Genomic DNA, 57671 nt, shown 5'->3' on the forward strand with positions numbered 1-57671 from the left:
AATGGACCTGCCATCGTCTGCATGGCACTCGCGATCGACGCGCCCACAGGCTCGTTACGGCTTGTGATTAGCGTAATTGTCCGATTTCGCGGCACTTGAGCCGGCACCACCAACCCATCGAGAGCGTGTAGGCCACCCCGGCGATACAGCTTGTACGGACGAAAGGCTTCTTACCGTAACCACCGCCAGACCGATGGTGTTCAAGCCGGTGATCGTCGCCACAGGGACCCGGCGGCGCCTCAACATTCCAACGAGTTATCGAAGCTCGCAGCAGCAGTCCCAAGCACGGCCTTGAGGTCATCCAAGTGCTGGCACCGGCAAACAAAGCGCCCGATCACCTCGTCACCTAAATCCGAATAGCTCCGCTTATTTGGCCGTTAGTCAACGGAGATTTATTTATGACGATGACAACGCGAGCTGGAAATTGAGGCGTCGTGTCATCGCCCAAACTGGTGTGGATAGGCGCCGAGGGCACATTTTCCGGGCGGCGAACGGTTGAATGGCTGGCCGTCCGCAGCGACGAATGGCTCACAGAGACTTCGATCGACAGAGACGCAGCCTGCCCACGGGCCCTCTGCGTGAGGATTAATCCATCGCAATGCGCTCGCCAGACTTGCTTGATGAGCTACTCGACCATTTTCCACGACCTTTGCGGTTTCGGGCGCGGCAAATTCCTTTCCGCTTAAGATCATCTGGTGAAATGCGAGCGTCGCGTCCTTGCTCCCGATCGGCAGACTTTACCAATCAAGCACTCCGATTTTGCGCTCTCCGCTCAGCTATTCGGGCCCGTCAATTGACGATGTTGGGCTGCATGAGCAGCATCATCCACGCCACAAATCTCATCCTGCTGATGCTGCTAACGGCGAGCACTAGTTCGGCTTGTGCGGTCTGCTCAGCGTATTTCCAGGCGCCATTTGTGCCCCCGGGCAGTCCGCCGGTACTAGATGTGATTGCGACCTTAGTGGCCTGGGGGAGACTTGAGACGTTTGGCGTTAGACTGAGATTTTTTGTCCGCCAGCCAACACAACGTGGTGGCAGGTTTGGTGGGGCAGTGCCAGCGCTCGCATGAACGGTGACCGATGTCACGAGGCCTAAATGCCGCAGCGGGACCTCTCCTGAGCGATCGTGACCGCGGCAAGGCCGAACATCACGTCGCGGTTGATGCCGAAATGGAGGCGATAGAGCCACCAGATTGCGCAGCACCGGTCGAGATCGGAGAGTGCCCGAGCGCGGTTTATTGCTGCTGCGACCCGCGCTATTGGCTTCATGACACGTCTCGTCTGGAAACCTGAACGTCTCGGGACCAGTGCTCTAAATTTGGTGAGTTCTTGATCGGTGACGGTCGGCTGTCGCGCGCGTGCGTCGGCAAAGGATTGGAAGCTGAGATTCATGTTTGCCATGGCATTGCGCGTCTCGAAGCTTGATGGGAACACGCATATGCGTATCCGGCCTTTCCGTAACCTTACGAGGCAAGTACTGCTTCCCCAAACACCCAGATCTGGTAGCGACAATTGACAGCACTCTTATGCGGTAGTTACGCGGTGGCGCGCGTTAGTTCGCAGACCCGATGCTGTCGCATCGAAGCGATCGGAGTCGATGGCGTTGGCTGCACCTCGGAAAACGGGGCGGCGCGGCCCGGAGCCATGTGATATTGCCTCGACTCATCGATGGCAGGTAGAGCTCCTGAGAGAGACGGTGATGCACTGCGACTTCCTGCCGCTGTGGGGATGCAGTCAACGAATGTGAATTCGTCATTTGAACAACTCGCCAGCCGACCACCTAACGGATTGACACGCGACATAGCCAGGGTAGCAAAGCTACCCGCCCACAACACTAGTTCGGTACGGTCGACAGCACGTTGCGCAGCCTGTTGCGGCCTTCTCGAATATGAGGCCGAGCGAATACAAATTTGGCGCGCACCACCCACTCTCTGAGGACGATCCTTCAACTGAACAGACTACCAATGCATTATCATGCTGTGGGCACACGCATGCTCTAAGACCAATTTCCCGGTCGCGATGACCGGGTTTGTTGAAGTCTGTACTTGCCCGCCTACTTCATTCTTCTCCATGTCAGCCAGCTCGAAGAAGCCCCGCCGCGCATGGGCAATGCAAAACGCCAGTGTAATCGGCCGCACCTTCTTCTGCGGGTCGAACAGCGGTTCGAACCCGCTGAAGCACCGGCGTACAGCATGCCGGCGAACGCGGCCAGCTTCTTCTGGAGATGCTCGCCTCGTCGGTTGCTCGAGGCGTACTAGACTGCCGCGGCCGGCGCAGGCCCGGTGGCCGGCCACCACACACAAGTGCAGAACCGCCCGGTTGTACCTTGCCCTTCGCCGGGATACGGATGGTGTGGTGAAAAGGCCGGCGGGATTTCACCTCCAGCCTCTCGCAGAACCGGGCGTATTGGACGGAATGCGCGCCGTTTCTAATCCGCAAGGGACGCTGCTGAGCACGGTTCTGACCGAGCTTTTGTAGATGGTAACCGCTTGCTGCTGGGTTAGCTACCCACAACGAGCTTTCATCCCGCTCGACTGAGCGCTTGTTATGTTCGAGACCAATGTCGGAAAGTTGACGATACGCACGCTCAGACAAAGCGCAAAAGCAGCGATGTCAGTTTGGTATGCGGATTGCTTTGTTAAGGTGTCATCACCGATCGCTTCCAAGGCGACGGCTAGGTAGAAACATTTAGCAGAGGCCGGGCTATGTCGCAGGCTGAGGTAGAACGGTTTGTCAAGAATCTAGCGAAAGAGGGTAGTCTGCTCGAACACGTTAAGCAGAGTGCTACAGGTCTTCGCGATCGGAAAGAGCCACGGCTACGATTTCACGCTTGATGAGGTTAGGAGCAGCATCCGAGTGCCACGCCGACATGCGTTGATGCAGCTCGACGCGATTGTCGGCGGCAAGCAGGATTTGAGCGGTGTAGGCTTGAGGAGGATTGTGCATACCACTGCGTTGGCTAGTTCCACGTCGGAGGCACCTACGAGCGCCGTGCAAGCCGCGGAAGCGGGCCGTGACCTAGTCGCTATCGTTTTGCTTATTGTAGTTGTTGTCGCTGTCACGGCCTGACGTATTTTCACTCTGATCGCATTGGCTCGTCCTGAAGGAAACGATCCGGTGCGAACAGAACTGAAAGCACGCCTCGTCAGGAGTCAGATCATTGCTTTCAGGCCTAGAGATGCGGCTTCAGGGCGTACCCGTACCGTATGACGCACACTGCCACCGAACACTGCCGACGGATTTTTGACCGGCGTACCCCCGAGCAACTGCGCACGTTGTCACACGTCAAGCGCTTCATGGAGCGGCTGGCCGGTGACTTGGAGTTCCGCAGGGCGCTTTCGGAGAACGTTCATTCTCCTCGAGCGGTAACAGAGCGCTACGGCATCGAAGTTGCCCCAATGAAGATGCTTCCTCTCTGGCGCGGCGGCTACCTGAAATATCGCTTCAAGCCGGAGTCTACGCCCTGGCCCCTGGCTATGATGTGGGACGAGTTTATCTGCGACATGTTGCGCGATCGCGACCTCCTGCGCGAAGAGGGCGAAATGTCGACGATCAACCCTCGCTTTCATGCCTGGCGTGAGCGCCACATCCGGCGCTGCAACGACGAATTGGGCGGAACGGCGGCCTCGGTCACGTACCCCATCATCGCTTTCGAGCTGAGCGACGGCTGCACCATCGGTTGCTGGTTCTGCGGCCTCTCGGCCGACCGCTTCAAAGGCTATTACGAATATAGCGAAGAGCATGCAGCGCTTTGGCGCGCCGTGGTCGGTATTGCGAGCGAGATGTTTGGTTCGGCAGCCCGTACTGGTTTCTGCTACTGGGCCACAGAGCCTATGGACAACCCCCATTACGACCGCTTTCTATTCGACTATTATCAGATCACGGGCGCATTGCCACAAACAACGACGGCGGCCCCGCTCAGGGATCGCGCACTCACCACGCGCGTGCTCGAACTGTTCCAGCGCTATCGCACCGTGACGAACCGTTTCTCCGTGCTGAGCACAACACATCTCGACCAGATTCACATGGCGTTTTCGCCTGAGGAGCTGATCGGTGTCGAACTCGTCCTGCAGGGCAAGGAGGCGCTGACTGCAAAGGCTTTTGCCGGGCGCGCGCCCGGAGCGAGAAACTTAGGGCTGGCAACAAAGATGATGCAATCGCCTTGCTGGAGAGCGATCACACGACCATCGCCTTTGTTTCCGGCTTTCTCGTAAATATGCTGCAGGGACGTTTACAATTGGTGACGCCGGTGCCCGGTAGCGAACGCTGGCCTCTTGGCTACCGCGTCTTGAGTGAACGCTTCTTTAGGAGGTCTGACGAGTTCCGCGAGGGGCTGCAGCGCATGATCGACCAGCATGTGCTCGAGGCTGGGAACCGATGCTTTCATCTCCGGTCACGCAACATGGAACACCGGGTGCTGGACGACATCGCTCCGACTTCCGTTGGCCATCTAATCGCCTATGGCAACTGCACAGCGTCGGAGCTGGTTAGGCAGGTCACGACTGACGGAACGAGCGTGCTCGCAGTAGCCGACCTGCTCGATCAGTTATGCACGGCCGGGGGTGATTGAAGAGGACTTAGACGACAGCTTCGCCTGGCAGACCAGCTCACCTGTTACTGCGCTTTCATCGGGCAGCGGTTAGAGTTTCGGATTTTGTACGCCAGTGAGTCCGCCGGAAGAATTTCATTCTCGAGTTGCCCAGGCGAACGGTGCGTGATGCCCCTGCAGTTCCACCGCGCTGTCGAAAACATGGAAATTTGGAGTGCGCGCAGCGGCGGCTACTCGTTCGTTATAAGCTTGCAGAGCCCGACCGGTCCTGGCTTCCGCGGAAGGTTCGGCTACGTCGCTTCGTGGCGTCCGCTTGACCAGAGCCGTGGCGCGATCAGGGTGCTCGGCTCGCCGCTGCAGAGCTTGGCTGAGGCCGAGGACGCCTGCAATAGTATGCTCAATTACCTGAGAGACTGAACTGATTCCTGGTCGCGGAAAATGGAAGCATCTTAAAGATGCTGCAGTCGCGTCGGGTGCTACCCAGGATGTTCACGGGGTCGAGACGTACTTTGTAGCGGCTGAGATTATCGCGCCCGATTTGAGCGGGCGCTACACGTTCTATCCGTCGGACGGGCTTGCTTCCAAATCGAGCTCATCTGGATTATCTTGAAGATCATCTGCCGTCCCTCACGCCGGTCGGAGCAAACATGTTCGTCGAAGGCTCGACAGATTTGTTCGCGTTTCCCAATCCGGTAGTTAAGCCGTACATCAGGATCGTGATCCACAAGACGCCCCTAGCGAACGGCTGCGCCCTACCGGATCTATTCACGAAATGATCATCACGATCCGTACACGGATGCGAGCCAGAACAGCTTGATGACAAGGGCGGGACAGGTCGTAACACCGTAGTCTCAATGACTTCACTGATTTTGCCGTCCTGCCACGCCTGTTTGCAGCGGCTGCGGTAGTCGCTCCTCAATCGCGGTAGCGCTGACAATGCTGCTAAAAAATACCGTCGCGCTTAAAAATGCTTTCAGCACAGCCAGGACCCTTTAGATTAGGAATAATCAAGCGGTACAAAGGCGATATTACCCTCGGGCCCAGACGATCGCCGTAAAGCGCCCCGGCCATTTCCGGAAACCGCGAAGTGAAGATTGAGCCGCCCATTCATTTCTTGCACAGAAAATGTCAAGTTCGGGTGTGAGCCTGAACGAACATCAAAGATCGTACTGAGTTGAGTGGTGACATCGTGGAAGACGACATAGCCAACTTTCATGCCGGTGTGAAAAGACGGTAGGTTATCCTGGTCAGCTAGTATCTTCTGAACGATTTCTTTTCGCTCTAAACCAAAGTTTGAGGCAAAGCCGGTTGCAAAACAGTCGACTCTATCGTCGTTGAGATTATTGCGAACAACCAACACATCATGTCGTGTGCAGGTCGTAATGTTCGAAAGAAGATCGTTCGACGGCTGATAGTTCTGTCCTCTGAGTATCACGTGCAGCGTGTCAGGGGACCATCGAAACCCTTCCTTACTTATCGAGCAACCAGCCACAACGCCGCCAATACCGTGCGTCTCCAGTCCGTTTAAAAAGATAGCGAGGCGTTGTGAGATACAAACTGTACAGACAAGACGGCCCGTCACGTCAGCTCTGTTTGGGGGGTATTGTAGCACCGAGTGAATATAGTCTTTGTCTTCTGGACTGTCGCGCGCCATGGAAAACTGCCCCCTCATATTGCCTCAGATGACAATGTTACCGAGCGCCCCCAGCTGTCGCGCGAATTGGACCCCGCGGGTCCGAGCAAGCCGCTCGCGAAGCGCGCCCTCCAGAGCGCCGTAGCGAGAGAGCGGCTTGCGGTGATTCGGCAAAGCAACACGTGGGATTTAGACAGCGAGGGAAGCTTGGAACGATAGTATGGTTTCGGTGCTGCTGATGAGCTGTCGAGCGACCTTTGATCGCCAATTCTTCACCAACCGCTGCACCGTACGCCGCTGATGGCCACTGAACTGACCCGGCGCATGCGCTGCCAGCCGGGAGAGGAGATCGACGGCGGACAAGTGCGGAGCCGCGGCGAGCCATTCCTCGATCATGGGAATGTATGGGTCGAGCATCGATGGCCGACGTGGCGCAGGTTTGCGCCGCACATAGCGGCGCCGATGAATGCCGCGCTGCTCACCCTGCTTCCAACCGTCGCCGAGCTCTCGGGCAAAGGCGGTCAAGTCGCTTTGCACCGGCGCGACGGTCATGGCTGGCTTTCCGGCCCGCTGATCAACACGCTTGCCCAGCTCATTTTGAGCGTCCCTCATCTGTGCCAGCAATGCCACCGGATCAAGCGTGCGGTAAATCTCACGCAGCCGACGTTTGAATGCCTCGTTGCGGGTGGACCAATGCTCTTTCGTACGGTGTAGCGGGAGGAAGATAACGCTTGATCACCTTGGCACCTTCGCGGTGCTTCTCCTTCAGCTTAAACGAGGGCTGGAAGAAATTGATGTGCAGCCGTGCCGCGGCAAACAGGCGAGCTAATGAGCGAGCGGCATCAATGCCTTCAAAGCGCCCGTAGCCCACCAGACGTCGAACGATAGCTCCATTCTTCTGTTCAACGAACGCTTGATCGTTCTTTCTGTAGGCCCTGGAACGAGTGACTTCGACATCGTGAGAACGGCACCACGAGACGACCGTGTCGTTCATGAAGGCGCTGTCGTTGTCAAAATCGAGCCCGCAAACGGGCCAGGGAAATAGGTTCTGGGCGCGCTCGAGGGCCTCGACCACAAGCGCTGCTTCACGCACAACAAGCGGAAAGCATTCGGTCCACCCCGTTGCGACATCCACCATTGTTAGCGTCTGAATGAAGGCCCCGGATACGGACATGCCGCCGTGCGCAACCAGATCCGCTTCGCAGTACCCCGGCGGAGGTGATCCCCAGTCATTGAATGTACGCACCGGGACTTGCCGCCGTACGGCACTGGAAAAGCCCGCCCGCCGTCGGCGTCCTCCGGCTGCTGCGATCCTTACGTCGCTCAGCAGGCGATCGATCGTCGACGCGCTCACCCTCAAAACCTTAGACCGCTCATCAGCAGAAAGCTTCAATCTGCCGTGCCGTTCAAGAGCCGGAAGCAAGAACGGGATCATCGCGACGAGCCGCTTACTGCAGAGCCGGTCAGACGAGTCCCATAGCACAATCAGTGCCATACGAATGGAAGCTCCGTAGGTCCGGCCCCGCCGCCGCGGCACGGCCGACCCCGATGCCCCGTCCGCTGACAGCGCTCGGATCGCGTGCTTGCGATGCCATCCCGCAACGGCGCACAGCTCGTCTAGGATCCGTCCCTTCTCGAGCCGCCCGCTTGCCCGATAACGCTCGGCCAGCGCTGATGTGATCTCGCGCTTTGCGCGCATGCTGATCTTCCCTGCCATAGCCGCCACCGATCTGATTCGGCAGCTCCGCCCCAGACACGACAGGGAAGTTGTCCGGTAACATTTTTAGCGAGGCAATATGGGGGGCAATTTCCCATGTCGCCCGACAATCTACGATGGTGTGGTCCTCAACCGACAATGTCTCACTGATCAGCAGCCTAAACCGTCCGGGTGATCCTGAAGTCGTGACGACTGACAGCACAGAGAGCACGTCTGAGTGGTTGCAGGAATTTCCGTGGCGGATTGAGGGGTGTTGATAGCCCATTATTATTGACCGACTGCGCAAAAGGCCTGTCAGCTTGCGGTAAGCTATGACAGATACAGAGCCCTTGGGATTAACGGGATGTGACAGGGACAGCGTTATCGCTCCAGATCGATCGGCGCCGAGTCACTTTTCCGCTAGTCTCAACGGCAGTGCGGATGTGGTAGGGACTAGTTGGCCTGGCTTCAGCCCCCGGGTCGGTTAGCACCGAGCCGCGCCCGCACTGTTTCTACATCTTGCCCCGACCAATCCCGCTGCTATCTCCGACAAGTTTCGCGGGTACTCTGGCGAAGGTCGGTACATCACCTGAAAAGGTGAGGGCCACGTACTTCCATTCTGCCGCGACGCGCGCAATGAGTGGCGTTGGACACTACATACCGCCACGAGAGCCGCCTGAATCGCGAGTTCGGCCGCAAGCGCTTCGGCGATGAAGGCTATGCCATGGAAAAGTTGGTCGCAGAGCTTGGCGCGGCCTTTCTGTCCGCCGATTGGGCCTGATACCGGAGGTGAGGGAGGGGCACGCCTCCTATATGCCCTCTTAGATCAAGGTGCTGAAGAACGACAAACGCGCGATCTTCAAACTTCGTCCAGCGGGCGGCGGACTTCCTGTATCGGTTTCAGGCCAAAAATTCCGCCGCGGCCTGAGCCGCGGCGGAAATAATCGATCTGGACCTCGTCATTTTAACTCCAAATAGCTCAGATCAAACTCGCCATGAAAGTCGGGGGTGAATACAAGCTCGCGCCATGAGCCCCTTCGGCGAAAAGGATTACCCTCTCCTTGGTGAATAGCCGATGAGAGAGCGAATGAACGAGGAACGAATCGCGGAAGGCGGATTTGCGAGAACGATTCGGATCAACCGTGGCTTGGCACCCGTGCGTGCACCTGCGGCGCCGCCGGTATGCCGTTTTGCAACCCGAGCAATGACCAGTCGTCGGCTCCCATGCCGCCGCAAGACTTCATCGGCCGGGAGGAAGGCGGGTCCTGAAACCCATGAAGCCCCACGACGATCGAGAGCCGCAGGGCCGTTTCGTTCTGCAGATGTCGCGATGCATTGCCTCACGAGCGACGGCCTCGTCAGCTTCTGGAAAGCCTATCCATAATAGGATCAGCTCCGATGCTCAGTCAGCGCCGGTGGGTGGGGCTGCCGCCAGACCGCCGCTCTTCACCGAACCATCAGACGCGCCAGCTCAGTCATCAGACATCTACCGCGGTCTCAACTCTTTCGTTGATCTGCCGTACACACCGCAGCAGATGCAAGACGATGCTCAGTCAGCGCCGGTGCTCAGCCCCGCCGGTAAACCCGCGTTCTTCGTCGGGCGGTCGGGCGTACTCCAGGAGCTTGAGGACATCGGATACCGACTCGACGAGGATTGGCAGGATGGCGCGTCCGATGGTCCGGTGAACCGCGGCGGTCTGGCGGCAGCCCCACCCACCTGTTCAGGGGAGACGCCTAGCGCAGCGTTCGCCTCGACGAGCACTCAACTCTTTCGTTGATCTGCCGTACACACCGCAGCAGATGCGAGACGATGCTCAGTCAGCGCCGGTGGGTGGGGCTGCCGCCAGACCGCCGCTCTTCACCGAACCGTCACAGCCGGTGTCGGATTTCTTACTCGATGTCCTCCCTATCCGCATCCGCACTGCCAATGAAGTTAGCCAGGAGATCGAGAGGCTAACGCACCGGCTTTGCCTTGAGGGCTGTTCACACGAAATGCCTGGTGGGTATTAACGAGAAATCGGCCTTGGACTGATAGGGTAGACTGAGGGCGTAGCTGATCGCTCAGATTCATCCCCGGGGAGATACCATCGTCCGCCGAGAATGAGCAAAGACGGGCTTGCTGACGCCGCTGCCTGCTCCGGACGAACTCGATTCAAAGTCGATTGCGCGCGCCATCGGGCTGGGATGCGCTCGATGCACGATTTCTAAATTCCGCAGCGGGATCTCTCGTGGGCAACCGAGACCGCGGCGAGCCCCAACATCACGTCGCCGGTGAATCCGAAATGGAGACAATAGAGCCACCAGATTGCGCAGCACCGGTCGAGATCGTACATGGCGAGTGCGCGCCTCGTTGCTGCGACCATCCGCGCCATCGGGTTCATTCCGCGTATCATCTGGAAACCTCGGCGTCTCGGGGCCAGCGCTCTCCGTTCAATGACTTTTAGGGCGGTGATGGCCCGCTGTCCGGCGCGTGCACCTGCAAGAGATTCGGAATTAAGATTGATGTTCGCCATGGCGTTCTTTTCCGCGTTTCGAAGCTGCATGCGATCTGTGTCGTAATCCTACGGTTCAGGTGCTGCTTGCAAAACGCCCAGATCTGGTAGTGCCAACTGATAGGATTTCCATCCGATAAATACGCTCACGCGATTGCACTGCCACGCAAAGCCACTTGCGACCGTCGTTCTCGGTTACGCGACCTTTGCTGCCAGCTCCTTGAGAATACCTCCGCGTCCGCAAGTTATTGACGCTCGCACAGGCAGGGCCTACGCCGTTTCCGAGTAAGCCCTCCACGGTCACCGGTTTCGCTGCCCAATTTGCGCGAATCCAGCCGACGTCGAGCGCTGGTTGGCGGCCGAGCCCCGTCTGAGGGCGCTGGCAATTCTCGGTCGCCTCGCTGAGCAACGCCCCAAACAGTTCGGCCCGCAGCACACCATCGTGCAGCGCTTGTTGGGATGGCTCCGACGCAAATCAGCCGAAACGATCATCCCGCACGGCGCAAAGCTGCGACGCTGGCCGCGTGTAATGGGCATTCCGCGACGTCTCCAGTCCCTCCGATTCTGCGCGCCATCGTGGAATCTCGGACTGGCCCACAGCGGGAGCTACATCGTTTAAGCGAAAGTCACACCGGCAGGGGAGGCAATACGGGCGCAATATGGCAGGCCGGATGACGGGCCGGCACCACGCAGATGAAATGGCAAGGATGACCGTGCATCTCGTGGGCTGCCAGGGGGTCCAATGATGCGTACCCACTGGCGGCGCGAACAGTCCACTGTTAAGCGGCGAATGTCTCTCCAGGTAAGGACAACCGAAGTGATCGCAGGCCTCCAGTCCGGCGCGATCGCTTCACCGTCGGGTTGCGTCTCATACCCTTGTAAGCCTAACGAACCCTCCTTCCACTAATTCGGCTTTGTAGGCCCGATTGTTAAGTAGGATTGTGGCGGGGTTATCTGCGGTCGGCATGAAACCTTCTTCGCGCAGCTTGTCCATTAGGGCAGGTGTGGCCCATTGCTGTCCTAGCGGCATTCCGTAGCGCCATTTCTCCGCAAAGAAGGCTCCGAAGTCCGGTACTCCCGCCCGGCCGGCCCCAACCACTTGGTCCTCCGCGGGGTTATGAACAAGACGAACGCGATTGGACTCATCCAAACCGGCCGTGTAGCGGTGACCTTGGATTTCATAGGTCATCGTCGGCTGGTCCGAGTCCGGCAAGAGACCGTGGTGGAATAGCCTCTCAACCATGGCGTCAGGGGCGATTTGCGAACCGTGTGAAAATCTCTGTGGAGCGGCGAATGAGACATCTACCGCTTCCTCAGGTGCGGCAGGTGATGATGGTCCAGCTTCATTCATGATCTGACTGAACAAATCATGATCTTCCTGTGTCCAGATGTGCGCCGTTGGCGATTCCGGTGAACGGGCATTATCGATCGGGTTCGGATCCAGAAAGCTCTCCTTTCTGTTATAAGAACAAAGGCCTCTTGAAGATCTGCCCCCAGGGAATGAGCTGAAGTTCGTCACGAATTCAGAGATGGGTGGCTTCGTCATCGAGAGGCCAAGTTCGAATGTTAAAGAGGCTGGCTTTCGAGAAGCTGACAAAGGTCGAAAAAGGAGACAAACCCGCGGCCGCAGCTGCCCCCTCTGATGCGATCATCTCCGGGCCAAGTCTCATTCCGCCTGGCCTCGCAGTCGGCGCGCGGGTCTGCGTCGTGCATTGCGTTCACCTGAGCGTAAAGCTGGTTAGGAGGTCCAGGTGATGCGGACCGCGACCAGACTCAGTCTTGCACCGAACATGTGCATTTCGACCTCTGCCCTCGACCCGTCGTTCTGGCTGACGCTTCGAGCCTATGCTCGGGGCCGCTAACCAGAATGGCCACGATAGTCGCGCGAGCGCGAGAACAGACGAGAGCGAGACCTACGTGAGAGTCCGGCAAGCGCGGAGCGAAGTGTTCACCTGAGATAACGAAATCGCTGAGACGCAAACCAGCCGAGACGATCATCCCGAGCACGGCTAAAGGTGCGGCGGTGCCGGTGATCCGGGGACTGCGGCCGCCGCTGCGTGTAGTGGGTAGTCCGCGAAGTCCCCAGTGCCTCGAACCCTGCGCGCCATGATACAACATCCGAGTGACAGCCGGAGCTACATCGGTCAAGCGGAACGCTACGTCCTCAGGTGAGGCAATACGAACCGCCAACTTTGTCCCGGCTGCTATCGACGCTCTGCGTCATGCAGATGGCACTCGTGTCAGGGCGTTGGAAAGAGAATTCACTGGTGTCCTGAATAAGGAAAATCGTCGTAATTCGTGCGCGCGGTGGCGAGGTCGCCGCTGAAATGTCCGCTTCCTCCAAGCGTCCGTTGGCGAAGAACCGTAGGCCACATTCGTGCTCGCCCGTTGCGGGCGCACGAACAGTAGCTCCTGGGGATGCGTCACTGGTTTGCCTTAACAGCTCTCTAAGTGGTTGACCAAGATGTACGCCCCCTGAACCTTTGGCAGCGCTCCCCGAACGACTTGAGATCGGCCTCGTCGGCGTCGGGGCCGAATAGCCGGGCCTTCTCCCCGTCCCGGCTGATGCCCTCGCGCAGGAGATAGCCAAGATGCGGGCGAGCGGCGCCGAACGCACGTTATGACTGGACGACCTAGGTCTTGATGGTCGCCAGACGCGAGCGTCCCGCGAGCAGGCGTTCGCCCACTCGCCGGCGACCCGGCCGGGACGCAAAGGTGGAGCACTGATGATTGGTGGATCTTGTCCGCCGCGCGAGAGAGAGCGGCAGGAGCGCTGAGCGGCGGCAAGCGCCTTGGCGACGAAGGGCGTGGCACGCTGACTCCTTAAGGAGCGGACGCAACCTGGCCGAGGCTGAAAGGGCGCGAGACATCGCCAATCGTGTTCGGCGCCCGCCAATTTGTCCCAAACTCGCCAAAGCAGCGCGATGTCTGGGTGCCCGACAACTATAGCAGGTCTCATATTTGTCTTGCCGGGAAGGCCAGCGATCAGATCAAGGGTAAAATGGGCCACGAAAGGCGGGCATTTTTATTGCAGAGCTTACCGTGAGGTTCGTCGTGACACGCTTCAGCCTACATGTGAACAGGCGATGGCCGTGAGGACGAGCTCGGGCAAGTGGAATGCAACTTTGCGCGACCTGTCTGGTCGAAATGTTCGGGCCATGGATCGCGCTCCAGATCAGGTCGAGGATGGCGAGGCAATTTACTCCAGAGGGGCTGGAGCCGGTCCTCGGTCCGGCAGACGAACGCTTGACACGCCGCGCGGTGTTGGGCGCAACCATCGGCAACATTATCGAATTCTACGACTTCGGGACCTATAGCTTTTTCGCAATACAGATCGGTCAGGCGTTCTTCCCGGCAACTGACCAGTTCGTCAGCCTCATGCTGTCACTCGGAACCTTCGGCGCAGGTTTTGTGACCAGGCCGATCGGAGCCATCGTGCTCGGCTCGTATTCGGATCGGGCCGGCCGCCGACCCGCGATGACCGCCAGCTTTGCCATGATGAGCGCCGCGGTCCTGTTATTGGCTATCACGCCATCGTACGAGACAATAGGACTTGCCGCTCCGTTGCTAGCCATTTTCGCACGCTTGCTGCAGGGCTTTGCTCTCGGAGGTGAAGTCGGTCCAACGACAGCCTACTTGATGGAGGCGGCCCCCACCAAAGCCCGCGGTCTTGCGGTCTCCTTTCAGCCCGCGAGCCAACAGGTAGCTGCGACGGCCGGAGCGTTGGTTGGAGAAATACTCTCGCTCACCATGACAAGCGAAGCGCTCAATGCGTACGGATGGCGGGTCGCGCTGTTGCTCGGCGCGGCTACGTTGCCGTTTGGACTTTGGTTGCGGAGCGTCCTGCCCGAAACGCTGCACCGCCCCGAGGCGCCGGTTCTTGTCACCCAGCCCGAGGGGCGACCACCTACCGATCGCCGCATCATGAGCTTGGGATTTGTCATCTTGGCCAGCTGCACGATCACGACTTATGTTACGGGATACATGACGACCTACGCGTTGAACACCCTCCGCGTTTCCACGCCTCTCGCCTTTGCTACTACGCTCATCAGCAACACGGTCGGAATTTCTGCAGCACTGCTGGGCGGCCTGCTCGCCGACCGCGTAGGCCGTCGGCGTATCATGATATGGCCGCAGGTCACTGCATTACTGATGACCTATCCGGTATTCTTGTGGATTGCAGAAAGCCGCAGTGCCTTGGCACTTCTAGGAGGTCTCGGCGTCCTCACCCTGATCGGAACGATTCCGTATAGCGCCTTCTACGTGAGCATGGCCGAAGGTTTGCCCAAGTACATTCGTGGTCGCGCGTTCGCGACGATCTACGCTTTTGCGATAGCGATTTTTGGAGGCACAGCTCAACCGATCGTCACCTGGCTCATCCACCTTACCGGGAGTGCACTCGTGCCCGCCTGGTACATGCTCTTCGCGGGCGCGGCCGCGCTTTGTGCCATGCTTATGATGCCGGAGACGGCGCCACTCAATTATGTGCCCGACCATAGACGAATGGCCGTACCGGCACGACCGCTGCCCTAGTCATGCCCGAACAGGTAAGGATGACATCTATGATGTCCGAAATGCGAAACATCGAGCCGGAGGACGGGTATGGAGCCAGCACGTAAAAGAGAATCTATCCTGAAAATTCGAGCAGCTTTACATCGAGCAGCAGCTCCTGTCGGAGCGCAGCGTCTCCGTCTGAAATGACTTTTCCCCATTTACCCGATCTTGGCCGATGCGGCAGTTGCACGATCGGCGGATGTCACCGAAAGGCTGTAAGTGAGCCGTCACTCTGATCGTCGTTTAGAGAACAAGAAGGCGCGGCTTGTACTATCTACTAGCGCAAGTACGGCATGAGGATGCGGCCGCTGTCGGAGCAGCGGCCGCACGAGGGTCAATCCTCATCTCTGCTTGATATGTTTCCCGCTGTCAGTGCTGGACGCACGAGGGATCCGTCAAGCAAAAAAACAGATCGCAGATACCATTCAACGGGTCATCCACGCACTCAGGATATGATGTATCGGCTACCGGCGCACTCGCCGCAACCGGCTGCGCGGCAACGTTTGCAGCAAAAGGAGGCATTACCGCCGTTGCAAGCGCGAGGGCGCTCGCGGTCACTAACACAGACTTTTTCATTCGAGATATCGCTTCCCTAGGTTAGCCCCAGCCGCCCTCGAGGGTCTATATGACCACGTTGCAAGCGGTAAAATTGATTTTCTTGATCAGATCTATTGACCGAATGGATAAGTATGCAGCAATCGACGATCGGCTCATCGATGCGATGGGCGACGAGTTTCAAATTTGGCTGAAGCAACGGCTGGCCGAAGCGGGTCTGACGGACGATGCCGAGGTTAAATCGTCAACGAGATCGCCTGCGAGATCAAAAGCGAGGTGATGCACCGGGTGCTTAGGGAGCACGGCATCCAGCTGTAAAAGCTCGGCCAGGCCCGTCTTACGGATTGCTGTCGCGAGCTCGCGCCATGACACAATGAACAGTCCCACCAAGCTGATCGTGCGGCGCAGCCTGCTCTTCCGACGGTGCCACCGTTGCTCACTCGTGGCGGCGAGTGAAAAAAGCAGGGAAATGACTGACCATACGCCGGTGTACTGAAATTGTCTCCGCGGCGCCCGGCGCCATTGCAGTTGAAACGAAGAAGCTCCGACTTACTCGGATTGAGACGCTCAACGAAGAACGACAAGCCCAGCATCTTTTGGGGGGCCAAGGAGGCGTGATGCTGGGGCCGTCGTAGGCTGATGCTAGAGTAGCAAACAGGCGGCGTTGTTGTGCACCGCCCGGTTTGATTCGTCAAAGCGGCCGGGACGCTCAGCTCCCGTACATCCGGACCATCCGCGATCCGTTGAAGCTCGCCCGAAGAGTTTGCGCGCCAGTTCGCCGCGGGCAGGCTGGTGAAAGCACTGTGACACCGGGCGTATCGCCGCCAGCATCTGGTATATCTCCCGCCTGCAATAGTCAGCGGCCCAGCTTCTCGTCCGAGCGCCGATGTTCGCCACAGCAGAGAATGGCAGCTTGCTTGTACGACGACCCACCATCCTCCGGATCGCCAGCCGATACCCCTCCCGTAAGCAGTGTTCTCTCCCAGGCTCCAGCCTTCTGTGAGCTGGAGCCCGACGACGCTCAGCGCAGCTCAGGCAATCCGCCGAGCCGGTCCGAAAGGCATGAACTCACGCCGACGGCTCACCGCCGCAAGACAACCAGCTCACTAGATCCCCAGTCGAGCCATCTGAGCTGAAGCGTGCTCCGGGTCGGGAAGGGGCTGCCACGGCTGGCCAGCGGCGGTGCTCAACAAGGACCTACAGAACGCAGGAGTAAGCTTGCCGCGGTGGACCACGACGTTCTCGTGCCCCTCGGCGGCTCGAGCGTTCTGCCAGTGCTGATTGTAGCCGCGCTGTTCGTCAGACTTCACGTGGCTAGCGGCGAATTCGCGATCGCCCAGCGTTGCCAATTGCCAGGCATGTACCGGCCGCTTGGTATGGATGTGTACCCACATCGGCCTTGGCGTCCCGCCATTGCTCAGCGCCATGGGCTGTAGCTTGATTTCGAACAGCGTCCCTGGCTCTCCCTTCAAGGCGCGAGGTGGATCCACTGACGCCAGTTCCCCCGCTGCCCGCAACTGTGCAAGGTATTTCTGCGATGGAAACGCATAGCTCTTCATGCAATCGCTCGTGATTGCTGCCTTTCGCGCGCTCAATGACTTTGCCTGCCCCTGAACCTCGGACCCCATCCTTTGAAGCCGGACTATCTTTTCGTGCACTTCGGGCACCTGCGCAGCCGTGAGCATGCCCCGTCGGCGAGGCTCCTCCAGCGCGACTACACAGGCCTCAATCTCGGAGGACTGCGTCTGCAAGCGCTTGATCACGCGATTCAGGACATGTTCGGCGTCCTCGGGCTTCATCTGGCGCGCTTGCGAGACGGCGCTTTGCTGAGCCCGCAGATCGAACTGCAGCAGCTCGTCCAATCGCTCAAGTAATCCCGGCAGTGCCTTCCTGGAGGGCGGAGCCTGCCACATCTGGAGGTGATCGGTCGCAGAGGATGACGCAGCTGCCTCCTCCGGCGTGGCGAGTTTCTTTGTACCGAGATCCGAGAGCACGATGACCTTGCCCGTGGGGGCCGTCGTGACATCGGGCCTGGCGAGTTGCGCCGCAGGCGGGCTGGCCGTCGAACTCCCCTCGCCTGCGGCTGCTCCGCGCCTTGCTTTGCCCTTTCTGCGCACTGGAGTGCCTTCACCCACCAGGGCAGTGTTTTCTGGCAGCGCAGCCCAAGCCGGCGGTTCAATCGTCACTTCCGTCTTTGGCTGCAATGCCAGCAGCCGCATGACGTCGTTCGCCGTCACCCACGCACCGTCCACGATCTCGCCAAGCAACTGCAAAGGAAGGTCAGCTTGCGTTCCAGCCTCCCTCAGGGGGGCAAGCATGCCCCTCAGTTGGGATGCAAATTCCGAAAGCCGTTCCATCACTCCTTCCAGAACGGCGCGGTGCTCGGCGTCGAGCACCGCTCCTCCGCGAACGGCGTCGCCCGTCGAAACAAATGCCGGAAAAACATCTCCAACAAAAGTCCCGAGCAGACGCACCCTCCCGCTCTCGTCCATGAGGGCGGCTCGCGCCTCTGGTGCTAACGTGCTCGCTTGCGACTCAATCAAGAGCTGCGCGAGAGCGATCCGCGATTGCAGATACATACACTTGGTAGTGAGCGCCCAGCCTGTATTGAGCCTGAGTTCCGCCTCTTCGGCCTTGCGCATCTCGGGCGTGCTGCTTGGCAAGTGGGCAGTAGCCGCACAGACTGACTGCATCCGCTCGAAGCGCAGCGCCTTCTTTCCCCACCACTCCATGCAGGCAGCATATTGGTTGGCGACGCCCGCAACGACGCGGCTCAGCTGCTCGGGCGGAGCGGTGTCTTTGACATGGTCGAGCAGGGCTGCTGCTTGCTCTCTCCTGTTCTCAAGTTGGTAAATGATATGGGTGGCCGCTTTGTTACATTGGTTCCCCGCATCCAGCGTGTCGTCGCGGAGCCGGCGAGCCTGATCGTCAGGCAGGATACGACGCGCCAAATTGGCAGGCAGATTCGCGTAATGCTCCAGAACTGCTGAGCCTGCTTCGACCACTCGATCGATCAGCTCTTGCGCCTTTTCCAAGTTGCAGCGTTGCGTGGCCGCTCGACGGCAAGCTTCAAACTTCTCAAGCAGGCTGTCCAAGTTTCGCTTTGCCGCCTTGATCTCGTTGCGCGTTGGCGCCGCCATATCTGAAGCCGCAGTTCTGTCTTGAGGCCCGGAGCGCATCCGCTCCAGGACGGCATCGAAGGATTGACCGCGTTCCCCAGGGAAGAGACCAGGCTCCAGGCTCGAACGGCTCAATTCCCCGGCGCTGTCGGCTCCCGCCGCCTCACCCTGTGATGAATCAGCTCGGCCAATACCTTTCATACTTCATCTCCGAATAGTCGAGAGTGCGCAGCCTGTCTGGATAGGCCCCCCAGCTGACGACTAGCTGACCAAGAGCATTCATCTGGATGCACAAGAAAGAAGATCTCGCCTTGTGTTCGACTTCCATCGCAGCTCCTCGTGTTGCTGAACGAGCCGCATCAGTGCCGGCGTGATCAGCTAGGACGTGACCGGGGCCCGACCTGCCCTGCCCGCGAGATAGTCCCGCCCCAATGCGGTGCCTCGGTGCACGCGAACTGGGCCAAGTCATCCCCAACCGCCTCCTGGACGGCAATTTTGGCCAAGCAGGAATGGCTAGCGTATGTCTATCGGCAGACCTGCGCTCGCAACACGCGTCCCGCTATCCAGCAAACAGACTTCGACCGAAGAGCTTACCAAGTCACCAGCCATACACGGGCGTGGCGAGACGCCGGAGGCCATCAGCAACAACATTCTCCAGGTCCGAACTGAGCAGAATCGACGTTGCGCAGCCTTCAAACTACATCTCGCCAAAGCCGGGCCGCGCCCAGGCCGGTTAAATCACACTCATAGAAATATGGCAGCGAGGGTACCAATCGCACCGAACATCAAGCCTATCAACGAACCGGCTGTCGGCACGTCTCTAAAGAGCAGGAGGGTGAGCATCGGTTCCACTACCAGAATCGCTCCCATCGATATCGCGACAATGATCCAGATATTCTTCAGATGCATGTAGCCCAGCGCGTATCCGAACACGAGGAGGATGCCGCCGAACGATATCAGGAGAAACATCGGCAACAGCATTGCCAGATCACCGCCGGCCTTTCCAAATTGCCGTGAGGCAATCAGCTCGGCGAATATCGAAAGCGCTTCTCCAAGGAAAATCGCTGCCACCGCTACAATCTTCAACATCAAATTCATCAGCCTCTGCGGTCCCGGCTACCCAAGGCAGCCCGGAGACGCGGCATCGGAGTTACCGTGGCGGTTGGCTTTTCGGCGTCAGGCGCTTTGCAAGTCGTCCGCGCGCTACACTATCGCTCCTCACGTGTACTTCGAACATCTGCCCGGCTGATATAGATTCCTACATGCAGCCATTGTTTCGCGCCGACCAAACCATCTTCGCTGCTTGCAGAAGCGAAGATGGTTCAGGACGGCCCACCCCACCGCGTGCCGGCTGCCAGACCGGGAGCGACCAGGGCCTAGGCTGCAATCCGCACGGGGAGAGCGGAATAGCCGTGCACGAAGTTGGACGCAATTCGCTCGGGTTCGCCGACAACCTTGACCTCCAGTCCCGCACCCAAAATCTCTTCCCAGAGGACTCTCAACTGCAGTTCCGCAAGATGTCGACCAAGACAGCGATGGATACCAAATCCGAACGAGAGATGCTGCCGTACATTCTTGCGGTCGATGACGAAACTGTTGGCGTTCTCAATGATCTCTTGGTCTCGGTTGCCGGAGATGTACCACATGACGACCTTGTCGCCCTTCCTGATCTGCTTCCCGCCTACGATGCTATCGGTCGCGGCGGTGCGGCGCATATGTGCGATCGGCGTCTGGTATCGAATAATCTCGGACACGGCACTCCAGACCAGCTTGGGATTGTCGGTTAGTTTTCTCAGTTCGGAGGGGTGCTGACTCATGAACAGGAGGCCGCCGGTAATCGAGTTGCGCGTGGTGTCATTCCCCCCAACGATCAGCAGAATCAGATTCCCGAGAAACTCATTCGGCTCCATATGGCGTGTGGCGGGCGAATGCGCCATCAAGGAAATCAGATCGAGGCGCGGCTCGGCATTGATGCGCTCGTTCCAAAGCCGTGTGAAATAATCCAGGCACTCGGATAAGATTGTGCTTCGCTTATCCCAGCTGTCGATCGCATGCCCTGCTTTCGGAGTTCCAACAGCTACGTCTGACCAATAGGTCAGGAGTCGCCGATCCTCAAATGGAAAGTCGAACAACGTGGCGAGCATCTGCGTCGTCAACTCGATGGAGACCATCTCCACCCAATTGAAGGCATCATTGCGCGGCAAGCCGTCTAGAATCGCCCTGACCCGAGAGCGGATCAAGATTTCGAGTTTCGCCAAGCTTTCCGGTCCGACTATTGGACCCACGGTATTACGCTGCTCGGCGTGCTGAGGAGGTCCCATCTTGATGAAACTCTGGGTCCAGTGCTCGGCAGGCACGTCAACAATAGTGACACCTTGCTCTGACGAGAATGCTTTGTGGTTTGTGTCTACCGCTACGATATCCCGGTATTTCGTCAGGGACCAATATGGGCCATGAGGGCTGTCTTGACAGTAGTGAACGGGATCTTCCCTTCGCAACCGCTCGAAGCACCCCCATATGCTGTCGTCTTGGAAGCGCTTGGCCTCGCTTACATCCAGATTTCTTAGCGGGACAACACACGCGTCGTCAGCTCTATAATCTTCCAATCGCCTTTCCATATCATCTCCGCAGATTCTGCTCTCGAGAGCTTACGGATCCAAAGGTCGCGATTCACCGTTTTCGAGCTGCCGTGACGTTTGGCTGCGACGCGCCGCTCGAGCAGACTATCTCAACGTGCGGCTAGCCGACCCTACCATATTGGGCAGTTCGGTATGGATTGACTTTTCAAGTTGATCTACTCAGTGGATCGTGAGAGCTTCACCGCTGGTGGGACGATGGCTGTGCGCTTGGGCAGCGCAAAGCGGAATGCACAGTCATAACGTAGGCGCTGCGTTCAGGCGCGGCCGGAGTGACTACTTTTGTCAAAATCACGACATTCATAATCGTCTGGCTAGGACTTTTCAGGTAGATCGATCCAGATATCCGGAGCACCATTCAGGAGTGTATCCTGATCCGGAACGTAGATATTATCGAAGACCCTGAGGCCATGAGCCGTTGCCGCTGCAACAATTATGAAGGGGAGCTTGACCTGCTCCAGGTCTGCGAAGCTATCAGCGCCAACAATGCGAACAAAATCGAGTTTAAACTGTCGGAACGCTATTTGAGTTGTAGCCGACGCGACAAGATCCTTGACGCTCGACGCCCCTTGGGCGATCTCTTTTCTCGAATGGTTGAGGGCCGTGAAGAGACACGAAAGCTCATCAAGCTCGGATCGGCTAAATCTTCGCAAGCGCGACGAAATGGGAACTCCGTTCCTGTATCTCACGGTCGGCACAAATCGTATCTCACAATCAAGAAGCAAGTCTGCGACAGCGCGCTTCACCAGGATCGCCTGACCGATATCCTTGAGACCGAAGTAGCTGCGAGTTGGTCGCGCATAACAAATCCAGCGGATTGCCCCCGTAACGGCTTCCTTCAAGTACGCCTCAGGCCCATCTAAACGCAAATGATAGTCGCCTTGCGATACGAACGTTCGATAGCCAGGCGGGAACATTTCGGTGTCGTTCGAGGAAATCACGGCAGTTGCTCCCGCACGTAGGGCAAGTCCAATATCAGCGTCCAAATCGAAATCGTAGCTCCCACCTGGTCTAAGCTGAGTCTTGTTCGGGTAGACTGTGACAATCGCGACGTCATTCTCCGATGCCGCTCTTCTGATCAGTTCTGCATGCCCATGATGCAGGGCGCCTAGGGTGTGTACCGTCCCAATACTCTGACCTGTTCTCGCCACCTCCCGGATGAACGCTTTGCCTGCGGAAAGACATCCCAGATGCATTTTCTTACTCCAGTTCTTTTGGACCCCGAAAGAGTGGTCTGATCGGTCGGATCGCAGAAGGTAGGCCCTGGTGTCGTATTGGCCGCGCACGCCTCCGAGCCCCAAAGAGCTTTAACGCCCGCTCACAGCTCGGACCACCGCACCAAGCTGCTCTAAGCTCACCGACATTGTACGCCCTTCTATTTTGCGATTTCCAAAGCCGTCAGGTCGAGCCTTCTCGACCACGTCTGATCAACGATGAGAATTCAGCCAGATAGCTTGATGACTCGCGCGGCTGATCAGCCTTCAAAGCGGTCTGCAGTCCCGGACATCGGTCGGCAAAAAACGGTGGCTCGAATGTGGTTATCTTAGCGCCCGAAAAGTCGACCTTTACGAAGCTGGCCTGGAACGGCGATATCCCACTCAGATTCGCGTCGCGCAAGGACGATTGGTTCATGCGAACGTATGCGACGCGCGTTGCCTCCAGGTTGGTGTCGGTCATTCCCGCGGCGAGATATGCCTGAACGAGATTGGATCCTTCGAGATTTGCGTGATCCAATGCCATTGATTGCGGGGGATCACCGGTCATCATCGACCTGTAGAGGTAAGCCTGGGATAAGTCGGCATATTCAAGATCGCAGTCGCGCACAAAGGCACAGCGGCCACGAAAGCCCGTCAATTTGGAGGCTCGCATTGTGCTCTCTGTAATCGAAATGCTTTCGCCTGATGCCCGAGACAGGTCCGCTCCATCGAGCTGACAGGAATGAATAGAGGCACCGTCCAACACAGCACCGATTAGGTTCGCGTTGGACAAGCTTACGGACAGAAGCCGCGCCTTGGTCAAGTCTGCCTGCTCAAGCTCCGCACTTGAAAGATTTGACAGGTGAACATCAGCGAAGGGAGCGCTCAGAGCCCTCGCCGCAATGCGGCCGCTCACCTTTGAGAGTCTCAGATACGGAAGATGAGCGCCTTCTAGGGTGAGACCGTCGACCGAGGTGGGACGCAAGATCGATAAACAGTCCCCCTTTGACTGGAAGAACGAGCAAGCCGCCAGGTGCGCTTTCGTGATCGTGACTTGGCTCAGCTTGGCAAAGCGGAAGGAAGCGGAAGGAAGGAAGCATTCATTGATGGTCGAACCCTGTAATTCCGCGCCATCAAATACAGCATCACTCGCGTCGCACTGGTAAATGAGAAGTCCGCTTAGCATCGCGTTGTCAAAGCGTGTCCTTTTCATGCTGCAACCGTGAAACAGACTTCCGGTTGCATCAATTACACTGCGCAGACTGGCATCATCGAAATTGCAGACCTGCGCTGCAATCGCGTGCATATACGCAAAATCGAGCTTGGCCCCGCGGAAACTTGCCCTCTCTAGCCCTGGGCAGATAAGGTTTGCCCCAGAAAGGTCTGCCCGATCCAACTTTGCTCCGTAGAGCTGCGCACGATTGAGGGTACAGCGTCGCAACGGGAAATCTGACAGGTCGTGACCGTTAAAGTTCTCGGAGGATAGCTGCAAACCAATTCCAGTCATTCTGATCGCCTCCTCGGTTCGCCTCCCGACAGCGGCCACTGCGCGCAGCCGATCGGCAGCTCGGCTCCAGTACCGAACAAACTCGCCATCTGATGAAAGTTTGTTTTTCGACTCTGACCAGTGCTCTGCCCCTTCATTCGCGGTGCACTCGCTATCAGCGCCGATTGTTTGCGACATGTCGACGATTCCGTATTGCCCGGATTAGGGGGGGCCTGTTATTGACCTCTTTTTTGGTAGTCCTTGGAGTTACGCTATGCGATTTGTGGCGAACTCGTCGGCGAAATGGCGACAAGATGCGTCGGTGAGACACCTATTGTGTCGGTGGCCTCCGCAGCCGGCACGCTTGAGCACGTCAGCCGAATTCTCGTCTTGCGTCCCCACTGCCGCTCGCTGCCATTGTTTACCGAGACCGGCTAACGCTGGCAGCGCAACGGTCGTTTGACAGTGCCGATATGTCCAGAAGTTGCGATTTGGCTCGTCAGCTCTTATAGGCAAATCCACATCGCTCTCCATCAAACCGAATGCGAAGAATTCAAGGTCTTGCTTCTTTTTCAGAAATGGACCCACGGCTTGCCGGCTGAAACGTGACCATTCACAGCGCTGCTCTCAGCCTTTCCTCGGCATTACATCAATTTGATAGCAATGACCGTGCCAGCCGCATCAGTCGTATTAATGGCTGAGTAGGCGTCATGAAATCGATATTGACGCCGAATGTTTTGAACCTGACAAACACGGTCTCATTGTCAGAGACCGCACCATCATCGCAAGGCTATCGTGAAAGCGACAATTCCGAGCTCGTTTGCCGGAGAGCAAGAGCCGCGAATCCTTGCGGGCACCCATCGATGACTTGCAATGCAACACTTGCGGATCGCCGACCTCACGGTTAGCGAGTGTTCGAACTCGGCTAGTCCTGCTCCGCGCGCCCGCCGGTCCATCTAAATGGGAGCCCGGGCCACAGCTGTCCTCGTCGAGCGATGATCGAGCGCGCAATCGTCACCAAATCGGCGCGCAAGGCGAATGCCCGTAGAGGATCGAATTCGAAGGCATTCACGCGATGCCTTCTTCGAGGATCGTAGATAACTGACCTATCTCTTGCTCGCGCACAAGACGCGGCATGGCGGCGATAAGGCTCTTGGTATATTCAGACAGTGGATTACGAAATATCTCTTCAGTGGGGCCACTATCGACGATTCTCCCCCGGCGCATAACTATGACGCGATCGCTGATATGACGAACAACACTAAGATCATGCGAGATAAAGAGATAACTTATGCCGAGGTGGTCGGCGCTCCAGAATTCATCAACAAGCCAGCTGCTTCTCAGGAAGGAGTTCTGATGCCCATTCGCGATCGGAACGTTTGGACTCGCGAGCGAGCGAGCAAGGATCGATAGAGGATCTTTACAGGTCGAAACCACGCAAACGCAATAGTTGAGTATTTCAATCTACTATCGTCTGTTGGCATCCCTTCTATTGCGACGTCTATCTGTCCATCGCTTAGCCCAAATGGTCTCTGATCAGGCTCGGCGCCGGCTCAAAGCGAGGAACATGAATTGATGCGCTCGAGAACACACGACAGATTTGGCCGACCGCACCCCCGGCGTTCTGACCTAAGCCATCACCGTCCTGCCATTAGCAACAGGAGTGCAACCCGCGAGCGCCAAGAGCCGCTTCCTTCGGCCATCCCGGCTTTGGATCAACCCAGGAAGACTGATGCTTGTCAAATTTTCATGCGTCGGTGCCTGGTATCTATCGCTACTTTGACCGGAAACGCGCCGGGCTCGGAGGAAGGAGGGGCCGATACGACCGACCGCGAGATTGCCCTAGGTCTTTTTGTTCAGCTGCGCCTGCAGGTCACACCAACGGCTTGCGCGGCGAGATGTTTATAAGGCGCGACTAACGTTGTGGTGCATTGTGTGGCGCATCGGCTGCAAGCGTCAACGCCCCATTTTTCTTTTCCGAACTGAGGCGCCCGAGCGCCAGTCCTTGCCGCCACGTTCTTTATACACCCGAATCGTTTGTGGCCCCAGCCACGTCTGGTTGGCAGTTCAACGTCTCGCGGCCGCACAGCCTGTTAACGTTGCGAGTTAAGCCACTAACCGTGTGTTGCGGATGCCTGGATCGGAGCCGCACGCCCGGCTCTTGTTTTACGGCCAGCGCCCCGCGTACCGACGCAAGGCCCCGCATCAGCGGTCCCGACAGAGGACAATGAGCTTCAGCCATCCCAGCCCGGACACGAGCCCGACGGCTGCGGCCAGACTAAGCTGTTCGGACCACAGCTAGCATCTTGACGAGCATTTAAAGGAGCTCCACTGGGAGCCGATGCAAGCTGGCCCAGGCATACTTCTCCACGCCGCTCAAGCCCACCGATAGCCGCGCTTCCGCCGCGCTGCTTCTGCCGGACCTTCACACGGCGCTGCCGTGGAGCGGATACCGACGATGGCCCCATCTCCAAACTCCGCTCTGCAATGAACAACAGGCTCGCTGGCATAGTCGGAAGGGCCCCGAATTTTCTTCAATGAGGCTGGTCAGGTGTTCGACAGCTAACCCTTCTAGCATGGCAAGACTTTGTCCGGACAGGAGGCCGACTTGATGGCCCAAACTCTGGAACAGAAGAATGACTTGGATCCCCGGTCAGTCCGGCCCGCACGCCCTCAACACACCGATCCGCTCGAGAACAGCCTCGGTGTGTTTTATCGACATTGCGCGGGTCGCGGTTTCTGATCCTTATCGGATCAACTTCGTACGAATGATATTGACAAGGCTACCAAAGGGAGAAGGGCATGGACCCATTTGAGGACGTCAACCGATCCGAGGCTCGGATGCATCACCTCGAGCCGCGACAGGAAGAGACAGCGCAAGCAGACTTTGAGCAGCGGCTTAAAGAGTCTCAGCCAATCCTCGCAGCATCGGCTTCACCCGTGGCTGGATCGAACCGGACGGTAACGGATGGTAACAAGAGAGCGCAAGCTATACTGGAGAATGAACGGTGCACGGCTCCATCCTTTGTCAGAACGCGCGCTCAACTTGCCGCAACGCTGACGTGCGCGAACATTGCGGAACTCAGAAGAGAAATCGAACTCGCTGCGCAAAGATCAGCAAAATGGTCACGAGTGAGTGGATCGTCAGTCGACCGCGTCGATATTGGCCGCGTTTACGACGACGTGATGGTATCATCATACCTGGAGCTGCAGCGCTTTCAAAACCACGCCAGTCATTGCAAACCACATGCGTTGGACCGTCTAAGCGCGATGGCCCATTTGCGTTCCATGGCGGCTTTGCGTTACGACGCCGCCCCTTGGAATATCTGGGGAGGCCAACGACTTGATCTGGGTCGCGCAGCGGCAGAGCACGTGAGGGGCGATACCAGTTGTTCGCCTTTTGTGTCGCTGTCAGAGGAGGCCTCACAACTGCTCCTTTCGCCGGACGATGACAACGAGTATGGCGCCAAAGTCATCGCGGAAAACGCGAATGAGTTGCACACCTACACGGTGCCGAGGGTCACAACTTGGACGGCGGAAGAGATCGTCAGTATTCTCGAGGACGGACTGAGAATGATGAACCCGCTCTGGCATGGATGAGTGATACCCCGACTGAGGAGCGTGAGGTACTATTTCTGGGCGGAAACTTGGACGACTATCGGACCGCTAGCGCATCTAATCCATATAGAAAGTCAGGAACAAAAGGCTGAGGTACGGGCTACGGAAAGGGTGATTTGCCTTTTCCGGCGCTCGGAAACATCGAACGCAGCGTTTCGCGCTACCAATAATACTCCGGTCCAACTGGCCAGCGCGGGCGACCGGCCGCGTTCCGCGCTTGGAATGAGAGTTTCAGCCCAAACCTGTATGGTCTCTAAAGTTCGCCCACTTATCCTCGGGTTGGAAGGGCCCGTGCCGATCATTATTCACTTTAGCTTTCCGTCTGGCCAGGTCAGGTTTTGCGAAGCTAACATGAGTAGCGATAGAACGAGGTAGTCATGCCCGCCGACCGCAGCATGGATCGATACAACGAAATCAGCCCAACCGACGGCCGCGCTCTTCTCTTCCGTTGGCCGCAATTTGGCTGAACGAGGTGCTCGTCGGCACCTCGGGCGGATGCTCAAGCTTTCGAAACCACGGATCGTTTGCTCAGAGAGCTTAGATCTGCGCCCGAACGCAGTTTACGAGCGGTGAGCAAACCCATAGCAGCCAGCCCAGATGATCTTAAGCGGGATCGTTCATTCACCTTGTGGCTGCATTCGGCAGTACTGAGATTTCAGGTGAAAGGATCCCAAAAAGAGGCGGATGAAAGATAAGAGCGCACCCGGGCCTAAGGTCGTCATCATTGCGGGCCCGCGGCTGGAGCGACTTGGGAATAATGTTCTTACGATAACCGCAGCCGTGAGGACGTCCTTCGAACTCATCTGAAGCGTTCAACTGAGAGCCTTGGGTCCGCCCATAAGACGACTACCTGAACCGCCGACCTTCCAATCCCTGAGATGGAATGGAGATCGGCGGCCCTCATGAGTTACCTGAGCAGCAAGTTCGTACAACTTGATCCTCGTCCGACGAAACGACCGTCAGAAACACTCTGATCTTTCCTGACGATCGAAAGGATTGGTATCCGTGCGAAGGTGTCCGCACGAAAGGATTAAGTCTTCGAAGCGCCCCCTGCTCTGTGCTCTTCGTTACCAGATGAACTTTGCGCCATCCGGCAGTTCGCAGATGAATTCTCCCTGGTTCACGAGTTCGGTGGTCCCGACGACAAGTTTCGAGGCTCGCACCGTCAGCTTGCCTTCGCGGCTAAGGCTATGGCGGATGTACTCGGTCACGGCATGCCCGGAGCTGTCGACCGTTTGATGAGCATTGGCGAAGCTGATGCCGTTATGGACGGTCACCCTGAAGGCAGTGATGACCAGACCGGCTTGCGTCGCGGACGCAGGCTTGACACCCTCCGCTGTGGTACAGCGGCTCATGTCCAGTATGAGCTTTACATTCTTCCCCGCCTGGAGGGCACTGAGCACCTCAGTGTATTTCGGCGAGGGCTCATCGGCTCTCGCCGGCGCGCTCACGCTCGCGGCCGAAAGCAAGGACAATAGGATCGGTAGTGCTCGGCCAGTAAACTTCATATGCTCTTCTCCCTCGATAAGTACCGCAGATTGCGCTTTTAAGGACGTCGTGCTCGCAAGCCGTTTGTCTGCTTCCAGACACACGCGCGCTCGCGCCGGTACAAAAGCAGCCTGTCGCAACGAGGCGCAAGTCGCCGTGATGGCTATTCCGACATCACAACCTCGTAGGTCAGGTTTGCTGGAGTGACTTAGCTTCGCGCGCCGACTTGAACGATTTGATGCAGCGTCTCCTCCGCTTGGAAACCACAAAACGGCAGCCGGTTGCGCTTGTCCGTCGCAGTCCTAACGGGCGAGAGAATGCTGTTCTCACATCTGCATAAGGAGACGATCCAGGAAAGAAATTCGACCAGCCGCAAGCGCCAGTTCGTCCGCCTTGCTGTGCACCGTCTCCCTAGATGACGCGTCCGCAATGAGGTGGTGGAGCGAACCTGACGCGGCGGTCCGAAAAAGCTCAATCAGGGGACCCGATCTCGGCCTGATCGAACACCAATGTCGGAAGGCACAAGGTAGCACCCTATTATGATCCGTCGCTTCGCGCGGCTTCCGTCCAGCTGACCGTTCGCGTCGTTGACGGAATCTATTCGACTCATTCCAAAGCTATTCGCTACCTGGATGCGTTCCATCAAAACAATCGATTTTGTCGATCGCGCCTAAAGCCCCATAATCTCTCGTGATGTATGGAGGCAGCATTCAAGAATGTCCCTTGGCAATCGATTCCTTCTTCAGTCCCTTTCCGGTCAAATCGGCTTGCGCGCTCCGGCGTCTGCATCCCAGAAGTTAGCTGTCCCTGTGCGTCACATAGAGGCATCTCGCCACCGTCTCCTTGCTAGATTGACACGCATGAGATCTCTGACGACCGTGAGGTCACGCCTTAAGGCCTAGCAAAGACGACTGCCTTCACACACTGTCATCGGCTTTGGCTCAAGCTACGCCTTATTGGACCGACGAAACGCTCATGACCCTGGCGAGAGGGCCGAGCGTTCCGCAGGTCGATAGTCTGGCTTCAGAGGTCGCCATCGTTTCAGAATGCTTGCGAGGTCGAGAGCACTGCTACGACCAGCGGTCAAAGCACTTGAATCTCACCTAGCGTCAGATTGTAGGATTTCCGACAGCCCCGCGACACAGAACCAGCTCGCGTGTACCCTTCCTGACAGGTAGCAAGAATTGCGAACGTCTCAAAAGCACAATGCTAAGCCGCTCCGTCCCTCACGCTGCTGGACTGCTCCTCTCCGGAACGCTGGCGGTCGCCATCTGGCCCTTACTGGGCGAGACCCGAACATTCTGGCGCCGTGCACCCCGAAAGACGAAATGGTGCTGGTGTAGTCACCTGGATCTATGCGCGATGACAACCACGAGGAGCTCGATTGGATCGTTCGCAGCTTCCGCTGGGCTGCGGCGGACGAGGGGACCTCGGGCGCGACGGAACTTCAGGGCGGTCGACGTCTTGCGTGCAAAGAGTCGGCTGCGAGAGGGTGTTCTTCAAACCGGGAGGGGCATTGATCGTTTCGTCGAGCATCTCAGCCTGTGAAGCCATTGGCCAGGTGCGTCGCGTGATGTGTCTTCGAATGCGGAAAGACTTGCATTGTCGTGACTTCACGACACGACAGGCTCAACAGCCCAGCAAGACTGACCGCAGACCAAGACGAATTGGGGAAGTTTCCAAATGTCGGTTTCGCTCATCTGTTCAGTCACAAATCCGATCGTCTCCCGCGCTTTGGTTAAGATTGCGCGGCCTGGCGCTATTCGCACTGCAGGCGTTGGCTCAGTGCACGCAAGAACGGCTGTGATCGGCCTGCGAACGCGTCAGCGAGCTGCCGCGGTTCAAACAGAATCAGCTCTCTTGCTCGCATGAGCGGCATGTTGAGCGGCGCCGAGGTCGTAAGCAGCCCCGAGGGGTCCGTGGTCCATCTGACGACAATGGACCGGCAGAGACGGATCGACTGTCAACATGTTCCGCCCTCTCGTTTCGGGCTGTTCAAATTCACACCAATCCAGCCGCCTCTCAGTTCCATCGAGCCCATGGTCAATCGTGACGCGCTCAGGTCTTGACGTGGATGGACGAGAGGCGATGAAATGCGAATTCTCCTGGTTGATCATCATGCGGACTTTGCCCGCGCCGTGAAGGAAGCGCTCTTAAATTGCGGCTTCGCCGTCGACGTGACACGCACGCTGGATGAGGCGGCGGCCGCGCTCGATTGCGCGAACTACCACATGGTCCTGGTCGAAACGGATTTGCCCGATGGAGACGGATTGGACTGGCTGAAGCAGCTGCGGCGCGAGGGACGGTCAATGCCGGCGGTGATGATGAGCAGTCTCAATGATCTCGGACGGCGGATTGCAATTTTCAATGCGGGCGCGGATGATTTTCTGCCCAAGCCCGTGTCTATCGACGAACTCATTGCTCGCATGCGGGCCATTTTGCGACGGTCAACGCAGATGATGGCGCCGGTAGTGACATTCGGGAATCTGCATTTCGATCCGATCGCGCGACAGGTCTCGGTCGGTGGTCGAATACTGAGAATTGCGCGCCGCGAAGTGTGCATTCTTGAACATCTGCTCAACCGCGCCGGCCGTACCGTGCCGCGCGCATCGCTCGAAGATAGCTTGTATGCATTTGACGACGAGGTCTCGACCAATGCGCTGGAAGTCGGGATTTATCGCTTACGCACGCATTTGAGCCAGGCCGGTGCAACGCTAAGGATCAAGACCGCGCGCGGTGTCGGTTACACTCTTGAACTCATTGGCGCAGCATCGGCTGCCTAAGCCGATCCAACTTGAAAGCTACACTCCCTTGAACGTCATTAACAATGCCGCCGGCGCTGATGAGCCGTCGATGGTCGCCAGCGGGTTGCAGTGTGCCGCTTTTCCCCGCCTCTGCTACGTGCTGTGCGCAGTCGCTCTGCTATTTCCGCTTGCAGTCACAGCTCAGACAAAGCGGGATGGCAAGGGAGAACCGCCACGCGCGGCGCCAGGCAGCACCACCGGCACGCTCAACCTAACCTCCTCACAGGGTAAAACAGTTCATCTGACCGGACCGGCTGCGAGCATTTTTATAGCCGACCCGGCGATTGCGGATTATCAGGCGCCATCGAACACCACGATTTTCGTGTTTGGCAAAAAGGCCGGACGGACGAGCCTGTTTGCCCTGAACGACAACGGAGAGGCTCTCGCCGAGCTGCGTGTTGTCGTTACCCAACCGATCGAGGATCTGCGGGCCGCGCTTAAGGCCGAGGTCGGCGACTATCCAATTCAGGTCAGCTATACCCCGCGCGGCGCGATCCTTAGCGGTACGGCGCCTAGTGCCGATGTCGTCGAGACCGCCAGGAAGGTCACCGAGCAGTTTCTTGGTGCGGGCGCGCTGGTTGTCAACAAGATCCAGGTCGCCGGCTCATTGCAAGTGAATCTCAGCGTACGGGTGGCAGAAGTCTCCCGCAGCGCCGTCAAGGATCTCAACATCAACTTCACGGCCTCGAGCCCAAACGGCGCTTTCCTTGTGACCGGCAAAGGGGGCGGGTCCGGCGCGGCCGGCGGCGGCGGCACGATCGGGATTGGGTTTAGCGCCGGCAATACCAACCTGAGCGCTGTTCTCGACGCTCTCGCGAGCGAGCACCTCGCCTCAATCCTGGCTGAGCCGAATCTAACGGCCATGTCCGGCGAAGCCGCAAGCTTCCTCGCCGGCGGCGAATTCCCCATTCCGGTGATGCAGGACAACCGGCAGGTGTCCGTCCAATTTCGCCAGTTCGGCGTGAGCCTCGAGTTCGTTCCGACGGTTCTCAACAATAATCAGATCATTGTCCGTGTGAAGCCCGAAGTCAGCGAATTGTCGAGCGAAGGCGAGGTCAAAATCAATGGCATGGCGGTCCCTGCCCTCTCGACTCGGCGGGCCAGCACCGTGGTCGAGCTCGCCAGCGGTCAGAGCTTTGCAATCGGCGGCCTCATCAGGCGCAACTTCAACACTGATATCGGCGAGTTTCCCTGGCTCGGCGATGTGCCGATCCTGGGCGCGCTTTTTCGCTCCTCATCGTTTCAAAAACGTGAAACCGAGCTGGTCATTATTGTCACGCCCTACATCGTACGGCCCGCATCGAACCCGAACAAGATGAGTGCGCCAAGCGACCGCATCGCACCGCCCTCAGATGCGGGGCGGATTTTGACAAACACGGTGGCCCGGCCGCCGCGAGATCGCGATGCGCCTCGCGCCAGCACACCAGGATTGACCGGCAGCGCCGGCTTTATTATCGAATGAGGATCGCCAAATGACTTTGCGACATCTGTGCTACCCGATCGTTATTGGAGCAACATTGGGGGGCTGCGCAAATACTGCCTCGATCCAGCCCGCGCCGGCTGACCAAGAGATCCGGGTCGAGCAGAAGAGTAGCGTGCTGTTCCTGCAGAGCCTTCGTGGCCCCGAACGGCATCGGCTGCGAAGCTTTATTGCAGCGACCAGTCGCGGCCGGCGAGATGCCCTCCATGTGCGTGTCATCGGCCCACCCAGACTCATTGCACAGGTGGCCCACGAGGCTCGCGCCATGGGCGTTGCCACCTACAACATCCACCTGTCCGCTTCTCGTGTGGATTTGCCGGCTCGTTCCGGGGGGAGGATTGAAGCGATCACTTTCGAAGCCCATCCTCCGGTCTGCCCCTCGCTCTCCATCGTCGCTCCTACAGTGAACGACAATTCGTTCAATCCAACCCTTGGCTGCTCAGTCCGGAATAACCTTGCGGTTATGGTCAATGAACCTGGCGACTTGTTAGGCAATGGCGCTGTCATGCCGACCAGTGGTGATCGTGCAGTGCTTCCCTTCACCGCACTTGGGGCCACGTCGGCGGGCAACAGGAGCAATTTGGAGAATGAAACGCATAGCAGGGTTGCGCCAGAAATCCAATAAGCGGCTCGTAAGACCCGAGCAGCATGAACATCGGTTGGCCATTCTTGTCCATATCAGTCTTGGAATCGGCCGACGAGCCTCCTGGAATCCAATCTTTGCCCGGTCCTTTTCTTGGGATCGTGCAGCTTGCCGATCAGGTTCTGGGACAGTTGGGTCGTTGACCAGAGATTTGAGCGCATCGCTGTTTTGCGCGACGCTAAACTAGGCCGGCGGCAAAGACTGCCTTTGCAACCCTCTCGAAACACTCCATCGGAACGGCCTTGCCCATCGCACCCTTCCGGATCAGCTGACGCGCCAACACATGATCCTCGACAATGCTCAGACGTTGGGCGCGCGCCTCCGCCAGTAACTGTGAAGCCGTTTCGCCCTCGCCGCGGCACACCAGTACCGGGACGCCGGTCTCGCCCCGAACGTAGCGCAGTCCAATCAATGTCGCTCGCCCCGTCAGTATCACTGTCGCCCGATGAATGCCGAGCGGAGACTCGTTCGCCGACTCCCGGCGGAGCCTGCGGTGTTCACCCTTGATCTGCGGATTACCATCCTGTTCCTTGGACTCGCGCTTGGCTTCGCTCTGCGTCATGCGCATGTCGCGCAAGAACAACCAACGCTGAATGAGCAGATCGGCCAAGCCGCCAATCAGAAGAGCGCCGGCAGCAATCGCGATCAGCACTTTGAGCTCTTTAAAGACAAAACCAAAGCAGCTCAAATCGCACACGGGCAAGTATACCAGTGCCCTCCAACTTGCGAGCACAGTGAAAACGAACGTAGCGCCAAGAACCAAAACTTTGACGATAGACTTTCCAAGCTCGACAACCGACCGCTGGGAGACAATCCGCTTCAGCCCTTTGACGGGGTCCAATTTCTCAAAGCTGGGTTTAAGCGGCTCAACCGAAATCGTCAGCCCGCCGCCGGCCAAGACACCGGCCACAATCGCCGCAGCAACCGCCGCACCTAGGATGGGAGCCGCGGCTGTTATAGAAAGGTCCATCAATCCGACCAACGCCTGCCGGGCCGCACTGTTGAAGGGCTGTTCCTGCAGCTTGTCGGTGAACCGCACGGCTTCGCGCCATCCGTCTTCGATCGGGCCCGCCCTGAAGCACAGGCAGCCGAAACCAGCGCAAAGGCTTGCCGCGGTAACAAAGTCGGCGCTCCGCGGGCTCTGCCCTTTCTTCCGCGCGTCCCTCAGCTTCTTGTGACTTGGTGGAAGGTTTTTCTCTTCGCTCGTGTCGTTCATTTCAAGAACTTCTCGAGCCACTCCAGCACGCCGTTGAACCGAATGATCTCTGCTCCCATATATTCGATCAGGAAGACGGCGTAGCTGGCCATAATGATGCCAAAGGCGGCATTCTTGATGGTCGAAGAGAGATCGTTCAGCTTGACTTGCGGCGCAAAGCGCCCGAGCAGCATGAGGGATACGTCGATCAGAAGCAGCAGAGCCAGCACGGGCCCGGCGACCACGAGGGTCGTATGCATGATATGGTCGAGAAGCCCGATAAACTCCATTGCCCCGTGGTGGGTCAGGGGCGGTAGCAGCCGATATACGGGCCAGATCAGATAACTTCCATAGAGGCATCTGACCATGGTCTGCAGACCTCCTGATACAACGAAGATCGTAACCGCGGCAGTCCCGAGAAAGAGCCCCATCGGGGCGGCTTGACTGCGTGTGGCAGGATCGTCCACCTGGTTGGAGATGCCGCGCTGGGTATCAATGATGTCACCAACGGCCTGGATGCTCCAGAGTGGTATACTAAGCAGAAAACCGAACAGCAGGCCGATAAATATCTCCTTCAAGCCGAGGAGCGAGACCGCAACCATACGGGTACCCGGATCTAGTGTCTGCAAGCCGTTCCTGATCTGCATCAAGCAAGGCAATCCAATCACAACCGTCGCGCTTGCGCGGATAATCCCGCTAATGTGCGGTCGCGTGAATACCGGAAGAACCAGCATAATGCCGAGGGCCCGGGCCCCACCAAGTCCGGCCGCAACGACGAACTCGACAGCAGTCTGAATCAGAGTTTGCGTCTCGGTAGGTGACAAGGCATCCATTTGAGCTCAGCTCGGCGTTCCTTCAGCCAATGCAACCGTCGCACTCACGTCGCCATGATGTGAGACGTCAAGAACTCTGCAGATCTCGTGTCCGAGCGGTTGCAGAGCGACAGGTCTCCCACAAGGCAGATGACTTCGGCTTCAACCATCCATATGACTACAGCCATCCGGCGCAGAGGTATGACCATTCGATGAGAGCACCGGCGAAAGCCGCTGCGCGCCTACAAGCCACGCTTCTTCCGCTCTCACCGGCCGCAGCGCGGTTTGGAGATCTGAGGGCCTCAAAGCTTCCATCAATTTCGCAGTCTATGGAGATCGGCTCGAGCGGCACCTTCATTCGCAGGCTCATTCACCAGAACGCCAGAATCGTGGGGCCGCTTGCAATCAAAGCAGTTCGCCCGTTCACTGCGTCGACAACTCGCCAGGCAATGCATCGAGGACCAGGTCTCAGCAGGTAATTCCGTCACGTCGTAAGCAAAACCCAAATCGAATGGATAGAACTTCCAAATAGGGTCATTCTTCCTCCGAATAAGGCAGGCTCACGGAGCCGAACAGGACAGTTCGGATACCTATCCGTCGCATGCTAGTGAGGCGAGCTTTCGATAAGCTGACGAACTCGCCCTTTTGTGGTTCACGATCAAGGCCGACAAACGCGCGCTATAGCTAAAACTCAGACAGCCGTGCGTTCCGCGCTCTAATACCTCGCTGTGAGCGCGGGGAACTCAGTGAAGATCTGCTGGGCTTGCTCGATCAGCGGCGCGCTCAGCACCGGAGCAAACAGAACGAGCACGGCGACGACGACGAGGAGCTTCACGGTAAGCGGCAAGGTTTGATCCTGGAGCTGGGTTGCTGCCTGCACGATGCCGATACCCAATCCCGCCACGAGGGCTGCCAGGAGCGGCGGTAGAACCCAGATCATGAACAGGACCAGTGATCGGCTCAGGTGGGTGAGGATGCTGGCCTCGTGCATCTCAACTCCCCGCAGATGCGTAGCTTAAGACCAATCCGTGCATGAGCCGTGACCAGCCGTCGATTGTGACGAACAGAAAAAGCTTGAAAGGAACGGATATCATTGTTGGTGACACCATTGACATGCCCATGGCCATCAGAATTGTCGTCACAATCAGGTCAATTGTGATGAACGGAAGATAGAGAAGGAAACCGATTTCAAACGCGCGCTTAAGCTCCGAGATCAAAAAGGACGGCACGAGGATCGCAAAATCATCGGCTGTTGCGTTGCCGCGCATCTCCGCCGACCAGATATGTTCCGTCGACGACAGGAAGAACGTGCGCTGCTCCTCAGTGGTGAACTTCTTGAGATGGGCGCGCAGCGGCTCGCTGCCCTCCTTGGCGGCGGTCAACCAGTCGTCGGCGGTTTGGTAACGAAGTTGCATATCGGTCACGCGGTTGTATGTTTGCTCGAATACCGGGGCGTCTATGAACACGGTGAGGATCAATGCAGCGCCATACAGAACGATGTTCGGTGGTATGGACTGAGTGCCGAGCGCGTTGCGGATCAGGAAGAGAACAACGGAAACCTTGATGAACGCCGTCGTTGTGACGACTGCGAACGTCAACAGGCCAAGGCCGACGGTCGTCGCAACAAGCGCAAGGATGCTCGGTTGAATGTCAACCATTGACCGCCAACCTGCTACGTAACCGGATGCCCAACGCTTCACCGACACGTACGATGTCGCCGCGGCCGATCAATTGACCGTTGGCGACAATGTCGACCGGACCGTCCAGCTGCCGGCCAAGCTCGAACACGTGCCCCTCGCTGATGCTTCTCAACGTACCCAGCGGGATGGGCCAGCGGCCGCATTCGAACACAAGCGTGATCTCAACACTGTCGATGTCGGCTTCCGAGGGCGGGATTGCTTGCTCCGCTTGGGGTCGTATCGTCATATTTGCATACCTTAGAGGATGGGACTGCAGGCGGAATGGTCCGCGAAGGATAAGTCTGTCGGCCGCGACCTGCGCCGGCGCCCACAACTTGTCCGCAGCGAGGATGAGCTGGCCATGGGCAAATGGAATGACGTCGGGCAGCAGTGCGTCGCCGGCCTGTGCTTGACGAAGAAGCCTGACGGGCGCCCGCAGCGAGCCGATCTCTCTCGCAATCACGACCGGCAATTCCGAAGAAATCTTGCCTAAGTCTCGCGGTAATTGGCCGATCAACTCGCCTAACACACGAAACGCAGACGGAACCAGACCGTCAAGTGGCGCGAACAAGAACAGGCGGGCCTTGGCTGCCAGCGGTCCGAAAGTAACGTCGAACTCCAAATAGGGGTCTTTGGCCGTCGCGTCTTCGATGCGGATCAGCTGCAAATTCCGCGCGAGCATGATCTCTAATCGAGCGAGCCAAGGTTCCAGAGCAAGTTCTAGAAGCAGCGAGCGGGTTGGGTCGGAAGGTAAAGTAAGGCCATACTGGACCATTGAAATCAGCGCCTCGACGAGAAGGCGGGGCAAGGACAAGACAGCGGTCTCGCCTCCGGCGCAAAATACGCAGTCGAGCATCGACATGGCATATGGCTCGGCCTGCCAAACAAGCCGGCTTATACGGATCGATAGCGGCTTATCGCGAAGGCGGCTCTGCAGAACCGTGCGTGGTGCGGCGACCTCGTTGAGCCACGAGACCACGCCATGCGACAACTTTACCGCTGGCTGAAATAATGCGGGTTCACCCACGGCATTTACCGACAGGTTCCACGGCAGCTCGCGACGTCATAAGAGAACAAGCCATCAGTTCGAGCCACCGACCGCTTGGCTGCGCGAACCACCCTGATATCGGAGCAAAACCTCGTCGTCGGCATCGATTTCGGCTGCACACTCCGAACGGACAGCGGTGGTGCGCTGGACATCGCCCTCAATCTCCTCCCATTTCTGGCTCGCCGCCGAACGCTTGGCCCATATGGTCCGCGCCTCATTCACTGACCGCTGAGCCTGGTCATGCGCGACGCGCGCCTGCTCACGCGCCTGGCGTGCCGATTCGATCTGTGCTGCCAGTCGCCCAAGGACGAGTTGACAGCGACGATCGAGCTCGGTCACGGACATCGTCTTGAGCGACGCCAGCTCCTGATAAAGTTCAGCTTCGACCTTGGCGCGACGATTCTCCGCGCCTTCAAGATTCTCAGACGCTCGCTGCAGCGCTTCGACCGCAATTCGGCGCCTGGCTTCCATGTTGGATAATTCACGAAGCGCGCTTCGCTCTCTCATGTCTTTCACCAGCCGCAATTTCGACGCTTGCACGAGATTTAGGCCGTCAGACGCGACATCCATGAAACGGTCTCCTCAAAGCTAGACGGCTCGTCCTGTCCTTGGCGCAAGAATGCGCGCAGTTCCTCGATCGAATCGATTGCCCGATCGGTCAGTGGATCGCTGCCCGACTTGTATTCACCGACCTTGATCAGGAACTCAGCCTCATTGTAGCGCGAGAGCAGATCGCGGAAGACGGATGCCGCCTTGCGATGTGGACCAGAGACGACCGCATCCATGACACGACTTCGGCTCGACAGCACATCGATGGCGGGAAAATGCTCTCGCGAGGCCAGCGCGCGCGAAAGCATGATATGACCATCGAGAATGCCGCGCGACTCTTCGGCGATCGGATCGCCCGTGCCGTCACCTTCGACCAGCACGGTATAGAATGCCGTGATCGAGCCCCGCTCGCCCATACCGGCACGCTCCAACAGACCAGGCAGCAGCGCAAAGACGGAAGGAGGAAAGCCGCGCCGGGTAGGAGGTTCTCCTGCGGCAAGGCCGATTTCGCGCATCGCACGGCTAAAGCGCGTCAGCGAATCCATCATCAGAACGACCTGCAGCCCTTGATCACGAAAATACTCGGCGAGTGCGGTCGCCATATGAGCGCATTGCGCCCGCTCCATTGCCGATCGATCGGATGTCTCAACGACAACGATCGTGCGAGCGAGGGCATCTCCAATATGACGTTCGATGAATTCGCGTACCTCGCGTCCACGCTCTCCTATGAGCGCAACCACGGTGATATCTGCGGCCGCGCCTTTTACGATTTGCGACATCAGCGTCGACTTACCGCAACCGGCATCTCCATAGATTCCGATCCGCTGCCCTTCGCCACACGTCAGAAGTCCATCCAGCACGCGAACGCCGAGCGGAAACGTCTGCTCGATGCCACGCCGCCTCATCGGGTTGGGCGCCTTGCCGCGGAGCGGACGCGTGTGGATCGTCTTTATCGGCCCCTTGCCATCGAGTGGACGGCCGAAGCTATCGATTACGCGGCCGAGCAGGTCGGGCCCGACTGACACCTCCTGCATGCGCCCGGTCGGGAGCACTTCCGCGCGGTGGGACAAGCCTACCAGATCGCCAATGGGCGTCAGCAATACCCCGTCCGGCAGCAAACCGATGACTTCCGCTTGAAGTGACCATCCGGAAGCGTGATCCTGCAACAGGCAAAGTTCTCCAACACGGGCCCCCGGCAACACGGCATGGAGCAAGGTGCCGATCGCACGCGTGATCCGTCCCCGCACGGCACGCGTATCGACATCCTTTGCTGCGAATCTTAGAGATGCTATCGCCGCATGCACATCTCCTTCTCCGGCCGATTGATCATGGCCTGATCGTTGCGTCGTCACGGATCGCTTTCCTGAGAAGATGGATTAAGGCTGAGACGCAATGTGCGGAGCTGCGCGGCAAGTCCTAAATCGACACTGCCGAACTCACTCCACAGGACGCACTGGTCAGGCCCCACGGCCGGGTCCGGATCAATTCTGACTTTCGGCCGACTATCCGTTCCGTCGAACGCCACGAATTCACGCCTTAGTGCATCAGCATTCACAGGAGACACGTGAAGGCATACTTCTGCGCTGCCATACCTTTGCTCGATGGCGTGACGAACGGTCCTTACCAACATCTCACCCGGATCAAAGGAGCCCAACAAACCGGTCAATATCTCAATCACGAGCTGTGGCAACTCCTGTTGCAGAACGGCTTTTCGCCGGGCCACATCGGAAGCAGCTCGGGCGACCAGCTGTGCCATTTCGTCCGAGCCTGACCTAAGACCTTCGCAATGGCCGCGCTCCCGCTCCTGCTGATAGGCTCTCCTTGCCCAACTGCGAACCCTCCGCAGATATCGCTCGGCTAGCGCGAGCGTCTGCACCGCATCGTACCAGATACCAAGTTCCGCGCATGGTATCAGCGGACCAAGCGGCCGTATCCGCGGGCTATCTGGCAAGTCTGTTTCGTTGGCCGTCATGCCGCTGGCTCCTCCGTGGCCAAGTGGGCCACCACCAAAGACAGTAACTGACCCGCTGAATTGTGGTGTTCGGCTGTTGGGGATTCGGCGGTGGTCCCCACAGGTAAGCGGAAAAGAACGCGCACACGGTCAAGCTCTGATGCGTCCTTGAGCCAAGCACCAAGGCAGGCACATCCGTCATGTTCAATCTGGCTCGCGAGCTTCTGCGGATCGTCAATCGATGTGGTTGCGACGGCGATGGATGAGTGTCGGATTGCGAAAGCATGAGCTTCCGCACCAATATTTTCGATCAGAATCGCTACATCGTGCTTTGACACAAGCTTGAGCACCGAACGGGCATGCCAGATACTGCCGGCGAGCAGGGCCGCCCGACGCGGATCATGCCCGAGCAGAACGTCCCTACCCCAGTCGGTTCCGTTCGAGACCAGCTCACTGCCCATTAGCAATTCGACCAGTCTTTGCTGCAGTCTCGGAGTCTTCTGCAGCTGCAGCACTGTGGCGGCCGACAGGAGCTCATCAAGATGGCCGGCAAACCGGCCGGGATGAATCAAAGCGGCAAGCTCGCGCAGGCGATCGGGATGCGGGTTGAGTGAATGATTTGGGTCAGTGGATGCCATCGATACGGACCTGCTTGCCGCCTATTTCGAATCGGAGGACGGTTTTTTGCCGGCGGACTGGACCGCTCGCTTGCTGGCACCTCTGCCGAGATTTGTCACTTTGCGCCAGGATTGACGAAGCTGTCGCCCACGTGTGCTCAGCAGCACGTAAGATAGAATGCCCAACGCGGCGAGCGCACCTCCTGCACCGATCGCAATGTGAGTTGCGATGAATTTGGTTGGTGCGGCGGAAGCTGCCGCCGGCACAACGGAGACCTCATGCTGAGCTCGCTCAACCGGCACGAACACGACCGCCACCTTGTCGTACGATAGACCTTCGATGCTGTTGGCGACGAGCATCTTGATCTGCGGCAGCAAGGCTGAGAGCTTCGCGTTCGAGGCGTGTCGAATGAAAACCGACGCCGAGGACGGGGTTGCATCCTGTCGCAAAAGATCATTCTTCGGCAGAACGACATGAACACGGGCGGAGAGAACCCCATCGATATCGTTGATCGTGCGCGACAATTCTTCACTGAGAGCATAGACGTAGCGGGCTCGCTCCTCAACCGGAGAGGCAACGAGGCCCGCCCCCTTGAACACCTCACCAAGACTCTTGAAGGATTGGCGCGGCAAGCCATGGTCATTCAGCAGCTCGATTGAGTAGGCGAGCTGCCTTTCTTCCACCTGAATCGTGCTGGTCCCATCCTTACCGACCACACGGATGGCATCGACGCCCTTGCTCAGGAGCAGCCCAAGCATCTCGTTGGCTTCACGCTCCTGAACTTTGGTATACAGATCAGCTTTGCAACCGGCGAGGGTCAGCAAAAGCAGCAACAGGACGAGAGCATCAAGCCGCTTTCTTGCGGGCCGGCCATTACCGATCTTGTCTTTCGTCAAGACAGCCAACGGCCCGCTCAGCCCGCCGATAGAAGCTTATTCAGAGACGAACTGACAGCACCTGTCCCCTTGGAGATGAGCGAAACCTGGATGACGCCGCTGTAAACATCCCGCAGATTCGCCAGCGCCGAGTCGAAATGATCCGCACCCTCCGGTTTTCCCACTGGATGCACCTCCACTTGCTGCACACGCAAGACCGGTTGTGCGGCCGGCCCAAGCTGCAGACTCTTGGTAGGATTAGGCTCGCCGACGAGCGTCGGCGAAACTGCACCCGACGGAAATGGTTTGCCCTGGTGGATAGCAGAAATGCTCTGAAGGACGCGATCGCCTAGCGGGCTCGCCGGCGCTACTGCGCGCTGCACTTCCGGCAGCGATGGAGCTGGCGCGTGCTCGGTCACAGAAGAGACGACACCTTGGTTCGAGGCCACCTGCGCAAGACTCTCGCCAAACTGAGTGTGCGCCGGCGAACAGCCGTTAGAGGCACACTCTACGGAGTTGGCAGGGATCGACGTAACGCCAAACAACATGGAGGAAATCATTTCTGTCACGTGGTGAGATGAGCCGTTCGTTCACACGAATGGGCCGCACCTTAGAGAAGCAAGCTGACCAAAAACTGACGAGCATCTGTCATCTAATGATCACGGTTAGCTTCCAACTTGGGACGAAGCATCGGCTTCCAAATTTTGGGACAAATTCCGGTGCTTGTTCTCAAGTGTAAAAATAGCAGGAATGCTCATCCCATCCACAAGGCTGCACATCTTGAAGAAAGTTCTCTATGCTGGTGTTTTCATTTGCTTTGGCGTCGTCGAGGCGCTCGGCGCTCCCCTGGCGCTGCCATCGACGCCTTATAGTTACACAGTTCTGGATCAGGACCTCGCGGCCGCACTGCAGGAATTCGGCAACAACCTAAATATCAGAGTCAATATCAGCACCGGGGTGAAGGGTCGGATTCGGGGGCGAATGCCGGATCTACCACCGCGAGAGTTCCTCGAACGGCTGATTAATCTCTACAATCTTCAATGGTACTACGATGGGCTGGTGCTCTACGTATCCGATGCGCATGAGGCGCAAAGCCGCCTTTTGGTCTTGAGTCCAATCAGCTTTGATGCGTTCAAGGCGGCACTCGATGCGCTCGACATCTCCGACGAGCGTTACATCGTGAGACCCGTACCGGGAGATGGCCTCGTCTTCGCCTCTGGTCCACCCCGCTTTGTCGCGCTTGTGGAGCAAACAGTAAAAGGACTTGCGGCGGAGGCACAGGCACGGCGAAACCCGAGCGGTGCCGAAAAGCCGCCGCACGAGTCGGTTTTGATGCTGTTTCGCGGATCCTCCAGCGTGGTCATTCGCGAAGGACGACCGAATGACGCTCCTTCGCCGGAGGCACCACATCAAGACGGCGTGGTCCAAACACCCGATGCAGGTAAGAAATGACTTGATGACAACAGATGGCCTCGAAGAGATGCAATGCGTCTGCTTATGCCCTCTGTCAGCTTTTCGAAAGCTACTGCTGCCATTGTCAGAGCGCGGATGTGTAGATGGCCGATGCCGCAGGGTGGCGCAATATGCCAGCAGCATCGGTGAGCGTGCTTTTCCACTTTAGCGCCTCATGCGAGCTTTTGAACAACTCCACGAAGTCCGTCATGCAAACGAGCTTCGTCGCATAAGAATGAAAGCCACTCCGCTGTCCAAAAGGAGGAACAGGATGGACTTCAACGCGCTAAGCCGGGCGGACAACAGCCCAGCGTCCCACTCCTCCTCATCGCCCGCCGGTCCAAGGGAGTTTGAGCGTGAACTAATGGCATTGCATGAAATACCCGAATACAGCCAGGACCTAATTTGGCAGGAACTCGGAGGCAGATCATCGCGTGTCGAGCCATCATTGAGCGGCGGCGAGCGGTCCAATTCCCAACAGCCGATCGCTCAACACCGCGCGGACGCCTCCGATTTCGGCAACGACCTTGTTTGGCAAGATCTTGAGCCTTGGCTCATGCGGGCCGGGTCACCTCACGCTGGACCGTCTCAAGCTGGGCCCGCGTTGCACGCAGGGGTTGCTCCGCCGGAAATTGGAGATTTCGCCATGGCGAACGGTCGTCGCGCCAAGGACGACTGGGTCTTCACTGGCCAAACAGCTACGCCCGCTCAGATCGAAATGCTAAGAAGCCGCGATCTCATACCTACCAGGGGTGTCCGGACAACAACGTTCACCATCCTGGGTGTGCCTCACACGGCGGAATGGCGAGAAGAAGGTTTTATTCGTCTCATACCGTCGCTGGACCCTTCCCTTTGGCCTGTGGGTTCGAGCGAACACTCGCCAAGCGGCTAAGCATGATGACATGAAGAATGCCGAGTGCAGCTGAGCTTCGATCCGCTCGGGGCAATAGGGGCCGCACAATACCGTCGGACTCTTCGAGCATCTACGCAAGCGCCAACTGGTGGGGCGCAGGCGCGAGGTCGCTACGCGTGGGTGATTTCCACCATAAGATGCTGCGGAGACCTGCGACCTTGTTTCACGAATCATCGCACGTGACCATCCGCAGAGCGGCAGACTCGGCCTCTGTAATTTGAGCTAGTGGGCCCGGAGGCGAGCGATCGAGCATAACAAGCAAGGCAATTCCGATATCGAGAACCCATCACCGCCTCTCACACCATCATTGCGCGTCTCGTTGTGAAACCTCTGAGCGCCGTCAGCTTTTGGAAAGCTAATCGAACCTACCATGTGGCGTGAATATCTAGACGGCGATGTGCCTATAGATTGTAGCGGAACTGAGCGCTGGGGGCGCACTGAGCAATCGGAAGCAAGTGGTAGGAGCCATCGAAGCCCATCGACATTTCTTGCTCGTTGTTCGTCGCGATTCTCGGGCTGCGCCACATGACCGGCTTGTGGTGCGATCTCAAATCAGAGGACGTATAATGTCAGTCAACAACCTGTCACTAACCGCCAACTCGAGCTTGTCCGGGCTGGCCCCCGGACCCTCATCGGCGCGGGATCTTTCAAACTTCGAGGCGATGCTGGCTAGTTTCTCGTTGAAAGACGATGACCGTTCGACTGCACAGGATCCGCCGGCTGCAGACTCAGCCAAGCAGCTGACGGAGGAACTCACGCAGGAGGTGCGGAACATCCTCCCGCCGGAGATCAAGGCTGCACTGGACGCATGTCAGCAGGCCCCAGAGCCATCCTCCGCGGAGTCCTCCTCCGCTGCGAGCGCCCCGAAGATTGCAGAGGCACCCGTACAAAGCTCCAGGATCACGTGGAACAGCGGCACGCTGACTGATGCCGAGCTGCAGATTGTGTCGGTGCTGAACCGACACAAAGACAAATGCCCGCTGGATTGGAAATCTCTTGGAGATTTGGCCAACGATCCCTCCACACCGCCGGATCTAAAGGCGGCGATCGAGGCTCTGCAACAGGACCCAGAGCTCTTCTATGCGATAGGCTCGCAAGGTGACGGCCGCTGCGGCGGGAAGATCAAAGCAGGTGATCTCTCCGGCTTCTCCGATCACCACCCTCAGGTTTCTGCTTTCCAGGAGCAGCGGGCAAAGAGCTATACGCAAAACTACATCCCTTCCGACGGCACCCGGAATGGCGAGCCATCGGTGATGACCCAGACCGATGCATTGCGCGAGCTCTATCGGTATTCCGACAACCTGCCTAAGAACCTGAGCCTTGCGGATTTAAAGCGGATCGTCGACGGCGAAGCTAAGACCGGCAAATGCCCGCCACAGGTCCTCGCGGCCGCTCAATACTTCCTCGACCACCCGGATGAATGGAAGCACTTGTACGGAGGCTCGATAGACAAGGTCCACAAAGAGGACTTCCTGCAGGTTGCTTCATCATCGATGAATCTCACGCAAGCCGAGCTCGATACGCTCAATACGATCAGCAAGAACCAAGACGCTTTCTTCGGGAAGGGTGATCTGACCCGGGAAAAGCTGGCGAGCATGGTGGATGACAAGAGCCTCGCGCCCGAGGTGCGAAAGGCGGCCTCCCAGCTGCTCTCCGATCCTGTGTTGTTCGGGTTGATGAACAACGCGATTACGGGCTACAAAACCCACCATAAGTTCTTCGACTTCGGCGGCGGCCATACGGTCGATTCCGGCAACATCAGCAACACCGACTTCAACCAGTTCTTCAACAACATGTCGGGTGCGAACCGCACCGTTCACCAAGTGAAGACGCATGCCGTCCGAACGCCTGCCGAGCAGGACGCGGTCGCGGACATGACGATGGGAGTGGCAGACCAGCCCGACATCAAGTCTCCCAAAAAGAACGGTGGCGCCTTCATGCACGCACTTAATGACGTGCTCAAAGTTGGCTCTAAGGTATTCGACTGGGCCGCGACAGCAGTCGGTGTACTTGGCTTCATTCCAGGCTTGGGTGAATTGGCCGATCTGGCGTCAATGGTGCTCGAAGCCGAGGCGCAAGCTGCAAATCTTCTTCACACTGCCATCAGTGGCGGCAACATAAAGCAAGCGCTGGAAGAAGCCGGGCTGAGCCTTGCGGCACAGGCGGTGGGCTGCATCGCCGGACCTGAAGTCAAATTAGCAATGCGAGAAGGCTTGGTGAAGCAGGCAATTCAAGAAGCCGCGACGGCCGGCGTCAACCTGCCGGTTTCGGTGGCCCAGTCCTACGCGGAGGATTATCTGAATAACCTGAAGGCTCGCATCGAATCCGAGCGCTTGCAAGCTGCAGGCGCTAATGCCTAGGCGGAGCGACGCTATCTTCTCAGGATCACGCTGGAAACGCTAATCGAGCTTGCGCGGCCTCCGCGCGGTTGGGCCTCTCTGCCGAGCAGTAGGTCGCGCAAGCTCTACTAGCATACTTGAGACCGCCTCCGAATCCGAGGAACTTATTTCGGCTTCTTCACTGCGTACAAACTATGTTGGCCGCACTCGATCGTTCGAATCCGACCTCAACTCCAGTCTGCCGCTGTGAAGTTCACATCGACTGCATACGCCGCCTGTCAAGACCGCGATGCATTAACACTACGCGACAGACCGGCCGCAGCCGCGGAGCCTGCCGGTTGCGCAAGGATCGAGAGCACATTGGTCCAGAGCGGGTAGAAGTCCGAAGGGCTCTTTCTCGAGTGGCGGGCTTCTGCTCGGTCTCCCTGAAAGTAAGTCGCGATTGACGGATCTGCTATGGGCCCGCCAGGACCGAGAGACCGCTCTTGGCCGCTGAATCGGCCGTCAACACTCTGGCTTTCCGCCTCGCTCCGACCAGGTCAAGCTCCATGCCGCTTCGCCTGACTCCAAGCAAATTGTCGAAAGAGCTCGGAGGCATCGCAAGGGACGTGAGTTCGAGATTGCAGCACGTCGGCCTCAAAACGCTTTTGTTAGTGGTGGCTTTGATATTTCGCTATTGAAGCTTTCGAAACGATGAGCAACGTGCTCACCCGATCAAGCTCCACAAACGATTGTTTGTCTTAACCATCTGATCTCCAGCTTTCGCGGGCAACTTGTTCAAATACGGTCGGCTGGTGAAGACATATAATGATGATCGACCATCGGCTCATTACATTTTCTACGACTCGTCAGCTTGTCGAAAGCTAATACTTGCATAGTGGAGGGCGGAAACTGCCTCCATTGGCACGATCGAATTGACATAGGAGAACCCGATGCGCGTTACGAGCTCTAGCGTCGCTGGGCACGTTGATGCTGACCTCCATGCGGCTGGCGGCAAAAGCGGCGGCAAAAAAGGATCTCACAAGCCTGGCGAGCGCGACGATCATGCCGGATCGCCTGATGCAAACATTCCCGTAAATGGCGGCGCGTCCATGGGCGGCAACTCGCAAGAAGCCGCTATGCAGCAAGCGTTCAGCGTCGCTTTGGGAGCCGTTGCTCTCCAATTTGCGAATAGTGCAATGAGCCATTTCGACGATGTCATGGCCGAGACAGAGGAGGATTCCTGACGTCGCATATTGCGACGTTAGGAAATAGGAGCCGCACGTCGCGGCGAAATTCGAGCACACAGGAGAATAGTATGTCTAAAAACGTTGGTGCGTCTCATACCTCGACTGCAGGTGGGGCAGCCGGCACCGCTACTGCTGCAGCCGGTTCCACGGCTGCTGAAGTTGCTGGAGAGGCGGCATTCCAACGGCAAATCGCCGCTCTGACCTTGACCAGCACAAAGGCTGCTGAGAGGGATGTTGAACTTCGCGTCGTCTCGACCGAGCTCTCGACCGTCAAGAAAGCGGCCGATGAGCGGGTGCAGTAAGGGATGAGATGGGGCGACGTCGCCGCCCCACTTTCCCCGGCTGCTTAGTCTGTGAAGTCGCACGGGCCGTACGGTTTTGCCGTACGGTTCCGTTCGCTGTTCAGGAAACCGATCGTGAATGAACCAAATTGCCCGCATTTCGAAGTGTTGTCGGGGTGTTACTCCGGGCTGACAAGTAAAGTGGGGGTCGGATCGTGTCTGATTGGCAGCAGCCTCGATGCTGACTTAATCTTCGTCGAACAAGGCCTCGAACCGCACCATCTTCGTGTCACCCCTCATTCCAATTCAATCGAGATCGAGGCCCTTGCGAGGGACGTTAGGATCGAGGGGCACGAGACTGTTTTACCGAACGAATCCATTGTTGTCCCTCTTCCTGTCGTTTTGCATGCCGGGGCGATGTCCATTCGCTGGACGATCGAGGACTACAAACAAGCTGGCTCCATCGACTGCCGGCATATATCGCTCGCCTTTCTCGCTTTGGTCCTGATCAGCTCTGCCGCGGTTGGCGCAGTCTCATCCAGTTTTGTCCAGACCGATACCACCGTGGCGTCAAGTCCGTCGTCCCCTGCTCCGGACATTGCGCCCAAGCTGGCGCTCAGCGCTCCTGATGCTCTGGCCACCGATGCAGCTGCCGAACGGTTGCAAAAGGAAGTTGACAGAGCGGGACTTGTCGGCATCAAGGTCGGCTCTGGGGCGGGCGTTGTCACCGCCGATGGCTCAGTTACGCCCGCCTCGCTCGCCACATGGCGAGACGTCCAGCAGCGGTTTGATCACAATAGCAATGGCGCTTATACGCTCGTCAATGCGGTGGCTATCAAGGATGAGAAGACGCCTCCCGCAATTGGGGTCCAAGCTGTTTGGCGCGGGAGCGACCCCTATATTGTCATTGCTGGTCAAAAGTATTTCGTCGGCGCGCTCTTGAGCAATGGATGGACCGTCTACGCGATTGAGGAAGGGCGTGTTCTGCTGAGCCGGGATGGCCGGCTTGCCACTCTGCCCTATTAGCGTTTTAGGCCGCAGGTAAGGAAGCAAAGTGCCATGACTAGGCTGCCCCCCAATCCCGTCGAGCCCGCCACCTCTTTTCAGGAGCCAAACGTTGATCATCATGCATCTGCCATCACGCGGGTCAATTCTCGAGCCAAGTCCATCGGGATCGACCGGACGCGCGGCAATGATCACAAGAGCCACACCTCAATTTCTCGCCATAGTGACGTGCTGGATCGGTTGGTGGACGCCACGATCGAGAGCGCGCTCGAGCTCAGTTCGATCGATGCAGTTTCGCGCATCAATCTAGACGAGGCGCGCGCCCCGCCAGGTCAGATCGAGCCAAGCTCGGAACTCGCTTGGCTTAACGAGCCCAATCTCGCGCACAGTCTGCTCTCCTTCGTGACGCCGCGCTTACGTCATTCGCATGTTCTGCGTCCAGAGCAACACGGCCTTCTTCTGGAGCGTTTGGCTGATACGCTATCAGCCGCGCCAGAGGATTTGGTGCCACGTGAAGGGGCCGCCCTTCTCCAACTGGAGCTGCAACGTTTAATCCTGCTCCGGCAGAGTCACAACGGCTTGATCAAAGGCTAGCAATGGTCGGGCCAGACAAAGTGCAACACTTCACATCTACACAGCCGCCGATCGTTTCCGAACCCGGCGCTATCGAGCTGATCTCCGGGCCGGAGCGAGATTTGCTCTGCGTGCTTTCTTATGTCTACCTTGCGTGCGGACAGAGCGCCAAGAGCCTGGCTCTGTTGCGGCTGGTCGCTCACGAACAGTCTCAAGACATCGGCCTGCTCCGCATCCTGGCCTACGCTCTCATCTCGGAGCGTCGCGGTGACGAAGCACTGTCGGTATTGGACAGGCTTGACAAACTGGATGACGAGCCGTCTTCGTGTCCGCCCTTGATGCTGATGCGCAGCCACGCCCTGCGCCACGCTGGCCGCATGACCGAAGCGCAAGCCGCCTTCAAACGCTATGTTTTGTTGCGGGGCAGCACAGCTGCAGTCAAACAACAATAAGGCTTCTCATGGCCAACCTTCTACGAAATCTCATCACGCGCGCGCCGGCTCACCCGGATTTGATGGTCGCGTTGATGCTTCTTCTGGCGATCGGAATGATGATCATGCCGATCCCGATCGTCGTGATCGATATGCTGATCGGCTTCAATCTGGGGTTTGCCATATTGCTGTTGATGGTAGCCCTGTATCTCAACACGCCGCTCGACTTTTCGTCCCTGCCGGGCGTCATCCTGATCTCCACCGTCTTTCGTCTCGCTCTTACCGTTGCAACGACGCGACTGATCCTAGCCGAGGGCGATGCCGGCAGCATCATTCATACGTTCGGCGATTTCGTCATATCCGGCAACATCGCCGTCGGCATTGTCATATTCCTGATCGTGACCATGGTGCAGTTCATGGTTCTCGCCAAGGGCGCCGAACGGGTGGCGGAGGTATCGGCGCGCTTCACGCTCGATGCGCTGCCGGGCAAGCAGATGGCGATCGACGCGGAGCTGCGCAACGGCCATATCGATCAGCACGAAGCCCGCAGCCGGCGCGGCGCGCTGGAGCGAGAAAGCCAACTGCACGGCGCGATGGATGGCGCTATGAAATTCGTGAAGGGCGATGCCATAGCCGGACTAATAGTCATCTGCATCAACATGCTGGGTGGCATCACGATCGGATCGCTCTCCAAGGGCATGTCCCTCGAGGAGGCGATGCATCATTATACCATCCTGACGATCGGTGATGCGCTCATTTCGCAGATTCCGGCCCTGCTGCTGTCAATTACAGCCGCAACCATTGTCACTCGTGTCAACGGTCCTTCTAGACTCAATCTCGGCGCCGATATCGTCAAGCAACTTACGGCCAGCACACAAGCGCTACGCTTGGCCTCCTGTGTCTTGCTTGTGATGGGGTTCGTTCCTGGCTTCCCTTTGCCGCCCTTTGTCATACTGGCCGCGCTGTTCTCCGCCGCCAGCTTTCTCAAGGTTGGCGTGCAAGAGGGCAAGACCGCTCCCAAGGCCGGCGCCGGTCCCACCGGTTCGGCCGCCGCTTCCGCACAAGGTCAGAAGCAAACCGTGCCCGCGGAGGCACTTCCGATTACGCTGTTGCTAGCGCCGAGCCTGATGCAGGCAATCGACATAGGGGAACTCGAGCAGTGCGTCGCACGGGTTTCGGCACTGGTTTCAGCTGATCTTGGCATCACAATTCCACGCATTCCCGCCCAAAGCGCACAGCACCTCGCCCAATCGCAATTCCGGGTGGATGTCGAAGGAGTGCCGGTGGAAGAGGGCGCCATTGACCCGACACAACTCTTACTTAACGACGACGTGGCGAACATTGAACTGAGCGGGATCCCCTTTTGGCAGGATCCAGACACGAATCGGATCTGGATCGAACAAGGCCACGCGCCCGCTCTCAAAGCTGCCGGAATAGGGCACCACCGTCCGAGCGAAATCATCGCCTTGCGCGTCCAGTCGACGTTGACACGCTATGCTCAGCGCCTGGTGGGCATTCAGGAAACGCGTCAGTTGCTTAGCCGGATGGAGCAGGAATATGCCGATCTGGTGAAGGAGGTGCTGCGCACGACACCGATCCCTCGCATCGCGGATGTGCTACGTCGCTTGCTGGACGAGGGCATCCCGATCCGGAACACCCGTTTGGTTCTGGAGGCGCTTGCAGAATGGAGCGAACGGGAGCAAAGTGCCGTATTGCTCACCGAATATGTGCGCTCCGTTCTGAAGCGGCAGATCTGTCACCGCTATGCCAACGCCCATCGTGTTGTGGCGGCCTTTATCGTCGAGCGTGAGACCGAGGATATCGTGCGAGGTGCGGTGCGCGAGACCGCTGTCGGTCCCTACCTCGTTTTGGAGGATCGGCAAAGCGAGATGCTACTTGCACAATTTCGCCAGATTCATTCGAGCATCGCGCGCAGTCAGAACCAGCCAGTTATCCTGGGCTCGATGGATATCCGCCGCTTCGTCCGCGGATTTCTCACCCGCAATGGAATAGACCTACCTGTTCTCTCGTATCAGGATCTCGCCTCGGATTTCACCGTCCAGCCGATTGGCTCCGTCAAACTTGCGCCTGGCAAGGACAAGACTCCTACAGGCGGGCATCGTGACCTCCTGCCTGCGGCCGGCTGACGAGCACAGGTGTGGGGTCGTGAGGTCGCTTATGAATTCATGTAAGATTAATGTTCTGCGGCGCTGGCGTAACTTTCGTCGCCATTCGTGCTCGGCCTTTCTCCCCATGCTTGCTATTGTGCTGCTCGCGGGTTGCGCTAACTCGCACACGTCGGGACTTTCACAGCAGCCGACGTCTACGGCAGAGCTCGTTGGGGCCAAGGAGGTCGATCCAGCTATGCGCGATCGCATCTCACACGCCCTCGGTAGGGATGCTGACGAGAAGGCTTTGCGCGATGCGCTGAAGCAACGACCGGACAATGTCGATGCGGCAATTCCTCTTGCGCGGGGCCTGCTGATGCGTGAAAGCCCTGATGAGGCGCTTGAGGTGCTCGACAACATCTTGCTTGCAGCACCCGGCGACCTGCGCGCACTGAATGCCAAAGGTGTTGTGCTCGATCACGAGGGCCGCCATCACGAGGCGCAAACGCTATACCGCCAAGCTCTGGCAATTGACCCAGAAAATCCGATGTTGAGCAACAATCTCAAGCTGTCGCTCGCCCTTGAAGGGACGACGCAGAACGGCAATCCGGACCCACAACTGCAAGCGGATGGCCGGCACGCACCGTACCGTTAGAGGTAGTCAACGAACAAGAGCCGATCGCAGCTGCTCAGTGCCTGTCTGTCAGCTTACCGACAGCTAGCGGATTATTAGCCGCCGTGGAGGCTCAAGACGTAAATATCCTGCGAAGCGACATCATTTCGTACAATGAAACCGACATGTATAACCAGGATCAGTAACCCAACCACACGCCAAGTGTATCCGCGACGGATGAATGAGGTGACTCACGAACAATGTCTCGTACTGAACTGATGGCCAAACGTTTCCAGGACATAGTCTCTACTAAGAATTCGGCGCTATCGAATTCTTCCTCCGGGTCGATCTTCGATGGCAACCCCGCCGTACTCGCTCATTTCCAAGCCGCCAGGGTTGATATCTCAAAGTCTTCAGTTTGCTGGATGAGATGAAAGCACCTCGACGATAGATCTCAGCGTCACTCACCGTTGGCCAACAACCCAGGCGATATCCTCCTGGAACGTCAGCTCCGGCTCAATGGCGACGAACCGCTCGTCCTCATCCAATCGCCCAGCGAAAGCTCGCGCAGCAGCGTTTGGTTTTGCTGAGGTAAGCGACTCGATGATGGCGCTTGATCCCGCCAAGCAGGGCAACAAGTGGAACAAGAAACAAAGATGCCAAATGCGCCAGCAGGCAGCTTGTATCTTTGCCGCAGCTGAAGACAGTAGCGCCAACGCCGACATGATTTCACGACGGCTGGCTTGCGCAACCGGATCACCTGGCCACCGTTCTCCCTCGTGAACCTTACTTATTGTTCGATCGTAAATCTGCGAAGCGCCCGCTGCCGTTAACGAAAACATGCGGCCGAGGAACTAAAGTATCTCTCGAGCTCCGCGATCGCGCGTTCCTCCCATTCCGCAGCTTGCACTAGTAATGAGTCCCGTTGGATTGGCCGAAATGCGGCGGACTGACGGCACAACGAAGCTATCGCGCGATAGCGGCGCACGTTTTCCATAACGGCCAGTCCGGTCATGTGTGGATCTCCTCCCCTGCTATCCCGGGCAAGAACTTGCTCGAAAACCGTTTTCGATCCGTTAGCAGTCGGAGTGGAAGGCGTGAATGGTTGGCAGAATCTTGTCGGCATGAGGGGGACCGATAATGAACGTCTTCCACAAGGCGCACATCCACCCGGCTCGGCAGTGCTCCATCCGGGCGCTTCTGCACCCCGTTGTCTCAGTTTATTGGTTGGATAGCGGAATGTAGAAATAGCTAACGGCAACGAAGCACGTTTCGGCTTGCAATCTCAATCAGACGACTGTGATCTGGCCTGTCTTCGAATCCTCAGAAGTAATGAGTAATCCGTTTATTGGTGATTTGAAGGACGAAGAGGGCCGATGCTTTGTCGGCATCCCTTTGCCTCCATAAACAGCAAACGGCACGCAACTGTGACTTCCTCCGTCTCATCGACGCTAGCGAGACTGAGCAGTTGTTTACCTCGCCGGTCGACAACCGAAATGCTGCTTAGAGACAGATCCTCTTAATCTCGCAACCCTAGGCGATCTACCAGGTCGTGTAGGTAATCGCATAACCTTCCGCGGCTCGGTTTACTTGATTTAGAGCGTTAGGCCATCTGACTGAATCGTCGGGGATTGAACGAAGCCGCTGGCGCGGCATGTAGGGAGGCATAGCAAGGATTGCCTCCTGTCTGAGAGGATTGCGGGTTTTCGAAGCCCAACCCTTTAGACAGGAGGTTTTCCGATGGCTGAGATCAGCCCGCTTCGCCGCCGCATGATCGAGGACATGACGGTCCGCAATCTGTCGCCGGCGACGCAGCAATCCTACCTCAACGCCGTAGCGAAGTTGAGCCGGTATTTCGGTCGTTCTCCCGACCGCCTCGACCTGGAGGATATCCGCGCCTTCCAGGTTCATCTGGTTGCGACGGGGATGTCTTGGCCGGCGCTGAACCAGATCGTCTGCGCACTGCGGTTCTTCTACGCTGTGACGCTTGGTCATGACACCGTTCCGAAGCGCATCGCCTATGCGCGTAAACCGCGCAAACTGCCGGTCGTGCTGAGCGCCGACGAGGTCGTCCGCTTCCTGGAAGCAATCCCGAGCCTCAAGAGCCGTACCGCGTTGACCACTGTCTATGCCGCAGGCTTGCGCGTATCGGAAGTGGTCCTCTTGAAGGTTGTCGACATTGACAGCCAACGGATGTTGATCCGGGTCGAGCACGGCAAGGGCGGCAAGGACCGTTACGTAATGCTCTCGCCGCAGCTTTTGAGGATTCTGCGGACATATTGGCGGCTCACTCGGCCAAAACGATGGCTATTTCCCCGCCGCGACGACGAGCGTCCGCTCGTCCCAAATGTGCTGCACGCCGCCTGCCGCTCAGCCTGTGCTGCGGCCGGCTTGAGCAAGTCGGTGACAGTGCATACGCTTCGGCACACATTCGCGACCCATCTGCTGGAGAACGGGGCCGACGTACGCATCATCCAGGTGCTGCTCGGCCATGCCAGTGTGGCCAGCACGGCGCGCTATACCCAAGTCGCCACAAAGACCATCAGCAATACCCCAAGTCCACTTGACCGGCTCCGCCTGGAGGTCGTGCCGCCCGGCTGAGCGGACCTGATGGCTCCGGTTCTGGAAGTGGCAGATATCTTCCGCCGCTACGGCGAAGCAATTTCGGCAAGCCCGTGCCGGGCATCTGGGCCGCGTCGAGCGGCGCGTCATGGGCGCGATCACGGCATGCCGGACGGCTGTGCTTGGCGGCCACGTCGAGCAATGCGACGACTGCGGTGCCACCCGCATCGCCTACAACTCCTGTCGCAATCGGCATTGCCCGAAGTGCCAGGGCTCGGCGCGCGCGCAATGGCCTGCCGAGCGACAAGCCGAACTCCTTCCCGTGCCATACTTCCACGTCGTCTTCACCTTGCCGGCGCCGGCCAGAGAGATTGCTTTCCAGAACAAGGCGGTGGTCTATGCCATTCTGTTCCGCTGCGCGGCCGAGACGCTCACCACCATCGCGGCCGACCCCAAGCATCTCGGCGCTCAGCTCGGTGTGACCGCCGTCCTCCATACTTGGGGTCAGCCCCTGCAACACCATCCGCATATCCACTGCGTCGTACCTGGTGGTGGACCTTCACTCGACGGCACACACTGGGTCGCTTGCCGGCCCGGCTTCTTCCTGCCGGTGCGCGTCCTCTCCCGGCTGTTCCGCCGCCTGTTTCTGCAAGAGCTGCAAGCTGATTTCGCGGCTGGTCAGCTGGGTTTCTTTGGCGATCTCGTCCATCTCGCCGATCCCGCCGCATTCGCCGAGCGCCTCGCCCAACTTCGACGGACCGACTGGGTCGTCTACGCCAAGCCGCCATTCGGCGGGCCCGAACAGGTGCTGGCTTGTCTCAGCCGCTATACGCATCGCGTCGCCATCGCCAACAGTCGGCTGATCTCGCTTGCCGACGACAAGGTGAGCTTTGCCTGGAAGGACTTTCGGCAGAATCGTAAAGCCAAAGTGATGACCCTTAATGCCGGTGAGTTCATTCGTCGCTTTCTCCTGCACACCCTGCCGGACGGCTTCCATCGCATCCGCCACTATGGCTTCCTCGCCAATGGCGGGCGCAACGATAAAATCGTCCTCTGCCGTCAACTCCTTGCCGTCCGCAACGCTCCGACTGACCCGCGCGGAGAACGCCTGCGGGCCAGCGTCCCTCACGGCCACTGGAAAACAATAACTTGCGTAGCCGCTCTACCAACCGCGGCATCATCGCCCCCTGGGTACTCGATGGCCCGATCAACCGCGATGCCTCTGAGACCTATGTCGAAAAGGTGCTCATCCCCGATGCTTCCGCCAGACGCCCAACTGGTCCAATTCAGCCTCGCGTGCTCGAGGCGCGTATCCATGATCTGGTTTTCCCGATCCCGTCTCGTTAACCGTTGCGCCATACTCTCCGGTTGACCTTCTCACACTCTCACGGTCCCTGCCGCGGAGCTACTTCGCCGCAGCCGGAACCCGATAAGTTCCGCCTCTCGCCAACAATGCCTAGACGATGCGCGCGGTCTTGTTGGCGAGGGCG

Annotated in this window: 43 protein-coding genes and 5 pseudogenes (1 of these 48 running past the window's edge); 21 read left to right on the forward strand and 27 right to left on the reverse strand. The window is 58.1% G+C overall.

The genetic code is table 11. The features are described 5' to 3' along the window. Positions 1–1091: 1091 nt before the first annotated feature. Together I6F24_RS19940 and I6F24_RS19945 are read right to left on the reverse strand one after the other, a co-directional pair. Entirely contained in the window at positions 1092–1400 is a 309-nt protein-coding gene (locus I6F24_RS19940; protein ID WP_225129451.1) for a hypothetical protein, read from the reverse strand. Between the two features lie 659 nt (positions 1401–2059). Continuing rightward, positions 2060–2280: pseudogene (locus I6F24_RS19945) on the reverse strand (transposase); the annotation flags it as partial. A 925-nt stretch (positions 2281–3205) separates the two neighbouring features. Between I6F24_RS19945 and I6F24_RS19950 the strand changes: the two are divergent. Continuing rightward, positions 3206–4213: a radical SAM family RiPP maturation amino acid epimerase gene (locus I6F24_RS19950; protein ID WP_225129453.1), complete on the forward strand. Its 1008-nt coding sequence runs from the start codon at positions 3206–3208 to the stop codon at positions 4211–4213. Continuing rightward, complete coding sequence (locus I6F24_RS19955) at positions 4162–4569, forward strand: hypothetical protein (protein ID WP_225129455.1); 408 nt, start codon at positions 4162–4164, stop codon at positions 4567–4569. Before I6F24_RS19950 ends, I6F24_RS19955 begins: the two co-directional genes overlap by 52 nt. A gap of 976 nt (positions 4570–5545) precedes the next feature. Here I6F24_RS19955 and I6F24_RS19965 read toward each other — a convergent pair. From I6F24_RS19965 to I6F24_RS19975, 3 genes are all read right to left on the reverse strand, one after another. After that, the gene (locus I6F24_RS19965; protein ID WP_225129459.1) at positions 5546–6202 is read right to left on the reverse strand and encodes a hypothetical protein; all 657 of its coding nucleotides are present in this window, start codon (positions 6200–6202) and stop codon (positions 5546–5548) included. A 168-nt stretch (positions 6203–6370) separates the two neighbouring features. Beyond that, positions 6371–6733 (reverse strand): hypothetical protein, encoded by a 363-nt coding sequence (locus I6F24_RS19970; protein ID WP_225129460.1) that lies wholly within the window; start codon positions 6731–6733, stop codon positions 6371–6373. Positions 6734–6833: 100 nt separating this feature from the next. Further along, on the reverse strand, positions 6834–7898 hold the full coding sequence (locus I6F24_RS19975; RefSeq protein ID WP_225129462.1) for a transposase family protein: 1065 nt from the start codon (positions 7896–7898) through the stop codon (positions 6834–6836). A gap of 640 nt (positions 7899–8538) precedes the next feature. Between I6F24_RS19975 and I6F24_RS19980 the strand changes: the two are divergent. Next, positions 8539–8805 (forward strand): annotated as a pseudogene (locus I6F24_RS19980) (zincin-like metallopeptidase domain-containing protein); the annotation flags it as partial. 1276 nt (positions 8806–10081) lie between these two features. Here I6F24_RS19980 and I6F24_RS19985 read toward each other — a convergent pair. Together I6F24_RS19985 and I6F24_RS19990 are read right to left on the reverse strand one after the other, a co-directional pair. Next, positions 10082–10420, reverse strand: a complete 339-nt coding sequence (locus tag I6F24_RS19985) for a hypothetical protein (RefSeq protein ID WP_225151552.1) — start codon at positions 10418–10420, stop codon at positions 10082–10084. Between the two features lie 817 nt (positions 10421–11237). Further along, entirely contained in the window at positions 11238–11915 is a 678-nt protein-coding gene (locus I6F24_RS19990; RefSeq protein WP_225129466.1) for a hypothetical protein, read from the reverse strand. A 1640-nt stretch (positions 11916–13555) separates the two neighbouring features. On the opposite strand from I6F24_RS19990, the gene I6F24_RS19995 reads away from it, so the two are divergent. Next, positions 13556–14902: an MFS transporter gene (locus tag I6F24_RS19995; RefSeq protein WP_225129468.1), complete on the forward strand. Its 1347-nt coding sequence runs from the start codon at positions 13556–13558 to the stop codon at positions 14900–14902. A gap of 646 nt (positions 14903–15548) precedes the next feature. Then, entirely contained in the window at positions 15549–15758 is a 210-nt protein-coding gene (locus I6F24_RS20000; protein WP_225129470.1) for a hypothetical protein, read from the forward strand. Positions 15759–16584: 826 nt separating this feature from the next. On the opposite strand, the gene I6F24_RS20005 is transcribed toward I6F24_RS20000, so the two are convergent. From I6F24_RS20005 to I6F24_RS37790, 6 genes are all read right to left on the reverse strand, one after another. Next, on the reverse strand, positions 16585–18798 hold the full coding sequence (locus I6F24_RS20005; RefSeq protein ID WP_225148665.1) for a hypothetical protein: 2214 nt from the start codon (positions 18796–18798) through the stop codon (positions 16585–16587). 543 nt (positions 18799–19341) lie between these two features. Continuing rightward, on the reverse strand, positions 19342–19695 hold the full coding sequence (locus tag I6F24_RS20010; RefSeq protein ID WP_225129472.1) for a hypothetical protein: 354 nt from the start codon (positions 19693–19695) through the stop codon (positions 19342–19344). A gap of 278 nt (positions 19696–19973) precedes the next feature. Then, on the reverse strand, positions 19974–21215 hold the full coding sequence (locus tag I6F24_RS20015; RefSeq protein WP_306469169.1) for a cytochrome P450: 1242 nt from the start codon (positions 21213–21215) through the stop codon (positions 19974–19976). Positions 21216–21547: 332 nt separating this feature from the next. Then, positions 21548–22429, reverse strand: coding sequence for a pantoate--beta-alanine ligase (locus tag I6F24_RS20020; RefSeq protein ID WP_225129476.1), 882 nt, complete (start codon positions 22427–22429; stop codon positions 21548–21550). A gap of 202 nt (positions 22430–22631) precedes the next feature. Continuing rightward, positions 22632–24113 carry a pentapeptide repeat-containing protein gene (locus I6F24_RS20025; RefSeq protein ID WP_225129478.1) on the reverse strand — a complete coding sequence of 494 codons (1482 nt, stop codon included), beginning with the start codon at positions 24111–24113 and terminating at the stop codon, positions 22632–22634. An 870-nt stretch (positions 24114–24983) separates the two neighbouring features. Then, the gene (locus I6F24_RS37790; protein ID WP_225148666.1) at positions 24984–25352 is read right to left on the reverse strand and encodes a hypothetical protein; all 369 of its coding nucleotides are present in this window, start codon (positions 25350–25352) and stop codon (positions 24984–24986) included. 1365 nt (positions 25353–26717) lie between these two features. Here I6F24_RS37790 and I6F24_RS20035 point away from each other — a divergent pair. Next, positions 26718–27515 (forward strand): hypothetical protein, encoded by a 798-nt coding sequence (locus I6F24_RS20035; RefSeq protein WP_225129480.1) that lies wholly within the window; start codon positions 26718–26720, stop codon positions 27513–27515. Positions 27516–28600: 1085 nt separating this feature from the next. On the opposite strand, the gene I6F24_RS20040 is transcribed toward I6F24_RS20035, so the two are convergent. Further along, complete coding sequence (locus I6F24_RS20040) at positions 28601–29041, reverse strand: VirK family protein (protein ID WP_225129481.1); 441 nt, start codon at positions 29039–29041, stop codon at positions 28601–28603. 2073 nt (positions 29042–31114) lie between these two features. Here I6F24_RS20040 and I6F24_RS20045 point away from each other — a divergent pair. Genes I6F24_RS20045 through I6F24_RS20055 form a run of 3 tightly spaced genes read left to right on the forward strand, consistent with a single transcriptional unit; the run spans position 31115 to position 33930 of the window. After that, on the forward strand, positions 31115–31804 hold the full coding sequence (locus I6F24_RS20045) for a response regulator transcription factor (RefSeq protein ID WP_225129483.1): 690 nt from the start codon (positions 31115–31117) through the stop codon (positions 31802–31804). 28 nt (positions 31805–31832) lie between these two features. After that, positions 31833–33287, forward strand: coding sequence for a type II and III secretion system protein family protein (locus I6F24_RS20050; RefSeq protein WP_225129485.1), 1455 nt, complete (start codon positions 31833–31835; stop codon positions 33285–33287). A 10-nt stretch (positions 33288–33297) separates the two neighbouring features. Beyond that, the gene (locus I6F24_RS20055) at positions 33298–33930 is read left to right on the forward strand and encodes a CpaD family pilus assembly lipoprotein (protein WP_225129487.1); all 633 of its coding nucleotides are present in this window, start codon (positions 33298–33300) and stop codon (positions 33928–33930) included. A 196-nt stretch (positions 33931–34126) separates the two neighbouring features. Here the strand turns inward: I6F24_RS20055 and I6F24_RS20060 are convergent, their stop codons facing one another. The 11 genes from I6F24_RS20060 to I6F24_RS20110 all read right to left on the reverse strand — a co-directional run bounded on the left by I6F24_RS20060 (position 34127) and on the right by I6F24_RS20110 (position 43235). Continuing rightward, a complete protein-coding gene (locus tag I6F24_RS20060) occupies positions 34127–35164 on the reverse strand; it encodes an EscU/YscU/HrcU family type III secretion system export apparatus switch protein (protein ID WP_225129489.1) in 1038 nt (345 codons plus the stop codon). Continuing rightward, positions 35161–35976: a type III secretion system export apparatus subunit SctT gene (sctT, locus tag I6F24_RS20065; RefSeq protein ID WP_225129491.1), complete on the reverse strand. Its 816-nt coding sequence runs from the start codon at positions 35974–35976 to the stop codon at positions 35161–35163. Before sctT ends, I6F24_RS20060 begins: the two co-directional genes overlap by 4 nt. Before the next feature lie 694 nt (positions 35977–36670). Further along, entirely contained in the window at positions 36671–36946 is a 276-nt protein-coding gene (locus I6F24_RS20070) for a flagellar biosynthetic protein FliQ (RefSeq protein WP_225129493.1), read from the reverse strand. A 1-nt stretch (position 36947) separates the two neighbouring features. Continuing rightward, a complete protein-coding gene (gene sctR, locus I6F24_RS20075; RefSeq protein ID WP_225129495.1) occupies positions 36948–37613 on the reverse strand; it encodes a type III secretion system export apparatus subunit SctR in 666 nt (221 codons plus the stop codon). Beyond that, positions 37606–38661 (reverse strand): type III secretion system cytoplasmic ring protein SctQ, encoded by a 1056-nt coding sequence (sctQ, locus tag I6F24_RS20080; RefSeq protein WP_225129497.1) that lies wholly within the window; start codon positions 38659–38661, stop codon positions 37606–37608. Before sctQ ends, sctR begins: the two co-directional genes overlap by 8 nt. Positions 38662–38715: 54 nt before the next feature. Beyond that, on the reverse strand, positions 38716–39252 hold the full coding sequence (locus tag I6F24_RS20085; RefSeq protein WP_225129499.1) for a hypothetical protein: 537 nt from the start codon (positions 39250–39252) through the stop codon (positions 38716–38718). Next, positions 39228–40583, reverse strand: coding sequence for a type III secretion system ATPase SctN (gene sctN, locus I6F24_RS20090; RefSeq protein WP_345944107.1), 1356 nt, complete (start codon positions 40581–40583; stop codon positions 39228–39230). Before sctN ends, I6F24_RS20085 begins: the two co-directional genes overlap by 25 nt. Further along, on the reverse strand, positions 40580–41203 hold the full coding sequence (gene sctL / locus I6F24_RS20095; protein ID WP_225129501.1) for a type III secretion system stator protein SctL: 624 nt from the start codon (positions 41201–41203) through the stop codon (positions 40580–40582). The genes sctN and sctL overlap by 4 nt, the downstream gene beginning before the upstream one ends. Then, on the reverse strand, positions 41200–41820 hold the full coding sequence (locus I6F24_RS20100) for a nodulation protein NolU (protein ID WP_225129503.1): 621 nt from the start codon (positions 41818–41820) through the stop codon (positions 41200–41202). The genes sctL and I6F24_RS20100 overlap by 4 nt, the downstream gene beginning before the upstream one ends. Before the next feature lie 21 nt (positions 41821–41841). After that, positions 41842–42696, reverse strand: a complete 855-nt coding sequence (sctJ, locus tag I6F24_RS20105; protein ID WP_225129505.1) for a type III secretion inner membrane ring lipoprotein SctJ — start codon at positions 42694–42696, stop codon at positions 41842–41844. A 17-nt stretch (positions 42697–42713) separates the two neighbouring features. Continuing rightward, the gene (locus I6F24_RS20110) at positions 42714–43235 is read right to left on the reverse strand and encodes a nodulation protein NolB (RefSeq protein ID WP_225129506.1); all 522 of its coding nucleotides are present in this window, start codon (positions 43233–43235) and stop codon (positions 42714–42716) included. Between the two features lie 190 nt (positions 43236–43425). Between I6F24_RS20110 and I6F24_RS20115 the strand changes: the two genes are divergently transcribed. The 9 genes from I6F24_RS20115 (at position 43426) to I6F24_RS20155 (ending at position 53661) form a co-directional block, all read left to right on the forward strand. Further along, positions 43426–44127, forward strand: a complete 702-nt coding sequence (locus I6F24_RS20115; protein WP_225129507.1) for a secretin N-terminal domain-containing protein — start codon at positions 43426–43428, stop codon at positions 44125–44127. 1479 nt (positions 44128–45606) lie between these two features. Then, entirely contained in the window at positions 45607–47400 is a 1794-nt protein-coding gene (locus tag I6F24_RS20120; RefSeq protein ID WP_275945353.1) for an HrpF/NolX family T3SS translocon protein, read from the forward strand. 911 nt (positions 47401–48311) lie between these two features. Beyond that, positions 48312–48605, forward strand: coding sequence for a hypothetical protein (locus I6F24_RS20125; RefSeq protein ID WP_225129509.1), 294 nt, complete (start codon positions 48312–48314; stop codon positions 48603–48605). Between the two features lie 71 nt (positions 48606–48676). Further along, on the forward strand, positions 48677–48910 hold the full coding sequence (locus I6F24_RS20130; protein ID WP_225129511.1) for a nodulation protein NopA: 234 nt from the start codon (positions 48677–48679) through the stop codon (positions 48908–48910). Positions 48911–49024: 114 nt separating this feature from the next. Continuing rightward, a complete protein-coding gene (locus tag I6F24_RS20135) occupies positions 49025–49915 on the forward strand; it encodes an FHA domain-containing protein (protein ID WP_225129513.1) in 891 nt (296 codons plus the stop codon). 33 nt (positions 49916–49948) lie between these two features. Next, on the forward strand, positions 49949–50488 hold the full coding sequence (locus I6F24_RS20140; RefSeq protein ID WP_225129515.1) for a hypothetical protein: 540 nt from the start codon (positions 49949–49951) through the stop codon (positions 50486–50488). Between the two features lie 2 nt (positions 50489–50490). Then, positions 50491–50919, forward strand: a complete 429-nt coding sequence (locus I6F24_RS20145) for a histidine kinase (RefSeq protein WP_225129517.1) — start codon at positions 50491–50493, stop codon at positions 50917–50919. Between the two features lie 8 nt (positions 50920–50927). Next, the gene (gene sctV, locus I6F24_RS20150; RefSeq protein ID WP_225129519.1) at positions 50928–53045 is read left to right on the forward strand and encodes a type III secretion system export apparatus subunit SctV; all 2118 of its coding nucleotides are present in this window, start codon (positions 50928–50930) and stop codon (positions 53043–53045) included. A 217-nt stretch (positions 53046–53262) separates the two neighbouring features. Then, on the forward strand, positions 53263–53661 hold the full coding sequence (locus I6F24_RS20155) for a tetratricopeptide repeat protein (RefSeq protein ID WP_225129520.1): 399 nt from the start codon (positions 53263–53265) through the stop codon (positions 53659–53661). Positions 53662–54448: 787 nt separating this feature from the next. Here the strand turns inward: I6F24_RS20155 and I6F24_RS20160 are convergent. Next, positions 54449–54634: a hypothetical protein gene (locus I6F24_RS20160; RefSeq protein WP_225129522.1), complete on the reverse strand. Its 186-nt coding sequence runs from the start codon at positions 54632–54634 to the stop codon at positions 54449–54451. A 725-nt stretch (positions 54635–55359) separates the two neighbouring features. Here I6F24_RS20160 and I6F24_RS20165 point away from each other — a divergent pair. The 3 genes and pseudogenes from I6F24_RS20165 to I6F24_RS20175 all read left to right on the forward strand — a co-directional run. Further along, positions 55360–56220 (forward strand): site-specific integrase, encoded by an 861-nt coding sequence (locus I6F24_RS20165; RefSeq protein ID WP_225129524.1) that lies wholly within the window; start codon positions 55360–55362, stop codon positions 56218–56220. Positions 56221–56226: 6 nt separating this feature from the next. Beyond that, a pseudogene (locus I6F24_RS20170) lies at positions 56227–57208 on the forward strand (IS91 family transposase); the annotation flags it as partial. Between the two features lie 69 nt (positions 57209–57277). After that, positions 57278–57438 (forward strand): annotated as a pseudogene (locus I6F24_RS20175) (IS630 family transposase); the annotation flags it as partial. Positions 57439–57637: 199 nt separating this feature from the next. On the opposite strand, the pseudogene I6F24_RS20180 reads toward I6F24_RS20175, so the two are convergent. Continuing rightward, positions 57638–57671, reverse strand: a pseudogene (locus I6F24_RS20180) (IS110 family transposase); it runs 932 nt beyond the window's last position.

Source organism: Bradyrhizobium sp. BRP23 (assembly GCF_020194135.1).
In the GTDB taxonomy this organism is placed as follows: Bacteria; Pseudomonadota; Alphaproteobacteria; order Rhizobiales; family Xanthobacteraceae; genus Bradyrhizobium; species Bradyrhizobium yuanmingense.

Bases quoted from the DNA above. Each gene is read 5' to 3' on its own strand.
- I6F24_RS19940 (WP_225129451.1), bottom strand. From the start codon at position 1,400: ATGGCAAACATGAATCTCAGCTTCCAATCCTTTGCCGACGCACGCGCG.
- I6F24_RS19950 (WP_225129453.1), top strand. From the start codon at position 3,206: ATGACGCACACTGCCACCGAACACTGCCGACGGATTTTTGACCGGCGT.
- I6F24_RS19965 (WP_225129459.1), bottom strand. From the start codon at position 6,202: ATGGCGCGCGACAGTCCAGAAGACAAAGACTATATTCACTCGGTGCTA.
- I6F24_RS19970 (WP_225129460.1), bottom strand. From the start codon at position 6,733: ATGACCGTCGCGCCGGTGCAAAGCGACTTGACCGCCTTTGCCCGAGAG.
- I6F24_RS19975 (WP_225129462.1), bottom strand. From the start codon at position 7,898: ATGGCAGGGAAGATCAGCATGCGCGCAAAGCGCGAGATCACATCAGCG.
- I6F24_RS19985 (WP_225151552.1), bottom strand. From the start codon at position 10,420: ATGCAGCTTCGAAACGCGGAAAAGAACGCCATGGCGAACATCAATCTT.
- I6F24_RS19990 (WP_225129466.1), bottom strand. From the start codon at position 11,915: ATGACGAAGCCACCCATCTCTGAATTCGTGACGAACTTCAGCTCATTC.
- I6F24_RS19995 (WP_225129468.1), top strand. From the start codon at position 13,556: ATGGCGAGGCAATTTACTCCAGAGGGGCTGGAGCCGGTCCTCGGTCCG.
- I6F24_RS20000 (WP_225129470.1), top strand. From the start codon at position 15,549: ATGACCACGTTGCAAGCGGTAAAATTGATTTTCTTGATCAGATCTATT.
- I6F24_RS20005 (WP_225148665.1), bottom strand. From the start codon at position 18,798: ATGAAAGGTATTGGCCGAGCTGATTCATCACAGGGTGAGGCGGCGGGA.
- I6F24_RS20010 (WP_225129472.1), bottom strand. From the start codon at position 19,695: ATGAATTTGATGTTGAAGATTGTAGCGGTGGCAGCGATTTTCCTTGGA.
- I6F24_RS20015 (WP_306469169.1), bottom strand. From the start codon at position 21,215: ATGGAAAGGCGATTGGAAGATTATAGAGCTGACGACGCGTGTGTTGTC.
- I6F24_RS20020 (WP_225129476.1), bottom strand. From the start codon at position 22,429: ATGCATCTGGGATGTCTTTCCGCAGGCAAAGCGTTCATCCGGGAGGTG.
- I6F24_RS20025 (WP_225129478.1), bottom strand. From the start codon at position 24,113: ATGTCGCAAACAATCGGCGCTGATAGCGAGTGCACCGCGAATGAAGGG.
- I6F24_RS20035 (WP_225129480.1), top strand. From the start codon at position 26,718: ATGGACCCATTTGAGGACGTCAACCGATCCGAGGCTCGGATGCATCAC.
- I6F24_RS20040 (WP_225129481.1), bottom strand. From the start codon at position 29,041: ATGAAGTTTACTGGCCGAGCACTACCGATCCTATTGTCCTTGCTTTCG.
- I6F24_RS20045 (WP_225129483.1), top strand. From the start codon at position 31,115: ATGCGAATTCTCCTGGTTGATCATCATGCGGACTTTGCCCGCGCCGTG.
- I6F24_RS20055 (WP_225129487.1), top strand. From the start codon at position 33,298: ATGACTTTGCGACATCTGTGCTACCCGATCGTTATTGGAGCAACATTG.
- I6F24_RS20060 (WP_225129489.1), bottom strand. From the start codon at position 35,164: ATGAACGACACGAGCGAAGAGAAAAACCTTCCACCAAGTCACAAGAAG.
- sctT (WP_225129491.1), bottom strand. From the start codon at position 35,976: ATGGATGCCTTGTCACCTACCGAGACGCAAACTCTGATTCAGACTGCT.
- I6F24_RS20070 (WP_225129493.1), bottom strand. From the start codon at position 36,946: ATGCACGAGGCCAGCATCCTCACCCACCTGAGCCGATCACTGGTCCTG.
- sctR (WP_225129495.1), bottom strand. From the start codon at position 37,613: ATGGTTGACATTCAACCGAGCATCCTTGCGCTTGTTGCGACGACCGTC.
- I6F24_RS20085 (WP_225129499.1), bottom strand. From the start codon at position 39,252: ATGGATGTCGCGTCTGACGGCCTAAATCTCGTGCAAGCGTCGAAATTG.
- sctL (WP_225129501.1), bottom strand. From the start codon at position 41,203: ATGACGGCCAACGAAACAGACTTGCCAGATAGCCCGCGGATACGGCCG.
- I6F24_RS20100 (WP_225129503.1), bottom strand. From the start codon at position 41,820: ATGGCATCCACTGACCCAAATCATTCACTCAACCCGCATCCCGATCGC.
- I6F24_RS20110 (WP_225129506.1), bottom strand. From the start codon at position 43,235: ATGATTTCCTCCATGTTGTTTGGCGTTACGTCGATCCCTGCCAACTCC.
- I6F24_RS20115 (WP_225129507.1), top strand. From the start codon at position 43,426: ATGCTCATCCCATCCACAAGGCTGCACATCTTGAAGAAAGTTCTCTAT.
- I6F24_RS20120 (WP_275945353.1), top strand. From the start codon at position 45,607: ATGTCAGTCAACAACCTGTCACTAACCGCCAACTCGAGCTTGTCCGGG.
- I6F24_RS20125 (WP_225129509.1), top strand. From the start codon at position 48,312: ATGCGCGTTACGAGCTCTAGCGTCGCTGGGCACGTTGATGCTGACCTC.
- I6F24_RS20130 (WP_225129511.1), top strand. From the start codon at position 48,677: ATGTCTAAAAACGTTGGTGCGTCTCATACCTCGACTGCAGGTGGGGCA.
- I6F24_RS20140 (WP_225129515.1), top strand. From the start codon at position 49,949: ATGACTAGGCTGCCCCCCAATCCCGTCGAGCCCGCCACCTCTTTTCAG.
- I6F24_RS20145 (WP_225129517.1), top strand. From the start codon at position 50,491: ATGGTCGGGCCAGACAAAGTGCAACACTTCACATCTACACAGCCGCCG.
- sctV (WP_225129519.1), top strand. From the start codon at position 50,928: ATGGCCAACCTTCTACGAAATCTCATCACGCGCGCGCCGGCTCACCCG.
- I6F24_RS20155 (WP_225129520.1), top strand. From the start codon at position 53,263: ATGCGCGATCGCATCTCACACGCCCTCGGTAGGGATGCTGACGAGAAG.
- I6F24_RS20160 (WP_225129522.1), bottom strand. From the start codon at position 54,634: ATGACCGGACTGGCCGTTATGGAAAACGTGCGCCGCTATCGCGCGATA.
- I6F24_RS20165 (WP_225129524.1), top strand. From the start codon at position 55,360: ATGGCTGAGATCAGCCCGCTTCGCCGCCGCATGATCGAGGACATGACG.